Annotated in this window: 47 protein-coding genes, 1 tRNA gene and 1 pseudogene; 30 read left to right on the forward strand and 19 right to left on the reverse strand. The window is 53.0% G+C overall.

Annotated elements, in window-relative coordinates:
• On the reverse strand, positions 1–761 hold a 761-nt coding region (locus E1162_RS02295; protein ID WP_257098592.1), incomplete at its 3' end, for a hypothetical protein.
• Positions 762–1,068: 307 nt separating this feature from the next.
• Here E1162_RS02295 and E1162_RS02300 point away from each other — a divergent pair.
• Together E1162_RS02300 and E1162_RS02305 are read left to right on the forward strand one after the other, a co-directional pair.
• Positions 1,069–2,511, forward strand: coding sequence for a TolC family outer membrane protein (locus tag E1162_RS02300; RefSeq protein WP_257098593.1), 1,443 nt, complete (start codon positions 1,069–1,071; stop codon positions 2,509–2,511).
• A gap of 20 nt (positions 2,512–2,531) precedes the next feature.
• Complete coding sequence (locus E1162_RS02305) at positions 2,532–2,897, forward strand: hypothetical protein (RefSeq protein ID WP_155126206.1); 366 nt, start codon at positions 2,532–2,534, stop codon at positions 2,895–2,897.
• 140 nt (positions 2,898–3,037) lie between these two features.
• Here the strand turns inward: E1162_RS02305 and E1162_RS02310 are convergent, their stop codons facing one another.
• Positions 3,038–5,233, reverse strand: coding sequence for a type I secretion system permease/ATPase (locus E1162_RS02310; RefSeq protein WP_155126208.1), 2,196 nt, complete (start codon positions 5,231–5,233; stop codon positions 3,038–3,040).
• A gap of 125 nt (positions 5,234–5,358) precedes the next feature.
• Here E1162_RS02310 and E1162_RS02315 point away from each other — a divergent pair, with 125 nt between their 5' ends.
• Positions 5,359–6,783, forward strand: a complete 1,425-nt coding sequence (locus E1162_RS02315) for an HlyD family type I secretion periplasmic adaptor subunit (protein ID WP_155126210.1) — start codon at positions 5,359–5,361, stop codon at positions 6,781–6,783.
• Positions 6,784–6,828: 45 nt separating this feature from the next.
• Here the strand turns inward: E1162_RS02315 and lhpI are convergent, their stop codons facing one another.
• Positions 6,829–7,776 (reverse strand): bifunctional Delta(1)-pyrroline-2-carboxylate/Delta(1)-piperideine-2-carboxylate reductase, encoded by a 948-nt coding sequence (gene lhpI, locus E1162_RS02320; protein WP_155126212.1) that lies wholly within the window; start codon positions 7,774–7,776, stop codon positions 6,829–6,831.
• Positions 7,777–7,906: 130 nt separating this feature from the next.
• Positions 7,907–7,982 (reverse strand) — tRNA-Lys (locus E1162_RS02325).
• A gap of 781 nt (positions 7,983–8,763) precedes the next feature.
• Between E1162_RS02325 and E1162_RS02330 the strand changes: the two genes are divergently transcribed.
• The 4 genes from E1162_RS02330 to E1162_RS02345 all read left to right on the forward strand — a co-directional run bounded on the left by E1162_RS02330 (position 8,764) and on the right by E1162_RS02345 (position 13,781).
• A complete protein-coding gene (locus E1162_RS02330; RefSeq protein ID WP_155126214.1) occupies positions 8,764–9,723 on the forward strand; it encodes a TAXI family TRAP transporter solute-binding subunit in 960 nt (319 codons plus the stop codon).
• 117 nt (positions 9,724–9,840) lie between these two features.
• Positions 9,841–12,453, forward strand: a complete 2,613-nt coding sequence (locus tag E1162_RS02335) for a TRAP transporter permease (RefSeq protein WP_155126216.1) — start codon at positions 9,841–9,843, stop codon at positions 12,451–12,453.
• 19 nt (positions 12,454–12,472) lie between these two features.
• Positions 12,473–12,907, forward strand: a complete 435-nt coding sequence (locus E1162_RS02340; RefSeq protein ID WP_155126218.1) for a universal stress protein — start codon at positions 12,473–12,475, stop codon at positions 12,905–12,907.
• A gap of 136 nt (positions 12,908–13,043) precedes the next feature.
• Positions 13,044–13,781 carry a cytochrome c biogenesis CcdA family protein gene (locus E1162_RS02345; protein WP_155126220.1) on the forward strand — a complete coding sequence of 246 codons (738 nt, stop codon included), beginning with the start codon at positions 13,044–13,046 and terminating at the stop codon, positions 13,779–13,781.
• Here the strand turns inward: E1162_RS02345 and E1162_RS02350 are convergent.
• Together E1162_RS02350 and E1162_RS02355 are read right to left on the reverse strand one after the other, a co-directional pair.
• Complete coding sequence (locus E1162_RS02350; protein WP_371311771.1) at positions 13,778–14,716, reverse strand: DMT family transporter; 939 nt, start codon at positions 14,714–14,716, stop codon at positions 13,778–13,780. The two genes, E1162_RS02345 and E1162_RS02350, sit on opposite strands and share 4 nt — an antisense overlap.
• A gap of 42 nt (positions 14,717–14,758) precedes the next feature.
• Positions 14,759–15,691, reverse strand: a complete 933-nt coding sequence (locus E1162_RS02355; protein ID WP_257098594.1) for an SPOR domain-containing protein — start codon at positions 15,689–15,691, stop codon at positions 14,759–14,761.
• A 310-nt stretch (positions 15,692–16,001) separates the two neighbouring features.
• On the opposite strand from E1162_RS02355, the gene glmU reads away from it, so the two are divergent.
• The 3 genes from glmU to E1162_RS02370 all read left to right on the forward strand — a co-directional run bounded on the left by glmU (position 16,002) and on the right by E1162_RS02370 (position 19,729).
• Positions 16,002–17,354, forward strand: coding sequence for a bifunctional UDP-N-acetylglucosamine diphosphorylase/glucosamine-1-phosphate N-acetyltransferase GlmU (gene glmU, locus E1162_RS02360; RefSeq protein ID WP_155126224.1), 1,353 nt, complete (start codon positions 16,002–16,004; stop codon positions 17,352–17,354).
• A gap of 128 nt (positions 17,355–17,482) precedes the next feature.
• Entirely contained in the window at positions 17,483–19,309 is a 1,827-nt protein-coding gene (glmS, locus tag E1162_RS02365; protein WP_155126226.1) for a glutamine--fructose-6-phosphate transaminase (isomerizing), read from the forward strand.
• Positions 19,310–19,393: 84 nt separating this feature from the next.
• Positions 19,394–19,729, forward strand: coding sequence for a gamma-glutamylcyclotransferase family protein (locus tag E1162_RS02370; RefSeq protein ID WP_155126228.1), 336 nt, complete (start codon positions 19,394–19,396; stop codon positions 19,727–19,729).
• Here the strand turns inward: E1162_RS02370 and E1162_RS02375 are convergent.
• Positions 19,689–20,102, reverse strand: a complete 414-nt coding sequence (locus E1162_RS02375) for a YbaN family protein (RefSeq protein ID WP_155126230.1) — start codon at positions 20,100–20,102, stop codon at positions 19,689–19,691. The two genes, E1162_RS02370 and E1162_RS02375, sit on opposite strands and share 41 nt — an antisense overlap.
• 160 nt (positions 20,103–20,262) lie before the next feature.
• Here E1162_RS02375 and E1162_RS02380 point away from each other — a divergent pair, with 160 nt between their 5' ends.
• Positions 20,263–21,000, forward strand: a complete 738-nt coding sequence (locus E1162_RS02380; RefSeq protein ID WP_155126232.1) for a DUF502 domain-containing protein — start codon at positions 20,263–20,265, stop codon at positions 20,998–21,000.
• Here E1162_RS02380 and recG read toward each other — a convergent pair whose 3' ends face one another.
• Positions 21,001–23,103 carry an ATP-dependent DNA helicase RecG gene (recG, locus tag E1162_RS02385; protein ID WP_155126234.1) on the reverse strand — a complete coding sequence of 701 codons (2,103 nt, stop codon included), beginning with the start codon at positions 23,101–23,103 and terminating at the stop codon, positions 21,001–21,003.
• Positions 23,104–23,292: 189 nt separating this feature from the next.
• Between recG and E1162_RS02390 the strand changes: the two genes are divergently transcribed.
• The 10 genes from E1162_RS02390 to E1162_RS02435 all read left to right on the forward strand — a co-directional run bounded on the left by E1162_RS02390 (position 23,293) and on the right by E1162_RS02435 (position 35,370).
• On the forward strand, positions 23,293–23,577 hold the full coding sequence (locus E1162_RS02390; protein ID WP_371311772.1) for an FAD assembly factor SdhE: 285 nt from the start codon (positions 23,293–23,295) through the stop codon (positions 23,575–23,577).
• A gap of 54 nt (positions 23,578–23,631) precedes the next feature.
• A complete protein-coding gene (gene mfd / locus E1162_RS02395) occupies positions 23,632–27,120 on the forward strand; it encodes a transcription-repair coupling factor (protein ID WP_371311773.1) in 3,489 nt (1,162 codons plus the stop codon).
• A gap of 159 nt (positions 27,121–27,279) precedes the next feature.
• On the forward strand, positions 27,280–27,597 hold the full coding sequence (locus E1162_RS02400; RefSeq protein WP_371311774.1) for an FtsB family cell division protein: 318 nt from the start codon (positions 27,280–27,282) through the stop codon (positions 27,595–27,597).
• Positions 27,598–27,866: 269 nt separating this feature from the next.
• Entirely contained in the window at positions 27,867–28,850 is a 984-nt protein-coding gene (pdhA, locus tag E1162_RS02405) for a pyruvate dehydrogenase (acetyl-transferring) E1 component subunit alpha (RefSeq protein ID WP_257098601.1), read from the forward strand.
• A gap of 15 nt (positions 28,851–28,865) precedes the next feature.
• Entirely contained in the window at positions 28,866–30,257 is a 1,392-nt protein-coding gene (locus E1162_RS02410) for a pyruvate dehydrogenase complex E1 component subunit beta (protein ID WP_155126238.1), read from the forward strand.
• A gap of 17 nt (positions 30,258–30,274) precedes the next feature.
• Positions 30,275–31,618, forward strand: coding sequence for a pyruvate dehydrogenase complex dihydrolipoamide acetyltransferase (locus E1162_RS02415; protein ID WP_155126240.1), 1,344 nt, complete (start codon positions 30,275–30,277; stop codon positions 31,616–31,618).
• A 195-nt stretch (positions 31,619–31,813) separates the two neighbouring features.
• Positions 31,814–33,256 (forward strand): dihydrolipoyl dehydrogenase, encoded by a 1,443-nt coding sequence (gene lpdA, locus E1162_RS02420; RefSeq protein WP_155126242.1) that lies wholly within the window; start codon positions 31,814–31,816, stop codon positions 33,254–33,256.
• Between the two features lie 149 nt (positions 33,257–33,405).
• Positions 33,406–33,645, forward strand: coding sequence for a GlsB/YeaQ/YmgE family stress response membrane protein (locus E1162_RS02425; RefSeq protein WP_155126245.1), 240 nt, complete (start codon positions 33,406–33,408; stop codon positions 33,643–33,645).
• Between the two features lie 82 nt (positions 33,646–33,727).
• Entirely contained in the window at positions 33,728–34,741 is a 1,014-nt protein-coding gene (gene lipA, locus E1162_RS02430; RefSeq protein WP_155126248.1) for a lipoyl synthase, read from the forward strand.
• Between the two features lie 167 nt (positions 34,742–34,908).
• On the forward strand, positions 34,909–35,370 hold the full coding sequence (locus tag E1162_RS02435; protein ID WP_155126252.1) for a type II toxin-antitoxin system RatA family toxin: 462 nt from the start codon (positions 34,909–34,911) through the stop codon (positions 35,368–35,370).
• Positions 35,371–35,588: 218 nt separating this feature from the next.
• Here the strand turns inward: E1162_RS02435 and E1162_RS02440 are convergent, their stop codons facing one another.
• The 4 genes from E1162_RS02440 to E1162_RS02455 form a co-directional block, all read right to left on the reverse strand.
• Positions 35,589–35,999, reverse strand: coding sequence for a hypothetical protein (locus tag E1162_RS02440; RefSeq protein WP_155126255.1), 411 nt, complete (start codon positions 35,997–35,999; stop codon positions 35,589–35,591).
• Between the two features lie 131 nt (positions 36,000–36,130).
• Positions 36,131–36,637 carry a hypothetical protein gene (locus E1162_RS02445; RefSeq protein ID WP_155126258.1) on the reverse strand — a complete coding sequence of 169 codons (507 nt, stop codon included), beginning with the start codon at positions 36,635–36,637 and terminating at the stop codon, positions 36,131–36,133.
• 80 nt (positions 36,638–36,717) lie between these two features.
• The gene (locus tag E1162_RS02450; RefSeq protein ID WP_155126262.1) at positions 36,718–37,218 is read right to left on the reverse strand and encodes a CinA family protein; all 501 of its coding nucleotides are present in this window, start codon (positions 37,216–37,218) and stop codon (positions 36,718–36,720) included.
• 5 nt (positions 37,219–37,223) lie between these two features.
• Complete coding sequence (locus E1162_RS02455) at positions 37,224–38,459, reverse strand: bifunctional 2-C-methyl-D-erythritol 4-phosphate cytidylyltransferase/2-C-methyl-D-erythritol 2,4-cyclodiphosphate synthase (RefSeq protein WP_155126265.1); 1,236 nt, start codon at positions 38,457–38,459, stop codon at positions 37,224–37,226.
• 262 nt (positions 38,460–38,721) lie between these two features.
• On the opposite strand from E1162_RS02455, the gene dusB reads away from it, so the two are divergent.
• The 9 genes from dusB (at position 38,722) to hflX (ending at position 50,274) form a co-directional block, all read left to right on the forward strand.
• Positions 38,722–39,681, forward strand: coding sequence for a tRNA dihydrouridine synthase DusB (gene dusB / locus E1162_RS02460; protein ID WP_371311775.1), 960 nt, complete (start codon positions 38,722–38,724; stop codon positions 39,679–39,681).
• Between the two features lie 21 nt (positions 39,682–39,702).
• Positions 39,703–40,803 (forward strand): two-component system sensor histidine kinase NtrB, encoded by a 1,101-nt coding sequence (locus E1162_RS02465; protein WP_155126271.1) that lies wholly within the window; start codon positions 39,703–39,705, stop codon positions 40,801–40,803.
• A 14-nt stretch (positions 40,804–40,817) separates the two neighbouring features.
• The gene (gene ntrC, locus E1162_RS02470; RefSeq protein ID WP_155126274.1) at positions 40,818–42,257 is read left to right on the forward strand and encodes a nitrogen regulation protein NR(I); all 1,440 of its coding nucleotides are present in this window, start codon (positions 40,818–40,820) and stop codon (positions 42,255–42,257) included.
• A gap of 167 nt (positions 42,258–42,424) precedes the next feature.
• Positions 42,425–44,710 (forward strand): sensor histidine kinase NtrY-like, encoded by a 2,286-nt coding sequence (locus E1162_RS02475; RefSeq protein WP_155126277.1) that lies wholly within the window; start codon positions 42,425–42,427, stop codon positions 44,708–44,710.
• On the forward strand, positions 44,685–46,052 hold the full coding sequence (gene ntrX / locus E1162_RS02480) for a nitrogen assimilation response regulator NtrX (RefSeq protein WP_155126280.1): 1,368 nt from the start codon (positions 44,685–44,687) through the stop codon (positions 46,050–46,052). Before E1162_RS02475 ends, ntrX begins: the two co-directional genes overlap by 26 nt.
• A gap of 39 nt (positions 46,053–46,091) precedes the next feature.
• Positions 46,092–47,468 carry a Trk system potassium transporter TrkA gene (trkA, locus tag E1162_RS02485; RefSeq protein WP_155126283.1) on the forward strand — a complete coding sequence of 459 codons (1,377 nt, stop codon included), beginning with the start codon at positions 46,092–46,094 and terminating at the stop codon, positions 47,466–47,468.
• 51 nt (positions 47,469–47,519) lie between these two features.
• Positions 47,520–48,413: a D-amino-acid transaminase gene (locus E1162_RS02490; RefSeq protein ID WP_155126286.1), complete on the forward strand. Its 894-nt coding sequence runs from the start codon at positions 47,520–47,522 to the stop codon at positions 48,411–48,413.
• 145 nt (positions 48,414–48,558) lie between these two features.
• Entirely contained in the window at positions 48,559–48,816 is a 258-nt protein-coding gene (gene hfq / locus E1162_RS02495) for an RNA chaperone Hfq (protein ID WP_155126289.1), read from the forward strand.
• Positions 48,817–50,274 (forward strand): GTPase HflX, encoded by a 1,458-nt coding sequence (gene hflX / locus E1162_RS02500; RefSeq protein WP_155126292.1) that lies wholly within the window; start codon positions 48,817–48,819, stop codon positions 50,272–50,274. It abuts the gene before it with no gap.
• Positions 50,275–50,358: 84 nt separating this feature from the next.
• Here hflX and E1162_RS19425 read toward each other — a convergent pair whose 3' ends face one another.
• From E1162_RS19425 to E1162_RS02530, 7 genes and pseudogenes are all read right to left on the reverse strand, one after another.
• Positions 50,359–50,880, reverse strand: a complete 522-nt coding sequence (locus tag E1162_RS19425; protein ID WP_306455013.1) for a GNAT family N-acetyltransferase — start codon at positions 50,878–50,880, stop codon at positions 50,359–50,361.
• Positions 50,854–51,666 (reverse strand): annotated as a pseudogene (gene mazG, locus E1162_RS19430) (nucleoside triphosphate pyrophosphohydrolase); the annotation flags it as partial. The gene E1162_RS19425 and the pseudogene mazG, both read right to left, overlap by 27 nt.
• Before the next feature lie 107 nt (positions 51,667–51,773).
• Positions 51,774–52,892: an ABC transporter permease gene (locus tag E1162_RS02510; protein ID WP_257098595.1), complete on the reverse strand. Its 1,119-nt coding sequence runs from the start codon at positions 52,890–52,892 to the stop codon at positions 51,774–51,776.
• A complete protein-coding gene (locus E1162_RS02515) occupies positions 52,889–53,770 on the reverse strand; it encodes an ABC transporter permease (protein ID WP_155126298.1) in 882 nt (293 codons plus the stop codon). Before E1162_RS02515 ends, E1162_RS02510 begins: the two co-directional genes overlap by 4 nt.
• The gene (locus tag E1162_RS02520; RefSeq protein WP_155126301.1) at positions 53,763–54,590 is read right to left on the reverse strand and encodes an ABC transporter ATP-binding protein; all 828 of its coding nucleotides are present in this window, start codon (positions 54,588–54,590) and stop codon (positions 53,763–53,765) included. The genes E1162_RS02515 and E1162_RS02520 overlap by 8 nt, the downstream gene beginning before the upstream one ends.
• Before the next feature lie 182 nt (positions 54,591–54,772).
• On the reverse strand, positions 54,773–56,230 hold the full coding sequence (gene hydA / locus E1162_RS02525; protein ID WP_155126304.1) for a dihydropyrimidinase: 1,458 nt from the start codon (positions 56,228–56,230) through the stop codon (positions 54,773–54,775).
• A 151-nt stretch (positions 56,231–56,381) separates the two neighbouring features.
• Positions 56,382–57,653 (reverse strand): Zn-dependent hydrolase, encoded by a 1,272-nt coding sequence (locus E1162_RS02530; RefSeq protein WP_155126307.1) that lies wholly within the window; start codon positions 57,651–57,653, stop codon positions 56,382–56,384.
• Positions 57,654–57,671: the final 18 nt, after the last annotated feature.

Raw genomic sequence — 57,671 nt, forward strand, 5'->3', positions numbered from 1 at the left:
CCGTCGCCGGAACCAACGTCGCCGGAACCAACGTCGCCGTCACCGCCGTCACCGGAACCACCATCGCCTGAGCCATCGCTGTCATTATTATCTGTTGTATCGGGAACTGTTACATCCGGTGCGGGTGGGGTTGTAGGCGCTTCTGGCTCAGGGTCTGTCGCATCAGAAGCGGGGCTAGGATCGACTAAGGAGAAAAATTGGGAGGATCTTTCATCACGCGGAGGGGGAGTGTCGTTCTCTTCGGGTGTTTCTTGTTCTGTGCCGAGGAGTTCGGAAATTCTGAATGAAGGTTGAAGGCCTATCTCCGGGCCCTCAAAGCCATTGCCGCTACCGGTACTGCTCGATGAGCTAGGTTCAGGTGAGGCGTCATCTCCACTGATGGATTGGGCGTTAAGTGCAAGTCTTAGCGCGTCCTCTGAAATGGGTTTTTGGCCGATATAGATTGTAGGGTACTCGGCTTCTACTCTATCCAATAAAACCGTCGTGCCATCTGTTAGTACGACGTCCATTTGGTTGCCCTGTTTATGAAGGGCTGCAACGGCGTACCCTTCAGGCAAGTCTAATCTTTGATTCTCGACATCCCAAACCACATCACTATCAAAGCGGATCAACGGATTTAACGCACCGGGCTCTCCATCACTTTGCGGGGCAACGTTGACGACATCAAAGCCTTGTTGAACGCGCAGGAAATTATGGTCAGCTCCGACAGTATCGCTCTTTGGTTGATCTGCAGAGGGCGGCGCTTTGGTAGGCTCGGTCATCATATTGTCCAACAGTGTGTGGTTAGGCTAAGTTACTGTTGATGATAAAGTTTAGTTTTGAGCTTTGATATTACTAAAGTTAATAAATATAGAATGGTTCACTGCGTATTGTTAGTTGTAAAATTTTGCAATGATTGTAAAACATTGAAATTTATTACAATAAATATGTTAAAGCTCATCGTCTAATCTGCGTTTTTATTGCAAGTATAATTTTACTACTGTGAAATGAGCGATGACAGTAGTTTTTGTTTTACATAGGTTTGTTTGAAATTAGCCCCGTCAAATATACTTCATCAAGGGCATTTCAATGCGATCTCTATTATCTGCTGCTCTGGTCTCAGGCAGTCTGGTGGTCTTAAGCACCATGCCCACCACTGCTATGTCATTGCGTGAAGCCCTAAACCTCACCGTTTACAGCAACCCGCAGGTCGGTGAGGCGATATTCGATAGAAATGCGATTGGCTACGAGCTTAAGCAGGCTAAAGGGCAGTGGCTACCTCGTCTGGACCTGGAAGCGCGCGGCGGTGCGGAATGGTCTGACAAACCGACGAACCGGAATTCCGGCGACTATGCGTTCGGGCCTTATGAAGTAAGCGCTATCGCGACCCAGAAGATTTTCGACGGCTTTGCTACAACCTACGAAATCGAGCGGCAGAGGGCGCGGCTGGATTCTACTTCTTTCAGGGTATGGGAGCGTTCAGAATTCATCGGGCTGGCAGCTGTTCGTAGTTATCTGGAGATCACGCGTCTCTCTCTGGTCCAAGGAGCTGCTCGGCGGAATATTGCCTATCATGAACGTGTTGCCTCTGACATGCGGGAGGGACTATCTCGCGGTGTTGTGTCCGTCGCAGACGTTCAACAGGCAAATGAACGTCTGATTGCTGCAAAGGTTTTCCTAACAGAAGCTGATGAAGAGCGGGAACTGGCAGAAGCCGAATTCATTGATGTGGTAGGGCGACCTATCGGCCACCTCGGCAAGATTGATGATTTCAGGAATAGGATTCCGGGATCACTTAATGCAGTTTTAGCCTCAGCTAGAAACAACAATCCGCTTATCTCGCTAACAAATGCTGATGTTGATGTCGCGAATGCGCAGGTCAAAATTGCGGAGGCTGACTATTATCCTCGGTTTGATCTGGAGCTATCCTCACGTTTTGGTGAGAATCTAGACGGCGTGAACGGACGTGACGCGAACGCCCGCGCGCAGGTTGTGATGCGGTGGAATCTGTTTAACGGGAATATCACTACAAACCGGCGTGCCGAGGAAATTGAAAGAGCAAGTGAAGCGCGAATGCGTTCGCAGCAGGCATATCGAGAAGTTGAGCGAGAGACGCGTCTTTCATGGATCAGGCGCGTAGAGCTAGATCGACAGCTCAAACTCTTGACCCAGCAGCTCGCTGCGGCTCGTCAGGTTCTCTCATCCTATGAGGAACAATTTACTGTCGGGCAGCGCTCACTTCTGGATGTTCTGGATACCCAAAATAGTGTGTTCCAGTCTGAGGTTGCCGAGATTTCAGCCCGTTATGCTCTAAGGTTCTCAGATTTCAGAATGCTGGCTGCTATGGGGCAATTGCTGAGTTCCTTTAGCATACAGCCTCCAGCGCAATCAGAGGCAGGATATAGAACGGTAGAAGACTTCCGGGATACCGGAAAAAGCCTTGTAGGTGCGCCTTTGCCGGGTGTGGCTGCATCATGGCGTCGGGGCGTACCCGTACCGCCTACAAAAGAACAGGGAAGCGTTCGGTACTAGTTTAAGAAATGGAGTGACCAATGTGGATCTGTCTGCGCTTTTTACCATTTATTCTGTCAGTGAGTTTTCTGACGGCGCAAGCTCATGGAGCTGACCTAGCAGGGCCTTATGTTCAGCCCTTTGTGAGCCCATGTGGAAACTTCAATCAAGACTACGCTACCGAAGTGCGGCCTGAATTGCTTGAAAGGGCTGTTGGTTATTTTGGTGAGGCCAATACACGTGTACTGGGAGATCAGCAGGTGCCGATTTCTCAGCTTGGTTTTGACTGGGCTCTAGAGACACGGGATTGGTGCGGCGTCGTTGTCGGTGATAAAAAAGCTGGTGTTTGGGACAATGAAGCGGTTAACCGCTGCCTATGCTTCTACACCTATATGAACGCATACTAAAATCTCTTCGGAAGTATATCTGGGCACGCTTTCATGGGCAAAGCGTGCCTTTTCTGTATTATGGCAGTCTGGACAATGAAGCTCCCATTTTGCTCCTACAGATTTTTGAGGCCTAGAAGAACCGCAAGCTGTCGGAGTTCTCAGTTTGAACTCGATAGGCGGCGCAGAATCTCGTCCCTTGGTCCATCGGCAACGATTTTCCCCTGATCCATAACGATAAGTCGCTGTACCAACGCAAGTGGTGCCGAGCGATGGCTTGTGATGATTAGCGTTTGCTCTGGCCTGATGATTTTGGGTAGGGCGGCGAGATAGGCCTGTTCCGTTTGTGGGTCAAGAGAGCCGGTGGGTTCATCGAGGAATAGAAGGGGGGGATTACCCAACGCAGCTCTTGTTAGAAGGATGAGTTGGCGCTGCCCGGCGGAATAGTTTCGCCCGCCTTCGTACACTTCTTGCTGAATGCCTCTGGGATGGTTTCTGATTAACCTGTCTGCGCCGGTAATTCGCGCAGCTTTAAGCGCTTCACCGTCAGAGGCTCTTGGATTAGCAAGGCAGATGTTTTCTCTCAAGGTTCCCTGAAAAAGAGCCGCTTCTGGTGCGCTGTAGTAAACTGCGCGGCGTACTTCTGCAGGTGGGAACTGTTCTATATCTATTCCGTCGATGCTGATTGTGCCTTCTGAAGCTTTGTATAGCCTGCACAGCAACTTTCCTAGAGTTGTCTTCCCTGAGCCAACGCGGCCGATAATTGCGACTTTCTCTCCCGGAGCTATATGGAGGGATTGGATCTCTACTGCAGGCTTGCGGGATCCTTCAAAGGAAAATTTGATATTTTCAAGCGCTACATCAGCGCGTGCGATTTTTTGGGAAATATGCGCACGGGAAAGCGGCGGTTCGCAGGGGCGAGCCATAATTTCATTTAGCTGTGCGATGGAAGCGCGAACCGATTGAAGCTGAACAAACAGAGAAGAGAGGGATGATAACGGTGCTATTGCTCTGCTTGCCAGAATAACCGAGGCGATAATAGCGCCGAGAGAAATCACGTTTTCGGAATACAAATATGCACCCACGATAATCATCGAGATGGTGGTGCCTTGGGCAATTAACCCGGTTAGATGCTGCGAAAAAGCGGCCAGTACTTTGAGGCGGTTTCCGTGACTATTGCTGTCACGGCAAAAGGCTTCCCACTTTGCTGCAAAGCGACCTTCAGCCCGTATTATCTTGATCGTATCAGTGCCTGTTACAGCCTCCAAAAGCAGGCTGTTGCGCTGCTGGCGCTCCCGATTGGTTTTGGTGACCATCTTTCGGAAATACGGTTGCAGGATCAGTCCTGTGAGGATGACCAGTGTGATCGCAACCAGCGGCGGGACTGCCATAGGGCCGCCGATCAAAAAGATGATGCTGATGAAAATACCGGTGAAAGCAACATCGGTAAGGGTTAAAGCAAGGGTTGAAGAAAAGAAGTCCCGCAGGGTTTCGTAGTCGCGAAGTCGTTGAACAAATCCGCCTGCATCATTGTTTGCAGGATTAAATTCAAGCTTTAAAATGTGATTGTAAAGCTTTGAAGATAATATGATATCAGACTTCTCTCCAATTTTGACAGCCAGCCACGATCGTATGATTCTTAAGGTAAGGTCAAAGCCAAGCGCGAGCGCCACACCAAGAGACAAAGCCCAAAGTGTTGCAAAGGCCGCGTTCGGTAACACTCTGTCGTAAACGTTCATAGTGAAAAGCGGCACGGTCAAAGCCAGTAGGTTAATTGCACCGGCAGCAAGGGCTATCCAAAGATAATGAGGAAAGGTGGGGCGCAAACTCTCCCGTAACCAATGAGCAGAGGCAGGAGAGCCTGTTGCATTGGATTGCCGTCGATCCTGCGGAAAGTACAAGGGCCCCATCAAATAGCATGGCCCGTTCTGGCGCTCTGCCACTTCTTGCGGAGAGAGTAGTATCGTACCGCCGCCGGTTTCGGGAAGCGCAGCGGCAACTTCCCCTGATGAGTATTTTTCAAGGAGAACAATATAGCCGCTTTCCTTATCAGCCATAATCAAAGGAAAGGTCGCAGAAGGTAGATCGCCCGCTCGCCTGTCGCTTTGTTTGAAGGAAAAACCTGCCCGTTTTGCTGCCTCACGAAGGTGCGCAGGGTGAAAGGCTTCGCTTACACCTGTAAGGCCTGCAACCAGCGCATCAAGATTGAGGGCGGCGGTGTGCTGCTCAAGCAAAATCTCGAAGCAAGCAAGAAGGTTGTCATTAGGCACTTGCCTCTGTGTTTGTTCGCCGGAATGGGCGATGGCTTCGGGGCTCGCAGCAGCTTTGGTCGCTGATGCACCTTCCATTTCCAGCATGTAATTCTCCGCAGGCAATCTCGGTGAGTTGCGCCCCTCAGGGACAGCAAAGATTGTAGGCAGGAAACGAATTCATGACGCCCTTAAATGGCTAAGGGGTATTTTTCACTGGAGACTTGGGCTTGATGGCGAGAAGCAGGCAGAGGGCATCGTTTTTCAGCACTTGCTTTGGGCGCACGGCAGCGTTTGCACGTCATCCCGTTAGGTCTACGCGCAGCCGCATTGAAGACGAAGCGCTCCCCTATATCGATGTTGTTGAAGAGGCCCGCAGTAAGCCGCTAAGCGTGATTGTGCTTTCCCTACTGATCACGCTGATAGCACTGATTGGTGTGTTTCTGGTGTGGGCTTCAGCTACGGAGCTTGAAGAAATCACGCGCGGCAGCGGGAAGGTGGTGCCGTCTTCACGCATTCAGCAAGTTCAAAGCCTCGATGGCGGCATTATTCAGCAGATTTACGTTGCTGAAGGAGCGCGAGTTGGAAAGGGCCAGTTGCTGGTGCGTTTGGATGACACCCGCTTTTCTGCAGATCTTGGTGAGCTGAAAGCCCGTCGCGATAAGCTCGAAATCGCAAGCATCCGACTTAGAAGTCAAGCACAGTGGCGCGGTGATAGCGATGCGCCGGATATTCCCAAACGCTTTTGGGATAGTGCACCTGAAGCGGTGGCGAGTGAGCTGGATCTTTTCAGGGCCAATGTTGAGGCGCTGAAAGCGCGGCGCAGCATTCTTGATGCCCGCATGTCGCAAAAGCAGTCTGAATGGGCCTCGTCCGTCCAGCAATACGAAAAGCTTCAAGAGCAGAGCGAGCTTGCCAAGCAAGAGCTTGAATTGAAAAAGCCGTTAGCGGCCAAACGGATCATTCCCAAAACTGACATGCTCAAACTACAGCGAGAGCTGTCGGATCTGGAAAGTCAACTTGCTCAGGCCAGTGAGCGTAAGGAGCTAACACAGGCGGCAATTGACGAAATCAATAGCGAACGGGAAGGGCTGATTGCGCAGTTCCAACAGGCGGCACAGGCTGAGTTGAACGACTTGGGAGGTGCGCTTGAGATCATCAAGCAAACGATGCTTGGTGCTGATGATAAAATGCGCCACCGCGATGTCAGGGCCCCTGTAAGCGGCATTGTAAATACGATGGAGGTCAACACAGTGGGCGGTGTCGTGCGCCCATCGCAAATGCTGCTCTCCATCGTGCCACTGGAAGATACGCTTCAGGTGGAAGTGCAGGTACATCCCAAGGACATTGCTTTTGTGCGAGCCGGACAAAAGGCGCTGGTAAAGCTGAGTGCCTACGACTTTACCGTCTACGGTGGATTGAATGGCGTTGTAGTGCAGGTATCGCCAGATACGGTTTATGATGAGGAAAAACGGCAAGCGTTTTACGTTGTTACAGTTCGAACAAACGAAAGTGCGCTGGGCGATGACACAGCGCCTCTGCCCATAATTCCGGGAATGTTGGCGGCTGTTGACGTTCTAACAGGCAAGAAAACGGTTATGAGCTATATGCTCTCGCCGCTTCATAACCTCAAAGAAAATGCATTGAGGGAGCGTTAGAAGCCAAGCGCACCTGAAAGGCGTAGCGCGCTTGCCGCTTTAACTCTAGTCGTTTTCTACCTGCTTATAAGCAAGTACCGCGCCCGCCAAATCCTCAAGGGCTGCACCTACTGACTTGAAGAGGGTTATCTCCGTGTCTGAAGCGCGTCCACTATGAGTTCCTTTGGTCAGGTCATAGAGGTCGGCAATAATGTCATCTGCTGTGATAACGCCTTCTTGCAGCGGAATGGCAAGGTCTCCTGCCTCTTTAAGCGCGCCGCCTCTGGTATCCACGAAGAGCGTCGCCAAACGAACAGCAACATTGTCACTTTCGCGCATGTCGGGCTTAAACGCGCCCACAAGGTCAACATGGCAACCCTCGGGAAGCCATTCACCCAAGATAAGTGGCTCGTGGGAGAGTGTTGCAGCAGAAATGATATCTGCCTGTAGGCAGGCAGCCTGAAGATCGCTAACCGGCAAAGCCTCAACACCAAGGTCAGCGGTAATACGCTCACAAATTGCCTGGGCTTTCTGGGTTGAGCGGCCCCACACCAAAAACTTCTCGATTGGGCGAATGGCAGCATGAGCGCAGGCCAGTTCATAGGAAAGGCGCCCCGTGCCTACAATCAGGTGGGTTTTGCTGTCTTTTCTGGAAAGATAGCTGGATGCAAGGGCGGAAGCCGCTGCCGTTCGGCGGGCTGTCAATTCACCGCCGTCAATCAACGCGAGGGCTTTTCCGGTTACAGCATTGCTAAGCAGGTAGTTGGCGGCAACAGCAGGTAAGCCGCGCTCAGCATTGCCCGGATGTACGCTGGCAATTTTAACGCCGTAATACTCGCCGGGTAACCACGCAGGCATCAATAGAAGTGTTGCGTCACTCTCTCCGGGTACTTCCATGTCGTGGTGATGGCGAACAGGCATAACACAGGGGCTGCGAAATGCATCGCGAAGCGCTTCAATAAGCTCCGGATAGGGAAGTGCTGCCTTGGTGGCTGCCGGATCTAACAATTTCATGGAAAATCAACACTCGAATCTAGAATTAGCCAGTTCGAGATATACCACAAGTGGTGCTGCAAGCCCAATGTTGGCTGCGCTAACCCTGTGAGATTTTTGACTAAAGTCTGCTGGTAAACTTTTGGGGGAATGGTGAGCCCGCACGGGTTCGAACCGTGGACCTACTGATTAAAAGTCAGTTGCTCTACCAGCTGAGCTACGGGCTCCTACGATCAGCGTTTTGCCGTTCGTCGTTGAGGGGTCTTCTAAGGACTTCGGCGCAGGTGTGCAACCCCTTTTTTCAAATTTCCACATTGGTAACTCGTATAAGTCACTGGCGGAAATTTGAGGAGGCCGAATTTGGCATCAACAGGCCGTCGAACTTACGAAACTAGAGGATAGTCCTGACGAATTTTGCCCGCAGAGACGACCGAGGGGAAACTCCTTAAGAAATTACCCATGGGTATCTAGAGGGTTTTTCTAGGAAAAAAACTATCAGGCTAGCTACTAAGACATTGAAAAATAAAATTTTAGAGAAAATTGGGGGGATGGGAGCCCGCGAGGAATAGGAGGTGAATTAGTTGCATATGTAATTGTCTGGGTGGTGTTATCTCCATGAAAACGCAGGAGAAATCAGCCATACAATTGAACTTAACGCAATATTGCCAATGCGGGCATGTGACATGCATACAAGTAGATACACGTCATTCATTCCTAAGGGTTATTTTAGAAGAATATCCTTAAGAGCTACTGCTCATTAATGTGTAGTGCAAATATTTTCAGGGTTTGCAAAAGGTTTGATTATTTATTTTTTCAACTTTCCGTAATTGGAGACTCTGTATAATCTATTATACGTAACTGGAGGGCCATTCTAGGTACAAATACGCTATCGCGACCTAGGGAATTATGGCAGCCATAAGTTGGAATTTTGATTATTTTGTTACCTGCCGCAAACAGCGGTTGAGGTTCAATCTGAAGTCCGACCTAAGACATAACAGGGAGTGTCCTATGAAAATGAGAAGTCTTGCAGTGGGTGCTGCGCTAGTATTCTCTAGCACTACACTTGGCATGGCTGCAGATCAGCAGTTCATTTCTATTGGTACGGGCGGTGTTACCGGCGTTTACTATCCAACCGGCGGTGCAATTTGCCGTTTGGTCAACAAAGATCGTCGCGACCACGGCATCCGTTGTTCGGTCGAATCCACCGGCGGTTCCGCATATAACATCAACACCATCCAGAACGGGGAACTGGAATTTGGTGTTGCACAATCCGACGTGCATGCAAATGCCTATAACGGTCAGGCACAGTGGGATGGCAAGCCTTTCGAAAAACTGCGTGCAGTTTTCTCCGTACATCCTGAGCCAGTCACCATGCTTGCTTCCAAGGAATCCGGCATCAAGAGCCTTGATGACGTGAAGGGTAAAAAACTCAACATTGGTAACCCGGGTTCCGGTCAGTACTCCACATGGCAGCTTCTTGAAAAAGAAGGCGTTGTGAACACTGCTGATCTGGCTCTGGCAACCGAGTTGAAGTCTGCGGAAGCTGGTCAGGCACTGTGCGACGGTAAGATCGACGCATACTACTGGCTGGTAGGTCACCCATCTGCATCCACACAGGAAACCATTTCTACCTGTGACGCGCAGTTGGTGAACGTTGAAGGTCCGGCAATCGACGATCTTCTCGATAAGTACTCCTACTACCGTACGGCTGAAATTCCAGCAGGTCTTTACAACAACGAAGAGCCTATCAAGACCTTCGGCGTTGGCGCGACTTTCGTGACCTCCGCAGATGTTCCTGAAGAAGTGGTCTACACCGTTGTTAAAGGCGTGTTCGAGAACTTCGACGACTTCAAAAAGCTGCACCCTGCATTTGCTAACCTGAAAGAAGAGGAAATGATCAAGGACTCCCTGACAGCTCCTCTGCATCCAGGTGCAGTGAAGTACTACAAAGAACGCGGCTGGATGTAATTCCGCTTAAGTTTTTTGAAAAAAGAGCAGGGCCGCACAGCGGCCCTGCTTGGTTCACGGTTCTGATTTTGTGGGGACCGGGTCATGCCAGATCCGGTGTATGTGGGGAGTGGCAAGATGACTGAAGTACGCCACAAGGCCGAGGTTGAGGCGCAAGAACTTGTCGCCCAAGCCGATACCGGCGCGCGAAGCCTAGAAGGCAATCTTGGCATTATGGTCGCGGTGATCGCATTTGTGTGGTCAACCTTCCAGCTTTATGTTGCATCAAACGTTCCATACTGGCTCTTTGACACAACCGGTGTAGAGCTGATTTTCAATAACTCTGAAATTCGCTTTATCCACCTGGCCTTTGGCCTTGTTCTTTCCGCTTTTGCTTATCCGCTGTTCGCGTGGAGCCGCCGCGATACCATTCCTTGGTACGATTGGTTGCTGGCTGCCGCAGGCGCGTTTGCCTGTTTGTATCTCGTTGTTATGCGCAACGACATTGCCCTCCGTCCGGGCCTGCCAACGCAGATGGACTTGATTGTCTCTGCAACAGGTCTGACTGTTCTGGCAATTTCCGTTTACCGTACGCTTGGCCTGCCGCTTGTGATTGTGGCCGGCGTGTTTATGTTCTACGTCTTCTTCGGCAACCAGTCGTTCATGCCAGATGCTATTCAGTGGCGCGGTGCATCGGTTGGTAAGGCGCTTTGGCACTACTGGATGCAGCTTGAAGGCGTGTTCGGTGTCGCTGTCGGCGTTTCCGCCTCCATGATCTTCCTGTTCGTGCTGTTCGGTTCATTGCTGGAGCAGGCTGGGGCAGGTAACTACTTCATCAAGCTTGCCTTTGCCGTTCTGGGGCACCTACGCGGCGGCCCTGCAAAGGCAGCGGTTGTTGCTTCTGCAATGAGTGGCCTTTACTCCGGTTCATCCATTGCAAACGTTGTAACCACCGGTACCTTCACCATCCCGCTTATGAAGCGCACAGGCTTTCCTGCTGAAAAAGCAGGCGCGGTGGAAGTAGCGTCCTCTGTTAACGGTCAGCTCATGCCACCTGTTATGGGTGCAGCAGCGTTCTTGATCGCAGAATTCACCGGCATCGGTTACCATGAGGTCGTGATCCACGCCTTTATTCCGGCAGTTATCTCTTACATCGCGCTCGTCTACATCGTGCACCTTGAAGCTCTGAAGATGAACCTCAAGGGCCTGCCGAAGCCGCCAAGCCACGTAACAATGATGCGCCGCCTCATGGGCGTTCTTGCAGGCTTCATTGGTATTTCGCTGCTTGGTATGGCGGTTTATTACGGCCTTGGCATGGTCAAGGTACTCTTCCCGCAGCTCACCTTCGCAGCCGTTATGGGTCTGTTCCTTATCGCCTATGTGGCTCTTGTGGGCATTGCATCGCGTGAGCCGGACTTGGAAGTTGATGATCCAAACGCTCCGATCAAGGAACTGCCGCGAGCAGGGGACGTGGGCCGCACCGGTTACTACTTCGTGCTACCAATCGTCATTCTGATCTGGTGTATTCTGCTTGAGCGTTTCTCGCCGTCTCTTTCCGCGTTCTACGCGATTATGGCGATGATGTTCATCGTTCTCACCCAGCATCCACTCAAAGCGATGTTCCGCTCCCAGAGCTGGAGACCCGCTGCATGGCAGGGCATTCTTGACTTCACCCATGGCATGATCGGCGGCGCACGCAACATGATTGGTATCGCCGTGGCAACAGCTGCTGCTGGTATCATCGTGGGTACAGTGTCCTTGACCGGTGCACACCAGATGATTGGTGAGCTGGTGGAATTCCTCTCCGGCGGTAGCCTCATCGTGATGCTGCTTCTCGTTGCAGGTATGAGCCTTATCCTTGGTATGGGTCTTCCAACTACAGCGAACTACCTTGTTGTGTCCTCCCTTATGGCTCCGGTTATCGTTGCTCTGGGCGCGCAGGAAGGCTTCCTTGTACCGCTGATCGCCGTGCACTTCTTCGTGTTCTACTTCGGTATTCTGGCGGACGTGACGCCGCCCGTGGGGCTTGCGGCCTTCGCGGCCGCAGCTATCAGCCGCGGCGACCCGATTAAAACCGGTGTGCAGGGCTTCTTCTACTCCATGCGCACGGTGCTTCTACCGTTCCTGTTTATCTTCAACACCGATCTGCTTTTGATTGATGTTGATGCAGGCCATGCGTTTGTCGTCTTCATCGTTGCTGTTGTCGCGATGATGCTGTTCGCCGCTGCAACGCAAGGCTACTTCTTCGCCAAGTCCCGCATCTGGGAATCTCTGGTTCTGCTTTTGGTAGCCTTTACACTCTTCCGTCCGGGCTTCTGGCTCAATACGGTGCAGGACGAGTATGTGGTGGCAACTGGTCCGGCAATTGTTGAGACGGTTTTGAACGCCCCGGCTGAAAGTGAAGTGCGTTTGATGATCAAAGGACCGGACTTCGATAATCCGGACCGGATGACGACCCGCACAATCACGCTGGATATCGGCAATGAAACCGGTAAAGACTGGCTTGAAGAAAATGGCTTGTCGTACTTTGATGAAGATGGGACGATTGTTCTTGATGAGCCGTTCCCGGGGACCAAGTTCTCTCAGGACTTCCAGGACTTCGATTTCTATGGCGACAAACCTGTCGTGATTGAAAAGAGTGAAGTGCCTGCGGACCGTATGCCTAAGGAGATCTTCTACTTCCCTGCATTGCTGCTGCTTGGCGTCGTCATTTTGTTCCAGCGTCGTCGCCAGACACAACCGGCCTTCTAGTTTCAAGATAGGATAGCCAATGTATAAAAATATTCTGATCCCACTTGATTTGAACGAGGAAAGTTCCTGGAAAAAAGCTTTGCCAGTTGCACTGGACTGGGCAAAGCACTACGGCGCGGAAGTTCATGTTGTCTCTGTTCTTCCTGATTTCGGAAAGTCTTTGGTGGGGGGCTTTTTCAAGCGTGAGTTTGAAAAAGAGGCCCTCGCGAAAGCACGAAACGCACTGGAAGAGCTGCTCGACAATGAGTTGCCAGATGAGGAAAGCGTGAAGGTGAAAGGGCACATTGCCCATGGCACTATTTACGAGGAAATCATCAAGGCGGCAGATAAGTTCGGCTGTGACCTAATCATTCTTTCTTCGCACCGTCCAGAGTTGCAGGACTATCTGCTTGGCCCTAACGCAGCACGCGTTGTTCGCCATGCAAACCAGTCTGTACTCGTGGTGCGTGATTGATATTCAAACCTTGTTTTGTTCACAGCTCTGCCCAAGAGTAGGGCTGATAACTAACTTGTGTGCGGTTTAGCTTGGGCTTGCCCTTTTAACGAATCCTCTCACGGATTATGAAAGGGCAAGCCAACAAGGAATAACTATGCTTGAAACCGTCACTATCTGGGGTGCCTTCTTCGCAGGCCTCCTGTCCTTTGTTTCCCCATGCGTTTTGCCGCTTGTGCCGCCCTATCTGGGCTATATCGCAGGGCTTTCCATTGACGAACTCACCGCAAAGGATGCAGCCGTCGCTAACGCAAACAAGGTGTTTGTAGCCGCTGTATTTTTCGTTGCAGGCTTTTCTACGGTTTTTGTTTTGCTTGGTGCCAGTGCATCGCTGCTTGGGCAGCTGGTCCTGCAGTACTCGCAGATTCTAGGCTACGTAGCAGGCGTGATGATCATTATCATGGGTCTGCATTTCCTTGGTGTTTTCCGTATTTCCCTGTTTTATCGTGAAGCGCGCGTACAGATGGATGCAACGCCTGCAGGCCTTGGCGGTGCGTATCTTATGGGGCTTGCCTTCGGCTTCGGCTGGACACCGTGCATCGGTCCAGTGCTCGCATCTATTCTTTTGATCGCAGGCTCGGAATCCTCAGTTGGCCAAGGCACCATTTTGCTGCTTGCCTACTCACTGGGTATCGGTGTGCCGTTCTTGCTGGCAGCAGCATTTGCTAACCAATTTATGGGCTTTATGGCCCGTTTCCGCCAGCACATGGGCAAGGTGGAAAAGGTGATGGGCGGCTTCCTTGTGCTTACTGGCGTGGCGTTCCTGTCAGGCTACATGCAGGAATTCTCGTTCTGGCTTTTGGAAACCTTCCCTGTCTTCAGCACCATCGGCTAAGCGGTTTTGCCTTTCTTTCTAGCTCCAAACAGGAGCTGGAAAGGGAAAGTCGCCAAGATAAGGCCCGCCATAATCGGAATGAAGCCAAGCAGCTGATAGAACTGCGGTTCTTCTCCCAAAAACAAAATTGCCATGCCAACGCCATAGGGCGTCATCAGGTACATAAACATGCCTGCAATCGGTGCACCAACCTGCTTGATGCCATACTGATAGCTGGAAAACGAAAGAACCGAGGCAATAACAACGATACCGGCAATGGAAAGCCATACTTGGACAGTGGCCGGGAATGAGCCGAACCAAAACAGCTCTACAAGCGCAAATGGGAAGAGCAAGAGCGCGCCGCCTGCAGCAAGGGCGGCAAACAGAGCCATTGTCGGGATGGATTGCAGCGCGCGTTTGCGGATGAGAACGGAATAAAGCGCCCAGCTTACAGTGCAAAGGCCGAAGAGAAGATCACCGGGAGTGAACTCCAGCCCAAGAAGGTTCTCCGTGGAGCCACGCGTAACGATAGTTGCAACGCCGGTCATGGCGAGGGCAATTCCAACAAGCTCACGTAATGCGATTGACCGTCCGCGAAACATCCATTCAAGCAGAATAATTACAACTGGCGCTGCTGAGTAGATCAGCGTCCCGTTGGTTGCGCTTGTCGACTTTAAGGCAAGATAAACAATGGCGCCGCAAATCCACATACCTAGAAAAGACATGCCAAGTAGCAGCGTTTTTTGCTGCTTGATTGTTCCCATATGGGTGCGAAGGTCATTGGCCGCAAACGGCAGAAGGCAAAAGAAAGCAAGCGTCCAACGCAAGAACGCAAGCGTCCATGGGTTGGTTTGCTCAATGGCGACACGGCCAAAAATGATATTGGAACTCATAAAAAACGGCATGATGAACAACAGCGCATAAACTGCGATGTTGCTGGAAAGGCTGCGCGGCACGGCCGATGTATCCTTGGCTTTGAAATTCGTAATTGCCCTAGTTTAGGGCTTAAAGACCTGCAAGCGACAGTGAGCATCACTCAAGGAAAGTTGAGCGCAAATCTTTAGCGCGTCGGATGCGTTGGCAACGGGGCCTGCAATCAAAAGAAAGCTGGTACGCTCGCGCTGTGAACTGCGCTGGATGCGAGGGGGCAAAATGGCACTGTGAGCCTGCGTAAGAGCATCCCATGCGTTTTCCATTTCTTCTTGGCTTTCAAAGCGGCCAAGGTCCAGTGCAAACGCTGTCTGTTTGATTTGCAGTGAGCTGTTGCTCTGCGCAGTGCCTGCGTGTTTTGCAAGGTCTACCGGCATTGCGGTTGTTTGTCCGGTAATAGAGGCAACGGTTGTTGGAGCAGGGCCCGCTGGTACCACTTGGTTTGCCAGCTCACGGGCAGCAACGTTCCACGGCGCGTTATCCTTGGAAAAGGCTGGCTGGGCTGGGTTATCAGCAAGAAGACCCGTTTCCGGTGCTGGTAGCGTTTCTATTGGGCTATCAGAGGTGTCAGAGGCAAACGTTGGCTGAAATGTTTGCTCAGGCACCACCATTTTTTCCGGCCTGTTTTCCAGCTTGTCTTTTACTTGCGTGGTCGCCGCAGCGAGCTGGGTAAGGTCACTGGAGAGGCGGTCATCACTGGCGTGAAGGTTCTCCAACTCTTTTCGCAGGCTCTTAAGCTCGTTCCGCAGGAAGGCAACTTCCTTGAGCAACGGTTCCTTTCCCGCGCCATTCAAACTCGCCGCTGATGGAGGCGGGAGGATTGCAACCTGCTGGAAGGCAGGAGATTGCCCGATGGATGCAGTCGTCTCCACCGGCCCGACGGGCGGAAGCTGAAAACCTGTGGCTGCTTGTTGGTTGCTTTGCCACGAACGGGCGGGAATCGTAAGCGAGCCACCCGCAAGCACAGCCGCCAACACAGCAACGAAACCCCACGAAAACAAAGGAGCCTTCACTCTGCTTTTTGCCTCACGTGCAGCCAATGCGCTAGACAACTCGAATTTCTTCACGGCCCGCCTGCTTCCCTGTTCGAATTGCCCATTCGAATCCATCAATGAATACCTATTAGGTATCACTGCGTAAATATGGTTAACAGATTGCAAACCTATTTTAAACCGTGAGTAGTTTCTTTAGTTTTTCGCGCTATTTCTGTTCTCAAATGCTGGTGAAAGCGCCCGCTGGGCCTTTTATTTGTCCCGTTTAGCGGGCAATGTCGCCAACCGAATTTACGAGTTCTTTTTTCATGAGGGTTCTATGGACAACAGCTGTCTGGCAATTGTTCTCGCTGCAGGTATGGGTACGCGGATGCGTTCTGCAATGCCTAAGGTTATGCACGAAATTGGCAATCTGCCGCTTGTAGGTCATGTGCTCAATGCGGTTCAGGGTGCTGGTGCAACAAGTATTGCTGTTGTTGTTGGTCCGGATATGGATGAAGTAGAAGCGCGGGCGAAAAAAATCGTACCGCAAGCACGCTGCTTTGTTCAAACCGACCGTCTGGGTACTGCCCACGCTGTACAGGCTGCTGAAGTTGCCTACATGGACGAACATGATCATGTGCTGGTGCTTTTTGGCGATACGCCGCTGGTGACCTCTGACACGTTCAATCGCCTTCGCTTCCGTCTGCAAGATGGTGCGGACGTGGTCGTGCTTGGTTTTGAGGCTGACAATCCGTTCGGCTATGGACGTCTTATCGTTGAAAACGGCCAGCTCAATGCCATTCGCGAAGAAAAAGATGCAAGTGATGCCGAGCGCGCAGTTACCTTCTGCAACGCTGGTATCATGGGCTTTAAGGGCTCGGTTCTAAAACAGCTTATTGATGCGATCGACAACAGCAACGCCAAGGGTGAGTACTACCTGACGGACGCGGTTGAGATTGCTCGCAAACACGACATGAATGTGGTTGCGGAAAAGGCCGATGAAGCGGAAGTTCAGGGCATCAATAACCGTGAACAGCTCGCTAACTGCGAGAAGGTCTTCCAAGGTGTGATGCGCTCAACCATGATGGAAGATGGTATCACTCTGGTTGATCCGGACACGGTACATTTCTCTTATGACACAAAAATTGAAAACGACGTTGTGATTGAACCTAACGTTGTGTTTGGTCCAGGTGTTGTGGTGGAAACCGGCGCTCGCATCCGTGCATTCTCCCACCTTGAGCAGTGCGTCGTTAAGCGCGACGCGACAGTCGGCCCTTACGCGCGTCTGCGTCCTAAGGCTGAAATTGGCGAGGGTGCACACATTGGCAACTTCGTTGAGATCAAGAACGCACGCATCGAAAACGGCGCAAAGATCAACCACCTTTCCTATATCGGTGATGCGCGTGTGGGCGAGAAAACAAACGTCGGTGCAGGCACAATCACCTGTAACTACGATGGTTTCTTGAAACACCACACCGATATCGGTGCTGGGTGTTTTGTGGGTTCTGACAGCGTGCTGGTCGCTCCGGTTACCGTAGAAGATGGCGCATATATCGCAGCTGGTTCCGTGGTGACTGAATTTGTGCCGCAAGATGCTTTGGCTCTGGGCCGTGCAAGACAGACCAATAAGGCAGGGCGTGGCAAGATAATTCGCCAGCGTCTGGCTGCCGCGAAAGCTGGTCAGTCTTGAACCTTAGATGTAACGAACAGAAACATCTATTGATTTAACAGGAATAATGAAAACGGGCTATGAAGCACAAAATTTTGAGAAATTGTGCCTTCCGGTTTTAAAGATCGGGCCCAGAGGGGAAAGATTACATGTGTGGTATTGTTGGAATTCTAGGGCAAACGCCAGTAGCTCCTGCACTTATTGATGCGCTTAAACGCCTTGAATATCGCGGCTACGACTCTGCTGGTATTGCTACGTTGGAAGACGGAGTTCTGGCACGCCGCCGTGCAAAGGGTAAGCTGCGCAACCTTGAGGCTCTGGTGCTTCAGCAGCCGCTTTCCGGTACTAGCGGCATTGGCCACACCCGCTGGGCAACCCATGGTGCTCCAAATGTCCGCAACGCACACCCGCATTCCTCTGAGGGCGTAAGCGTCGTTCATAACGGCATTATCGAAAATTTCCTCGAACTGCGCGCAGAAATCGAGCAGGCCGGCATTAAGCTGGAATCTGACACTGATACAGAGGTCATTGCCCATCTTCTTTCCATTCAGCTCAAGGCAGGCAAAAAGCCTCGTGAAGCGGTTGCTGATGTACTTTCCAGACTGCGCGGTGCATTTGCTCTGGCCCTTCTGTTTGAAGGTGAGCAGGATCTGATGATCGGTGCCCGTCGTGGCTCCCCGCTTGCTGTGGGCTATGGCGAAGGGGAAATGTTCCTCGGTTCCGACGCTATTGCACTTTCTCCATTCACTGACCGCATCTGTTATCTGGAAGAAGGTGACTGGGCTGTTTTGACCCGTCATCAAGTCGAGATTTTCGATGCATCCGGTACCCCAGTTGCCCGTCCAATTCAGATGTCTACCGTGACCTCTGCGCTGATGGACAAAGGCAACTACCGCCATTTCATGGCAAAAGAAATCCACGAGCAACCAGAAGTCGTTGGTCATACTCTTTCCCATTACCTTGACCTTCAGGCGCGCCGTGCAGTGCTGCCTTTGGGCGCGGAAATGGACTTCTCCAAGCTTGATCGTCTGGTGATCTCTGCGTGTGGCACCGCGTTCTACGCAGGTCTTACTGCAAAGTACTGGTTCGAGAAGTACGCCCGTCTACCGGTTGATATCGATATCGCCTCTGAGTTCCGCTACCGCGAAATGCCGCTAAAAGCTGGCGACTTGGCGCTGTTTATCTCCCAGTCCGGCGAAACCGCTGATACGCTTGCCTCTCTGCGCTACTGCAAAGAGCAGGGCATGCAGATCGGCGCTGTAGTAAACGTTCCAGAATCTACCATCGCTCGTGAGTCCAACGTTGTCTTCCCGACAATCGCTGGCCCTGAAATCGGCGTTGCGTCTACCAAGGCGTTCACCTGTCAGCTTGCGGTGCTTGCAAGCCTTGCGATCTACGCTGGTCGCCAGCGTGGCTTCCTCACTGAGGCTGATGAACGCGAGCTGGTCAATTCCCTCGCAGAGCTGCCAGCTTATCTGGTCAAAGCGCTGAAGCTGGAGCCACAAGTCGCGAAGATGTCTCAGTGGACATCCAAGGTGAAAGACGCGCTCTACCTTGGCCGCGGTACAAGCTACCCGCTGGCTCTGGAAGGTGCTTTGAAGCTGAAAGAGCTTTCTTACATCCACGCTGAAGGCTACGCCGCAGGTGAGTTGAAGCACGGGCCGATTGCGCTTATCGACGAAAATATGCCGGTCTTCGTGGTTGCTCCATTCGACAGCATCTACGAGAAAACCGTTTCCAACATGCAGGAAGTGCATGCACGCGGCGGCCGTATCGTTCTCATCACCGATCAGGACGGCGCGGATGCAGCAGGTGTTGACGTGAGTGAACTCATCGTAATGCCTGAAGTGCCGGAGCTTGCAGCGCCAATCGTTTACGCGATCCCGCTTCAGCTGATCTCCTATCATACAGCTGTCTTCATGGGCACTGATGTTGATCAGCCACGTAACCTCGCAAAATCGGTTACAGTAGAATAATAGAACACGGGCGCAGGCAGAAAAAAGAACGCTCATCTGCGCCCGTCTTCCCATTTCGTGCATGTCAGCCCCGGAGAAGCAAATATGGACCACCTGTTTTGCTATGGAAGTCTGCGCCCCGGCGCATCCCACACCCATCTTCTGGAAAAAGTACCAGGCTACTGGAGCAAAGCCTTTATTAAGGCTGAGTTCCATGACCGTGGTTGGTCTGAAGGTAATGGCTATCCCGGCCTCGTCTTAGACGACCATGCCGACTGGCTTGAAGGTGATGTTTATTCATCCAACGATTTCGGCCAGCTTTGGGCGTCTCTCGATGAGTGGGAAGGGGAGGAATATATTCGCGTTCCTGCAACGGTCAAACGCTTCGACGGTTCTTACTTCAACGCGCAGGTTTACGTTCTGAATCTTCAGCAGGACTAACAGCCTCTTTGGGAACGTGGGACGGGCGCGAGAGCACATAAAGCGCGCACGACAAAATAAACACGCCTGCAATGATAATAAGCACGATTGGCGGTTTAGAGGTGATGCAAAACACCAGAAAACCGCCCATCATGCCGATAACGGCTGTCGCCTTGGCAGAGGGCGGAATAACGCCGTATTTGCGCCAGCGAATAACGCCGGGCCCCACCCACTTGTTTTCCTCGATACGTTTTTCAAAGGCAGGGTTGGAGCGCGCAAAACATGCAGCGGCCACAATAAAAAACACCGTGCCGGGCAGCAGCGGCAAAAGCACGCCCAAGATCCCGAGCCCAACAAAGACGATACCCAAAACTAGATAAAAACCGCGGTACATCCGAAACCGTTTCTTATTGTAACACACTAGTAGTATCCCTATGTTAGTTTGGGGATGCCATCTTGTACCTACGGAAAATTGCTAGGTCGCAATGATCTGGAGCAGGGCAGTGTGTGCCGAATAATGAGTTCTACATGAACGGGGATAAGAGACAAGTACTATGAGCGGACCGGATCAACAGGCGCCAACCGAGCTAGGGGGAACCCCGCTACCTCCCAAGCTTGGACTAATGACACGCCTGAGAAACTATTTCTTCACAGGGCTGGTTATTACAGGCCCAATCGGAATTACAATTTATCTCAGCTGGTCCTTTATTCAACTGGTCGACAATTGGGTAAAGCCCTTCATTCCCTACCAGTATAATCCAGATTCCTATTTGCCTATCGAAGTGCCCGGCGTTGGCTTGATCGCAGCTCTGCTGGCGCTCACCGTCATCGGCTTTCTCACTGCAAATATTGCAGGTCGCAGTCTTGTCGGTGTGGGCGAGCGCATTTTGGGCCGTATGCCGCTGGTTAGAAACCTCTACGGCGCACTCAAGCAGATTTTCGAGACCGTTATCCATGAAGGCGGTCAGAACTTTTCCAAGGCCGGTTTGATTGAATATCCGCGCCGCGGGCTGTGGGCCATTGTGTTTCTGGCGACCGAAACCAAGGGCGAGGTTGCAAGCAGGCTGGCAGATGAAGACGATATGGTTTCGGTCTTTTTGCCAACAACGCCAAACCCGACTTCCGGCTTTCTGCTTTTCGTACCGCGCAAAGAAGTGCGTCTGCTTTCCATGAGCGTGGAAGACGCTGCCAAGCTTGTTATCTCGGCAGGTCTGGTCAATCCAGATTATCCGGCTCTGGTCGAAGAGCATGAGAGTGATAAAACCGCTAAGCCGGATGTTGCAGCAGAGTAGCTAGCCAGCCCTAAGAAGCTTCACCGCTTCATCCCTTGAGAAAAGATAGAGCAGATGACGGAGTGCCTGACCGCGCACCGTTTCCAAATGCGGGTCTGTGGTGATAATCAGCCTTGCATCATCTCGGGCCGCTTGCATTAGGTCCCCATGGGCCTGCACATTGGCAATCTTGAAGCCCGGTAAGCCAGACTGCTTTGTTCCCAGCAGTTCACCTTCACCGCGCAGCTTCAAGTCTTCTTCTGCAATCAAAAAGCCGTCATTGGTCTGACGCAGGATATTGAGGCGTGAGGTCGCTGTCTCGCCAAGGGGAGCCTTGTAGAGCAAAACGCAGGAAGAAGCTTCACTACCACGGCCTACACGACCACGAAGCTGGTGAAGCTGGGCAAGGCCGAAACGCTCTGCATGTTCGATGACGATAATGGTGGCATCGGGAACGTCTACACCCACCTCAATAACGGTTGTTGCCACCAGTAAGCGGGCATGCCCAACCTTGAAGGCCTCCATAGCTGCGTTCTTTTCATCAGCGCTCATACGGCCATGAACCAGCGCGACAACCGGACCAAGGGCCTTTTGCAGGTCTTCAAAACGCTCTTCAGCCGCGGCAAGGTCAATCTTTTCGGATTCCTCAACCAGAGGGCAGACCCAATAAATCTTCTTGCCATTGGCAATGGCAGCACGAAGGCGCTCCACGATCTCGCCAATACGATCAAGTGAAACGCTAACCGTTTGGATGGGCTGACGGCCCTTTGGCTTGTCCGTTAGGCGGGAAACTTCCATGTCGCCAAAATAGGAGAGCACCAGTGTGCGCGGAATAGGCGTTGCTGTCATAACCAGCACATCCACATGCGCGCCTTTGGAAGAAAGGGAGAGACGTTGGTGAACGCCAAAGCGGTGCTGCTCGTCTACAACCGCGATACCGAGGTTTTTAAAGATGACGGTAGACTGGAACAGCGCGTGCGTACCAACGATGAGGTCAATCTCACCGCTCTCCAGTTTCTCACCAATCTCGCGCTTTGTCTTGGCAGTGTCCTTACCAGAAAGAACGGCAATACGAATACCGGCCGCCTCACAAAGAGGAAGCATTGAGGCGTAGTGCTGGCGGGCAAGAATATCGGTCGGCGCCATGAGGGCTGCCTGTCCACCGTCTTCAATCACCTGCGCCATGGCCATTAGGCCGACAATGGTTTTACCAGCGCCCACATCGCCCTGAAGCAAACGCAGCATACGGGCGGGCGCGGAAAGATCCTGCGAAATTTCTATAAGCGCCTGCTTCTGGCCTTCGGTCAGCTCGTAAGGTAGGGCGGCAATAATCTTTTTGCGAATGAGGCCAGTGCCTTTTCGCTCAGTACCCCCTTGCTTGCGCATGGCATTACGCACAAGAGCAAGGGCAAGCTGGTTTGCCAGAAACTCGTCATAGGCAAGGCGTTTGCGAGAGGCGCTTTCATCTGCCAGTTCACTGAGGTCTTCGGGCCGGTGCAAACCGAGCAGTGCCTCTTTAAATGGCGGAAAACGGTTCGCTTTTACGAACGCAGCATCTTGCCACTCTGGCAGAGAAGGCACCAAGGGCAGGGCAGTGGTCATTGCCTTCTGCATCATTTTGGAGGAAAGGCCAGCGGTCATCGGGTAAACTGGCTCGATGAGAGGAAGGTCTTCTGCTTCTTCTGCGCTTACAACGTGATCAGGGTGAACCATCTGGGCGCGGCTGTTAAACCACTCTACTTTGCCCGATACGATGCGCTCTTCGCCAACAGGCAGCAACTTTTCCAAATAGTCACGGCGTGCGTGGAAAAACACCAGCTCGATCTCACCGCTGTCATCGTGGGCCAGCACCTTATACGGCGCGCGGGAGTTGCGCGGCGGTGCACGGTGGGCATCAACATGAAGCGTTAGCGTGACGATGGTGTCTTCCGGGCTACCTGCAATGCCAGGGCGCAAGCGACGGTCAATCACGTTGCTGGGCACATGGAATATCAAATCGGATATGCGAGCCTCACGGTCCTTCCCTCCGGCCAGAAGAGAGGACAGCGTCTTTGCTGTTTTCGGGCCAATCCCCTTCAGGGCAGTGACCGGTGTGAACAAAGGGTCAAGGCGTGTTGGGCGCATTTCCGTTGGGTCCAGAGCAAGTGCAGAGAGTTTGTCTGTGACATGTCTTTATGATTTCTGCAACATACTATTGGAATTGACTGACAGGAGCTGTTTTGCACGCTATATAGCTCCGGTAAGTTGCATTTGCGTACGACAGAGTTCGTACCTTCAAATTTGGGCCTATATATTCAAGGGATGGGTGTTTCTGTGTCTGAAGTAGATCAAAACAAGAACGAAGTGCTGGAAAATCGTCGTAAACGCGCCCTGTTTCGTTGCACCCATCGCGGTATGAAGGAAATGGACATTCTACTTGGCGGTTACGCCGAGGCCCATCTCCCGCTGATGAATGAGACAGAACTATCCGCTCTTGAGGAGTTCTTGACGCTTCACGATCAGGATCTGTTTGCATGGCTCATGGGCTCCAAGCCTGTTCCTTCTGAACACGATACTAAGCTGTTCCGCGATATTCTTGCGTACTACAAAGACGCATAAGCGAAACAAACCCCGTACGAGACGATAAAAAGACCAAACCCAGAGGTGACCTCAGTGTTCGATAACCTGCTCAAGACCGGCGGCAATATTGTTTTATCAATGGTGCCCGATGGGGCGGAGGCGCATACCCTCGCCAAAATCTTGGGTGAGATCGATCAGACGGGTTTGGTTCTAACGTTTATCGCTCGCGATGCGACGCGTATGTCGGCAGTTGCAGAGGCGCTGGGCTTTTTTGCGCCGGATGTGGAAGTTATCCAGCTTCCGGCGTGGGACTGTTTGCCATACGACCGTGTATCGCCGCACGGTGCTATTGTTGCCCGTCGCCTTACCACGCTGGGCGAACTGGCCGCTGGCTTCTCTGATGGCAAGAAATACGTTCTGCTTACCACGGTAAACGCCGCCCTTCAGCGAATGCCAGCGCGTGAATGGGCAGCCGAACAGGCGCTCTCCCTCCGTCCGGGTAACAGGCTAGATCTCAACAAGATCATCATGTGGCTGGAGATCAACGGCTTTGTACGCACGCCTACGGTTCGCGAAACCGGCGAATACGCTGTGCGCGGCGGGATCATTGATCTCTTCTCACCAGGTTCTGAAGAACCGGTTCGTTTGGACTTCTTCGGCGATACGCTGGAAACCATCCGCTCGTTCGACGTAGAAACACAGCGTACGCTGAAACAGAAAAAGTCTCTCGCGCTAGTGCCAATGAGTGAAGTGGTACTGGATCAGGAGGCTATCTCCCGTTTCCGGCGCAACTACATCTCCCTGTTTGGCGCGACCAGTCGCGACGACGTTCTTTACCAATCCATCAGTGAAGGGCGCCGCTACGCCGGTATGGAGCATTGGCTGCCACTCTTTCACGATAAGCTGGAGACCCTTTTCGATTATATCGGCGGTGTGCCAGTGGTTATGGATGCCAGCGACGAAGATGCAGTTGCAGAGCGCCTTAGCCAGATTGAAGAGCACTTTGCGGCACGTCAGGAGGCGATGGAGTCCAAGTCTCTTTCTACTGGCGTGCCATATCTTCCGGTGCCGGCGGAGCAGCTCTACTACAGTAAGGATGAGTGGACAGCCGCGCTTGCAGATCGGGCAACGGCGCGTTTGACACCATTTGCCGTACCGCTGGGCACAGGCCAGCAGGTTATTGAACTTGGCGGACGCGAAGGGCGTAACTTTGCAGCAGAGCGTGCAGCAGGCAACGTCAATATCTTCGACGCATTTTCCAACCATGCCGCACACCTGCGCTCTGAAGGAAAAACCGTTGTTATCGCGTGTTGGAGTGAAGGCTCCCGCGAACGTCTAACGCAAGTGCTCGCCGATCACGGCCTCGACCGGACAGGCTATGCTGGCAACGTTGATGAGCTATCCCAGCTTCCGAAAGGCATGAGTGCGCTCATCATCCTTGGTCTGGAGCATGGCTTCGAGGTTGATAACTTCGCCTTCGTTGCTGAGCAGGACATTCTGGGTGACCGCCTTGTACGCCAGCGCCGTAAGCGGGCGAAGGGTGCAAACGTTCTTACAGAGGCGTCCAGCCTCCATCAGGGCGATCTGGTGGTGCACTCCGACCATGGTATCGGCCGGTTTATCGGCTTGAAGACCATTACGGCGGCCGGTGCGCCCCATGACTGTCTTGAGCTGCAATATCATGGCGGCGACAAGCTCTACCTTCCTGTAGAAAATATCGAGCTTCTGACACGCTACGGCTCTGAGGATCAGGAAGCCCAGCTTGATCGTCTGGGCGGCGGCGCATGGCAGGCGCGTAAGGCGCGCATGAAGAAGCGCGTTCTGGAAATCGCTGACGGCCTTATCAAGACTGCGGCGCAGCGCGCTCTTCGAACCGCTCCCGTCATTTCTGTTCCAGATGGTGCCTATGACGAATTCGCCGCGCGCTTTGTCTATGATGAGACCGACGATCAGCTTGGCGCAATTGAAAGCGTCTTTGACGACATGTCCTCAGGCCGTCCGATGGACCGCCTGATCTGCGGCGACGTGGGCTTCGGTAAAACCGAGGTCGCACTGCGTGCTGCTTTCCTTGCTTCTCTTTCCGGCCGACAGGTGGCGGTTGTGGTGCCGACGACACTGCTTTCCCGTCAGCACTTCAGAACATTTTCCGAACGCTTCAAGGGCCTGCCAATCAACGTCAAACAAGCATCGCGCCTTGTTCCGACCAAGGAGCTATCGGAAACCAAAAAGGGCATCAAAGATGGCTCTGTGGATGTGGTTGTCGGCACGCACGCGCTGCTGGGTAAGGGCCTTGAGTTCCGCGACCTCGGTCTGCTCATCATTGATGAGGAGCAGCATTTCGGCGTGAAGCATAAAGAGCGCCTGAAAGAGCTGAAGAGCGACGTGCACGTCCTCACGCTATCTGCGACACCAATTCCGCGTACGTTGCAGCTTGCGCTAACGGGCGTACGCGAGCTGTCCCTTATCGCGACGCCGCCGGTGGATCGTCTGGCCGTGCGCACGTTCGTGTCGCCATTCGATGCAATGGTTATTCGCGAATCCTTGCTGCGTGAGCATTACCGCGGCGGGCAGAGCTTCTATGTGTGTCCGCGGCTTTCCGATCTTGCCGAAATTCAGGCATTCCTTGAAAGCAACGTGCCTGAGGTAAAGGTCGCTGTCGCCCATGGTCAGATGGCTGCGGGACAGTTGGAAGACGTGATGAACGCCTTCTATGACGGTAAGTACGATGTGCTTCTTTCTACGACCATCGTGGAGTCCGGCCTGGATGTGCCAAACGCCAACACGCTGATCGTACACCGCGCCGATATGTTTGGCCTTGCGCAGCTCTACCAGATCCGAGGACGCGTTGGTCGCTCCAAAACCCGCGCATACGCGCTGTTCACCGTTCCGGCGAATAAGACACTCACGCCTACAGCAGAGCGCCGCCTGAAGGTGCTTCAGTCGCTGGAGAACCTTGGTGCTGGCTTCCAGTTGGCAAGTCACGATCTGGACATTCGCGGTGCTGGTAACCTGCTTGGTGAAGAGCAGTCCGGCCACGTGAAAGAGGTGGGCTTCGAGCTTTATCAGCAGATGCTGGAGGAAGCTGTTGCGCAGCTTAAGTCAGGCGGTGAGGAGCTTGATAAAGACCAGTGGTCGCCTCAGATTACTGTTGGTACTGCGGTTCTTATTCCAGAAAACTACGTGCCAGATCTTCAGCTGCGCCTCGACCTCTATCGCCGCCTATCCGACCTCAGCGAGCCTGCGGATATCGATAGCTTTGCTGCCGAGATGGTGGACCGCTTTGGCAAAATGCCGGAGGAGGTCAATCACTTGCTCAAGATCGTCTACATCAAAGGGCTGTGCCGTAAGGCGAATGTGGAAAAGATCGACGCTGGTCCAAAGGGTGTGCTTATCGCGTTCCGTGACAATGAGTTCCCGAATCCGGTTGGCCTTGTTTCCTACATTGCAGAGCAGGGGATTCTTGCCAAGATCAGGCCAGATCAGAAAATCGTTCTTACCCGTGACTGGCCAGGTCCGAATGACCGGTTGAAAGGGTGTGCAGCAATCCTGCAAAAACTCGTTGGCCTTGCAAAAGCCATATAGATGCAGCATCAATGTTCTCAGGTTGCCGTTAACGGTAGTTTTCAGTGCTTTTGCTGAAATTGCTGAAAATCTTTGCGCTATGGAAAGGTTTGATTAAGGGCGATCTGAGAAACTGCGATCCCATATCGAAGGCTTTTTTGTATTTTGTAGGTCCTTCCCGTGCTCGCAACGACAAGACAAAGAAAACAGTCCAACTCCAAAGGATTCATCCTGCCGGTGATTTTCATCGCAATGATGGGTTATTTTGGCTATCATGCCATCAATGGCGAACTAGGACTGGTTGGAAAAGCCATGATTGAGCGTCAGGTTGCAGAACTTGAAACGCAACTGGCGGAAGTGCAGGGCGAACGTATGGCCCTCGAACGGCGCGTAATGTTGTTGATGCCCAACAACCTGCATCCAGATATGGTGGATGAACGTGCCCGTGCGACACTTAACCTCGTTCACAGCAACGAAGTTGCCATATTCCGAAACTAACGTTTTCTACGTAAGACTAAAGTAATTAACTGAATATGGGTTAAATGTAAGTAATCAACCATATTTAGGTTAATCGTAAATTTCCCTTTATATTCAATTGCTTATTTATTTTTCTCTGTGGAATTAATCTGCTTGGAAAACCTCTGTCCTAGGATTAGTGTGACTGTGTAATTCTTCACAAACGTCAATAAGAGACGAGGGTCATGGCTGGATCTCAAACCAAGTCCACAGGAGCGCAGAAAAAAACTGCCCCAAAAGCCCGCGGCGCAATGAAAAACGCCCCCGCGATCGCCGACTTCAATAAAGAAGAAGAGCTGAAAGCTTATCGCGAAATGCTGCTGATCCGCCGCTTTGAGGAAAAAGCCGGTCAGCTTTACGGTATGGGCCTCATCGGAGGTTTCTGCCACCTTTACATCGGTCAGGAAGCAGTTGTCGTCGGTATCGAGATGGCAAAGAAAAAAGGTGATCAGATGATCACCAGCTACCGCGACCACGGTCACATGCTTGCATGTGGTATGGATCCTAACGGTGTTATGGCTGAACTTACCGGTCGCGAAGGCGGCCTTTCAAAAGGTAAGGGCGGTTCCATGCACATGTTCTCCAAAGAACAGGAGTTCTACGGCGGCCACGGTATCGTGGGTGCGCAGGTAGCGCTCGGCACCGGTCTGGCATTCAAAAACCGCTACACCAACAACGGCAACGTATCTCTCACCTTCTTCGGTGACGGTGCTGCCAACCAGGGTCAGGTATACGAGAGCTTCAACATGGCAAAGCTCTGGAACCTGCCTGTGATCTACGTGATCGAAAACAACAAGTACGGCATGGGTACCTCCATTGAACGTGCATCTTCCACCACTGACCTGTCCCAGCGCGGCGCTTCCTTCGGTATTCCGGGCGTGCAGGTAGACGGCATGGACGTACGCGCTGTTAAAGCTGCGACCGACTATGCGATGGAATGGTGCCGTGAAGGTAACGGTCCTTACATCCTTGAAATGATCACATACCGTTACCGTGGTCACTCCATGTCCGACCCAGCAAAATACCGCTCCAAGGACGAAGTGCAGAAGATGCGTACCGAGCACGACCCGATCGAGCAGGTTCGCGCACGCCTGATTGCCAATGACTGGGCATCTGAGGACGACCTCAAGGCGCTTGATAAGGAAGTTCGTGCAATTGTTGCCGAGTCTGCAGAATTCGCGCAGACCTCGCCAGAGCCGGACACCTCTGAACTGTACACGGACATCCTGATCTAAGGGCGGGGACAAACAATGCCAATTCAGATTCTTATGCCTGCTCTTTCTCCAACCATGGAAGAAGGCAATCTAGCCAAGTGGCTCAAAAAAGAAGGTGACGCAGTTTCCGCCGGCGACGTGATCGCGGAAATCGAAACCGACAAGGCAACCATGGAAGTGGAAGCTGTCGATGAAGGTATTCTCGGCAAAATCCTCATCCCTGAGGGCACTGAGAACGTTAAGGTGAACGAGCCAATCGCTGTTCTTCTTGAAGAAGGCGAAGACGCTTCTGCTCTGGAAGCTGCTACCGGCGCACCTGTTGTTGCTGAAGCACCTGCAGCTGACCCTGCAGCAGTTCCAGCACCTGCAACCGTTCCAGCAACCGTTGCTGGCCCAGTCGTTGAAATCATTCCTGATGATCCAGAGATCCCAGCGGGCACCGAAATGGTCTCCATGACCGTTCGTGAAGCGCTGCGTGATGCGATGGCTGAAGAAATGCGCCGCGACGAAAACGTCTTCCTCATGGGTGAAGAAGTTGGTCAGTATCAGGGTGCCTACAAGATTTCTCAGGGCCTCCTTGACGAATTCGGCGACAAGCGCGTTATCGACACTCCAATCACCGAGCACGGCTTCACCGGTCTGGCTGTTGGTGCGGCAATGTCCGGTCTGCGTCCTATCGTTGAATACATGACCTTCAACTTCGCAATGCAGGCGATTGACCACATCATCAACTCTGCTGCCAAGACCCTTTACATGTCTGGTGGCCAGATGGGCGCTCCTATGGTGTTCCGTGGTGCAAACGGTGCAGCAGCACGCGTTGGCGCACAGCACTCCCAGGACTTCGCTGCATGGTATGCTTCCATTCCGGGCCTCAAAGTTGTTCAGCCATACACCGCTGCTGACGCAAAAGGTCTCCTGAAAGCTGCGATCCGTGACCCGAACCCGGTCATCTTCCTTGAAAACGAACTGCTTTACGGACAGCACTTCGATGTTCCGAAGCTGGACGACTACGTTCTGCCAATCGGTAAGGCGAAAGTTGTTCGCAGCGGTACCGATGTAACCATCGTTTCTTGGAGCATCGGCATGACCTACGCTCTCAACGCGGTTGCAGAACTGGCGAAGATGGGCATCTCTGCTGAACTCATCGACCTGCGCACCATCCGTCCGCTGGATATGGAAACCATTTTGACCTCCGTTCGTAAGACCGGCCGTCTGGTAACCGTAGAAGAAGCGTTCCCGATCTGCTCTGTTTCCTCTGAAATTGCTTATCAGGTTCAGGAACAGGCGTTCGATTACCTTGACGCTCCAATCCTGCGCATCACCGGTAAAGACGTTCCAATGCCTTACGCGGCTAACCTTGAAAAGCTCGCGCTTCCAAACGTTCAGGAAGTGATCGACGCGGTTAAAGCCGTTACCTACACCGCCTAACTGGAGGAAGAGAACCAATGGCAATTAATATCTTGATGCCTGCTCTTTCCCCAACCATGGAAGAGGGCAATCTGGCGAAATGGCTCGTTAAGGAAGGAGACACTGTCTCCTCCGGCGACGTTATCGCTGAAATCGAAACCGACAAAGCCACCATGGAAGTTGAAGCCGTGGACGAGGGTACTGTTGGCAAGATCGTCGTACCTGAAGGCACCGAAGGCGTTAAAGTAAACGCTATCATCGCGGTTCTTCTGGAAGAAGGCGAAGACGCATCTGCAATGGATAGCGCTGGCGCAGCACCGGCTCCGGCACCTGCCGCAGCGCCTGCACCAGCGGCGGAAGCTCCAGCACTTGTTGCTGCCGCTCCTGCTCCTGCAGCAAGCCCGGCACCAGCAGCACCTGCTGCAAAGGGTGAGCGCGTATTCTCTTCTCCTCTGGCACGCCGTATTGCCAAGCAGGAAGGTCTCGATATCGCTCTGATCAACGGCACCGGTCCTCATGGCCGTGTTGTTAAGCGCGACGTTGAAGCAGCTATTGCTGCGGGCACCGGTAAGCCAGCGCCTGCTGCTGCAGCAGCTCCGGCACCAGCTGCAGCGCCTGCACCAGCAGCACCTGCAAAAGGTCAGTCCGACGATCAGATCCTCAAGCTGTTCGAAGAAGGTTCTTACGAACTCATCCCGCATGACGGTATGCGTAAGACCATCGCGAAACGCCTGACCGAGTCTAAGCAGACCGTTCCGCACTTCTACCTCACCGTAGATTGCAACCTCGACGCACTGCTTGCTCTGCGCGGCCAGCTCAACAAGTCTGCTCCGCTCGATAAAGACGGCAAGCCAGCTTACAAGCTCTCCGTGAACGACATGGTCATCAAAGCCCATGCTCTGGCACTGAAAGCTGTTCCAAATGCAAACGCATCTTGGACAGACGCAGGCATGCTGATCCACAAGCACGCAGACGTTGGTGTAGCGGTTTCCATCGATGGTGGCCTGATCACTCCGATCATCCGCCGCGCTGACGAGAAGTCCCTGTCTACCATCTCCAACGAGATGAAGGATCTGGCGAAACGCGCTCGTGACCGTAAGCTGCAGCCGCAGGAATACCAAGGTGGCACCACCGCGGTTTCCAACCTCGGCATGTTCGGCATCAAAGACTTCTGCGCTGTTATCAACCCACCGCACGCAACCATTCTGGCTGTAGGCGCTGGTGTTAAGCAGCCAATCGTCAAAGACGACGAACTGGCAATCGGAACGGTTATGTCCGTAACGCTGTCTACCGACCACCGCGCAGTTGACGGTGCTCTGGGTGCAGAACTTCTGCAGGCGTTCAAGGCATACATCGAAAATCCGATGTCCATGCTGGTCTAAGACCCGCAAAGCGACATCGACATCAGGTTGATCGCGACTAATGAAGGGCAGGGTGGCTTTTTGCTACCCGCCCGCATTCGCCCCGGACCTAAGGGTTTCAGAGCGGCGCCGTGATTAGCTTTTGAAAAGAATTCTCAGAGAACGTGGAAAGCAGCAGTGAGTAACACGCGCTTTCCGACAAACGAGGATAGACGAATGAGTGGCAACGCCTACGACGTCATCATTATCGGCTCTGGTCCTGGTGGTTATGTAACCGCCATCCGTGCAGCCCAGCTCGGCTTCAAAACCGCAATCGTCGAGCGCGAACATATGGGCGGCATCTGCCTGAACTGGGGCTGTATCCCGACCAAGGCTCTGCTGCGTTCCGCAGAAATCTATCACTACATGGAGCATGCAAAAGACTACGGTCTGTCCGCTGGCTCTATCGACTTCGACGCAGAAGCAGTTGTGAAGCGCTCTCGCGGCGTATCCGGCCAGCTGAACGGCGGCGTCGGCTTCTTGATGAAGAAGAACAAGATCGACATCATCTGGGGTGAGGCTAAGATCTCCAAGCGGGGTGAAGTTGTTGTTGGCGAACCATCCCGTCCGGCATACCAGCCGCAGCACCCAACTCCTAAGGGCGTTAAGGGTCACGGCACCTACACTGCAAAGAACATCATCGTTGCAACCGGTGCTCGTCCGCGCGTTATTCCGGGTATTGAGCCAGATAAAGAAAACATCTGGACCTACTTTGAAGCGATGGTTCCGCAGAAAATGCCTAAATCCCTGCTCGTCATGGGTTCTGGCGCTATCGGTATCGAATTCGCTTCCTTCTACAAAACCATGGGCGTTGATGTCACTGTCATCGAAATGATGCCAACCATCATGCCGGTAGAAGATCCTGAAATCTCCGCTATCGCCAAAAAGCAGATGGAAAAGCAGGGCATCAAGTTCATTCTTGAAGCTAAGGTTTCCAAGGTTGTGAAGGGCAATGGTCAGGTTACCGCGACTGTTGAAACCAAAGACGGCAAGAAGCAGGATTTGACCGCTGAAAAGCTCATCTCTGCTGTTGGCGTTGTTGGCAACATCGAAAACCTCGGCCTTGAAGCACTTGGCGTGAAGACCGACCGTGGCTGCGTTGTTATTGACGGTTATGGCCGCACCAACGTACCGGGCATCTTTGCAATCGGTGACGTTGCTGGTCCTCCAATGCTGGCTCACAAGGCTGAGCATGAAGGCGTTATCTGCATCGAGAAAATTGCAGGTCTTGACGTTCATCCAATGGACAAAGGCCAGATCCCGGGCTGCACCTACTGTAACCCGCAGGTGGCATCCGTCGGTCTGACCGAGCCTAAGGCAAAAGAAGCTGGCTACGACATCCGCGTTGGCCGCTTCCCGTTCATGGGTAATGGTAAGGCGATTGCTCTTGGTGAGCCTGAAGGTCTCGTGAAGACCATCTTCGACAAGAAGACCGGTCAGCTTCTGGGTGCTCACATGGTGGGCGCTGAAGTTACCGAGCTCATTCAGGGCTTTGTTGTCGCGATGGGTCTGGAGACCACTGAAGAAGATCTGATGCACACCGTATTCCCGCATCCTACTCTTTCCGAAATGATGAAGGAAAGTGTTCTGGACGCATACGGCCGCGCGCTGAATATGTAAAAAACAAGCGCCGGAGCATTATTTGTTCCGGCGCTATAACCCAGAACTATTGCGCTGTGCGTATAACCCCCTTAAGTAGTCATAGCTTGAGGGACTGTAAAATGGATGAGCCAGCAATAGCTGGTGGACCAAGCAGTTAGGAGAACATTATGGGTGCAGTATTTTTCTGGATTATCATAGGTTTGATTGCCGGTGCTGTGGCAAACAGAGTGTTTGACAGCAGTGGCGGGCTTTTCGGCAATCTTATCCTTGGTCTGGTTGGAGCGCTGGTAGGTGGCTATATCGCCAATCTATTGAGATTGAACGTCACAGGCGGCTGGATAGACAGCATTGTTGTGGCGAGTTGCGGTGCCATTCTCCTCCTGTTCCTCAAACGCAAAGTTTTTTGAGCAACAGACCTCAAAACGGAATTTAGGAGCTGGTAGGGGATGAGGGTGCCCACCAGCAACACCTAAGAAACAGCAGGGTACAATGGTCACCATAGTAAATACGCTGGACAAAGCAACTGACGGACGCGATCAAGCAGAAGCACAAGTTGCCACCGCAGCAACTGACAAGGCGAAGATGCGCCATCCAGAAAAGGCTCACCGCCCGGATAATCCGGTTGCCCGTAAGCCAAAGTGGATTCGCGTTAAAGCGCCAACGTCTCCTGTCTATCGTGAAACCCACGAGCTGGTTCGCAAGAACAATCTCGTAACGGTTTGCGAAGAAGCGGGCTGTCCGAATATTGGTGAGTGCTGGTCTAAAAAGCACGCAAGCTTCATGATCCTCGGTGATACATGTACCCGCGCTTGCGCGTTCTGTAATGTGCGTACCGGTATGCCGGGCCCTGTAGACCAGAACGAGCCGCAAAGCCTTGCTGATGCTGTGTTTTCCATGGGGCTGGAACACGTAGTGATCACTTCGGTGGACCGCGACGATCTTGATGATGGCGGCGCGACCCACTTTGCAAACGTGATTAAAGCGATCCGCGAAAAGTCTCCAAAGACCACAATCGAGGTTCTGACGCCTGACTTCCTGCGTAAAGAAGGTGCTCTGGAAATCGTGGTCGCTGCAAAGCCTGACGTGTTCAACCATAACCTTGAGACTGTTCCTTCCAACTACCTGAAGGTTCGTCCGGGTGCTCGTTACTTCCACTCCATTCGCCTGTTACAGCGCGTGAAGGAGCTGGACCCAACTATGTTCACCAAGTCTGGTATCATGCTTGGTCTTGGCGAAGAGCGTAACGAAGTGCTTCAGCTTATGGATGACCTTCGCACTGCTGATGTGGACTTCCTGACTGTTGGCCAGTACCTGCAGCCAACCAAGAAGCACCATCCGGTAAAGAGCTTCGCGACACCTGAAGAATTCAAAGCCTACGAGAAAATTGCATACTCCAAAGGCTTCCTAAAAGTTTCTGCAAGCCCTCTGACACGCTCCTCTCACCACGCCGGTGATGACTTTAATGATCTTAAAGCGGCACGAGCAGCTCGTAAGGGCATGTAAGAAAAAAGCTTTTCCCTGTGCTTGGGAAGGGGTCGTCTTGCCGGACGGCCCCACTTTTTTGTCTATTAATTAGAGTTGGAAAAGAACTTTTGAATGGCTTGGCAAGTGTGCCAAGCTTTCCTATGAAACCTGCAGATTAATTTTTGTCATCGGGGTTTAATAAGAGCATGCCGAAATTTGAAACAAGCCATCACGTCGCCCACTCGGCTGGCGATATGTTTCAGCTTGTGGCCGATGTTGAACACTACCCCGAGTTTGTGCCTCTTTGTCAGGATTTGAAGGTGAGGGGCCGAAAAGCAATTGATGGCAATCGTGAGTTGCTCGTGGCTGATATGACCGTTGCCTATAAGTTTGTAAGTGAAACGTTCACCAGCCGCGTGACTCTTGATCCTGATAATCTCCAGATCCTCGTTGAATATCTGGATGGCCCCTTCAAGCACTTAGAAAACCGTTGGACGTTCGTTTCTGACGAGCAGCGCGGTGGATGTTCCGTGAACTTCTATATCGATTACGAGTTCAAGAGCCGCGCTCTTTCCGCGCTCATGGGCACTATGTTTGACAGAGCTTTCCGTAAATTCTCTACGGCTTTTGAAGAGCGTGCGACCAAGATCTATGGCGCTTCTGCTTAACGGCGCATCCCTGTCTTCCCAAATTCCGAAAACTATCCTGTCTCGAGCAGGAGCGCGGCTATACGCTCAATGATCTGTTAATGCTGATTGCTTTGTGGCTCGTTGGAAAGCGTCGTGGGAGTTGCGGTTTGCATAAGCGATGGTATGGGGGCATTGATGGTTTGGACTGAGACTTCATCAAGCCATAGTGGGTCATTTTCTGCCTCGCCTTTGTTGGATTAAACGATAGCACCCACAAATGCGTTTCTAACGCTATAGGCTCCGCATATGAAAAGCCCAATAGAGGTGAAGAATGAAAGAATGGCGCCTACGTGGAAGGCGCGCTTCATGATATGGTTGGTTTTTTGATAGTCAATCCAAGTAGATAGGCTGAAGTAGTTTGTAAGATAAGCTAGTGCCAAAGTTACAATCGCAGTTACTAGTCCCCACGCAAAGAACATTAGCGCATCGGCGGCGCTAACTAATAAATTGGAGTGGGTATTTTCTACTTTGAAAACGGAGGATAAAAAACCAATTACGGTTACAGCCGCACCTCCATTTACTAAAAGCGTGGCTTTAATGGCCAGATGAGACACTTCAACGGTTTTTTCATGAATCATCTCTGAGTGATCTTTTCTTGCCGTGCTCATCTTTAACTCGCTTTCAAGCGTTTTGGTAATCTTGTTTCAAAATTGGTTCGCATGTGGATGCACCTAAGCGTGCAAGTGTCGTAGGCTGCAAACAGCGCTGGTATGGGCGTGCAGCGAACGGGCTTAATAGCTTAGGGTTTCTTGGTTAGGGTAGCGCCTTCGGGCGTATCCAGCTTCAAGCGATTGTGGAACGATGAGTTCGGCTCATTTTTATCCAGCGTCTTACTGAATGTCTGGCGGATCGCGGTAAATCGGTTGGCTCGGTGCTTTTCCGGCTGCTTGGTGGTCATTGCGTCCTCCAAGCTCACATATATGCCAACGTCAGAGAGGGAGACCTGCCGCGTTGGCATGGCGCAGGCTATCTTCCAGCCTTGCCCCAAATTGCCTTCGATGTTGACCGTGCGGCCCTGTTTTTCTTCCCATTTGGACCAAGCGACAGAATAGGGTTTGATCCAGTAGTCATCTTCGCAAAAGGAGACATGGCGGTAGCCTTCCTTTTCTTCATTGAAGACACGGTGACTGGCGAAAAAATGCCCCTGAAGATCGCGGGAAATTAAATAGAGGTCAGCGGAGAGCGCTGGAACCCACATCACCGCCAGAAAACCGCCGGTGAGCGATATACGAACAAGACTAACCATCAGCTCCCCTAAACGCGGTACAAACAAAAAGAACGATGTTTAAAACCGGTCTAGGCTACGGGGCGCAGGTTAATAAAGTGTCATAGGGAGTGGCAGGCGTCTTCCATCAGGTCCAGTGCGTGGGCAATGGCCTCACAGCGGATATAGTCGCGACCTTTGTTTTCAAAGACTTGCCGTGAATGTTTGATACCGGACTTCGTGGTCGCAACACAAAAGTGTACGAGCCCGACGGGCTTGTCATCACTGCCACCGTTCGGTCCGGCGATTCCCGTAATGGAGACGGCAATATCGGCTCTGGAACGCGCTAGTGCGCCCTCGGCCATAGCATGAGCAACTTCTTCACTCACCGCGCCATGTTCCTCAATCAGGTCCATGGGCACGCCAATCATCTCGTTCTTGGCTTCGTTTGAGTAGGTTACAAAGCCGCGATCAACGACGTCAGAAGAGCCTGAAATCTCGGTCAAAAGGCCGGTTACCAATCCGCCGGTGCACGATTCCGCTGTCGCCACCTTCGCCTTCTTTTCTCGGCAAAGGGTGATGAGATGCTCAGCTTTATCATGCAAGCGCTGCAGATTGGTCATAACCTTTATTCCTCGTCTTCAAATGGCAGCATAACGGTGGCAGAAGCCATAGCGGCAATGCCTTCCTGTCTGCCCGTAAAGCCCAGCTTTTCAGATGTTGTAGCTTTCACGGCAACGCGGCCTACTGGCAATCCGCAGATCTTCGCAATGTTCTCGCGCAGAGCTTGGCGGTGCGGGCCAATTTTTGGTGCTTCACAGATGATTGTCAGGTCAAGATGCACGATGCGGCCACCGCGCTGTTTAACCTTGTTCACCGCATGCTTGAGGAAGATGTCGCTTTCCGCGCCCTTCCAATGCGGATCAGAAGGAGGGAAGTGCAAGCCGATATCACCATCGGCAATAGCGCCAAACAATGCGTCTGTCAGCGCATGCAGCGCTACGTCTGCGTCCGAGTGGCCTTTCAGCTTCTTGTCATGTGGAATGGCAAGGCCACCGAGGATTACGGCAGTGCCTTCTTCAAAGGCATGAACGTCAAAGCCTTGGCCTACACGGGTTTCCATCTGGGTGCTTTCTGTGTTTTGCGAAACGATCTGCCGCGCGGTTTCCATATCCTGAGGCGTGGTGATTTTGATGTTCTGGCGGTGGCCCTCTACAATCTTCACGCGGTTACCGGTCCACTCAATAAGAGCGGTATCATCGGTAAAGTGGAAAAGGCCTTGATCTGCAGCGCTGCGGTGCGCCCCGATAATCGCCGAGAACGGAAATCCTTGCGGTGTTTGCGCAGCCCAAAGACCGGTGCGGTCTACAGTCTCTTTAACGGTTCCGTCTTCTGCTTCACGTTTCAAGGTGTCAGAAACCGGCGTTGCAGGCAGAACGGCCTGTTCGCCATTGTCGAGCGCTTCAATTACGCGGGCAAATAGATCATCGGTCACGAACGGGCGAACGCCATCGTGAATGAGGACGTAGTCCGGCTTAAAAGGCTCGATGGCCTTCAAGCCATTATAAACGGAGGTCTGCCGGTCCTTGCCACCCTCTACAGGGTCTTGCAGGTTGCTTGGCTTTGCACCTTTGAGCGTATCCAGAAAGACGTCTTTATCGTCCTTGTGAATGACAGGCTGAATGACATCAATAAAAGGAAACGCGGCAATCGCATCGACAGTGTGCCGCAGAACGGAAAGGCCGGAAAGCTCCCGATACTGCTTCGGGCTCTTGTCATCTTTAGTGTACATGCGCGTGCCTCGTCCGGCAGCGACAATAATGACAGCAACTTTCTTATGATCTTTTTTCAAACAATCGCTCATACAGAAATTAACTTATCGAGTTGATAGCAGCGCAGGCCGCCCATCTTCCAAATTCATCAGTGACAGTTGGGCACTTTTGTCGTATTTGGCGGGCAATCTCAATATGTGTCTATGAAAATTATCCTAATTATCACTTGTCTGAATCATAAGATTGTCTAAAATACAGGCAGAAACAAGTTTGCATATTGAATGTGCAGTTCCGGAACCTTCAGATCCCCAAAAAATGCTAAGTATCGGTAATATCTCACTTAAGAATAACGTTATGCTTGCGCCCATGTCCGGCATTACAGACCTTCCGTTCCGTCGGTTGGCCTACCGCTATGGAGCTGGCCTTGTTGTCAGTGAGATGGTTGCTAGCAACACCCTTGCCACAGGTCAGCACCAAAGTTTGCTGCGGGTAGAGGGTGAGGGAATCACGCCGCACGTTGTGCAGCTTTCTGGACGCGACCCGAAATGGATGGCGGAAGGGGCTCGCATTGCTGAAGGCGCAGGCGCTCAAGTCATTGACATTAATATGGGTTGCCCTGCCAAAAAGGTGACAAGCGGCTACTCCGGTTCAGCGCTCATGAAGGACTTGCCTCTGGCGATGCAGCTCATTGAGGCGACCGTTGGGGCGGTCAGCGTACCGGTAACGCTGAAAATGCGTCTGGGCTGGGACGAGAACTCCATCAACGCGCCTGTGCTTGCAAAGCAGGCGGAAGATGCCGGTGTTCAAATGATCACCGTTCATGGTCGTACGCGAAGCCAGTTTTATAAGGGCGAAGCAGACTGGAAAGCCATTCGAGCTGTGCGTGAGGCAATCTCTGTACCGCTTGTGGCGAACGGTGACTGCTGCGGCTACGACGATGCCGTGACAATGCTGGAGCAGTCCGGTGCGGATCTGGTGATGATCGGGCGTGGCGCCTACGGGCGTCCTTGGTTACCGGGCCACGTTGCGCACTTCCTTAAAACGGGTGAGCGCAAGGAAGATCTGGTTGGTAGCGAGCTGGCTGATTTGGTTGTTGAGCATTACGAGGCGATGCTCTCCCACTACGGGCCGGAAATCGGCGTACGGGCAGCGCGAAAACACATCGGCTGGTATCTGGAAGCAAGCGGCACGTTGATCGATGCGCCAGAGGGTTTCCAGAAGGGGCTAATGACAAACGGTGATCCTGCATCTGTCATGAAGACCCTGCACAACTGGTTCTCCAACAACGACGGAAAACAACAAAAAGCCGCATAGGGGGCGGTAGAAGGTGGCAAAATGGGTTCGGTAGGATCGAGTGAGGGGCAACTGGTTCTGGATTCACTTCCGCATCCAGTCATTGTGCTCGACGAAAATAATGTCATCTTTGGTGCAAATACAGCAGCAGAAGATTTCTTTCAGGCCAGCTTTTCTGTCCTGAAGCGCCATAGCATCTCGTATTTCGTGCCGTTTGGTAGCCCGCTATTGGCGCTGATCGCGCAGGTTCGTGAGCGTAATTCCTCCGTTAACGAGTATAAGGTTGATATCAGCTCGCCGCGCATCGGCCATGACAAGCTGGTAGATATTAACGCGTCTCCCATGAGTGGGCGCGAGGGCGCAGTTGTTCTGTTGTTCCAAGAGCGAACCATGGCGGAAAAGCTGGACAAGCAGCTGACCTCCAGAGGCGCTGCACGCACAGTTACTGGCCTTGCTGCAATGCTGGCCCATGAGATCAAAAATCCGCTTTCTGGTATTCGCGGGGCGGCCCAGCTGCTGGAAATGGCAGTGGGTGATGATGATCGCTCGCTCACTCGTCTTATTCAGGATGAAACAGACCGGATCGTAAAGCTGGTGGATCGTATGGAGGTGTTCTCAGACGAGCGCCCGATCGACCGTGAGCCGGTTAATATCCATAGTGTTCTGGACCATGTTAAGCGCATTGCGGAGCATGGCGTTGCCAAAAACATCAAGATCATAGAGCAATATGATCCGTCCTTGCCGCAGGTCTACGCCAACCGTGACCAACTGGTACAGGTTTTTCTCAATCTTATAAAAAATGCGAGCGAAGCCTTGGGCAACGTGAGAGATGCGGAAATCGTTATCTCTACAGCGTTTCGCCCCGGTATTCGCCTTTCTGTTCCCGGCGTTCGGGAACGGGTTTCATTGCCACTGGAATTTTGCGTTCGAGACAATGGGACAGGGGTTCCAGAAGAACTTCTTCCGCATTTGTTTGAGCCATTCGTAACGACGAAAACAAACGGTTCAGGCCTTGGCTTGGCCTTGGTTGCCAAAATCGTCGGAGATCATGGCGGCGTAATCGAGTGTGACAGTACTGGGCGTGGCACGACTTTCCGCGTGCTTATGTCGGCTTACTCGCCACAAGAACACTCCCAGAGCTAATAGGGTTAAAAGTGATGCCAAGTGGAACTATCCTCGTTGCTGATGACGATGCTGCAATCCGCACCGTCCTAAATCAAGCGCTCTCGCGCGCAGGTTACACAGTTCGGCTCACATCTAACGCGACAACCCTGTGGCGTTGGGTAAGCTCGGGCGAAGGTGATCTGGTTATCTCCGATGTGGTGATGCCAGACGAAAATGCGTTTGACGTACTGCCACGCATTCGCAAACTGCGCCCAGACCTGCCGGTCGTCATCATGAGTGCGCAAAACACATTCATGACCGCCATTAAGGCGTCAGAGCAGGGCGCATACGAATACCTGCCAAAGCCTTTCGATCTCAAAGAGCTGATCGGTATTGTTGGCCGCGCTTTGGCGGAGCCTAAATCTCCAAACGCTCAGCTTGGCGATGATGGCGGCGAGAATATCCCGCTTGTTGGCCGCTCTCCGGCCATGCAGGAAATCTACCGCGTTCTGGCTCGCCTAATGCAGACCGACCTGACCGTTATGATCAACGGTGAAAGCGGTACCGGTAAAGAGCTGGTCGCCCGCGCGCTGCACGATTACGGTAAGCGCCGCAATGGCCCGTTTGTGGCGGTCAATATGGCTGCTATTCCTCGTGATTTGATCGAGTCTGAACTCTTCGGTCACGAGAAAGGGGCATTCACAGGCGCTCAGGCCCGTGCATCTGGCCGCTTCGAGCAGGCAGACGGCGGCACGCTGTTCCTTGATGAAATCGGCGATATGCCAATGGAAGCGCAAACCCGTTTGCTACGCGTTCTGCAGCAGGGTGAGTACACCACTGTGGGCGGACGTACGCCGATTAAAACGGATGTGCGCATTGTTGCAGCCACCAATAAGGATCTGCGCCAGCTCATTAATCAGGGGCTCTTCCGCGAAGACCTTTATTTCCGCCTCAACGTCGTTCCGATCCGCATTCCGCCGCTTCGTGAGCGCACAGAGGATGTGCCGGATCTTGTGCGCCACTTCTTCTCCCTTGCTGAGAAGGAAGGGTTACCTGCAAAGCAGATCGAGGTTGCAGCTCTTGATAAGCTGCGTCGCTATCGCTGGCCGGGTAACGTACGCGAGTTGGAAAACCTCGTTCGTCGCCTTTCCGCGCTTTACCCGCAAGATGTGATCACCTCAAACCTGATCGATCTGGAGCTGAGTCAGCCTGCTGTTTCTGCCGTAGACGACGAGCCCCGTGCGGAGCGTGATCTGTGCGCTTCCGTTGAGCATTATCTGGGTGACTACTTCGCAGGCTTTGGCGATACATTGCCACCTCCCGGCCTTTATCACCGCATCCTGAGAGAGGTTGAATACCCGCTCATCAGCGCTGTGTTGGCCGCCACAAGAGGTAACCAGATCAAGGCTGCTGAGCTTCTGGGTGTGAATCGCAATACGCTACGTAAGAAAATTCGCGATCTCGACGTTAAGGTCATCCGTAGTTCGCGGTAAATTCCTTCTCGGGGCTCTTAGGTGTTGCATACCTGCCATTGCTTAGAGCCCCGTTTTCCCCAGTATCTTGGCCCCCTTAGATCTCATTGTCTCATTTTGGCAACATTGTGTGGTAGTAAAGTCGCTATTGCATTTGCTGCGCAGATTTAAAATGTGATCGGGCCCTGATGATTTTAAAAACCAAGCTGGATGGGGACGCCAACGGCAACGGCCTTAACGGGCGAAAGGCACGTATCTTCGGCCTTTCCATCGTTGTTGTCGCTCTTATCTCCATCGCTCTATCGTTCCTTGTGCTTATGGGTCTCACACCGATTGACCCAACCGAGAACGTTATCTACGCGGCGTTGATCACCAACTCCCTGCTTGTTGCCACCCTCGTCGGTCTTATTATCTGGGAGTTTAGCCGTCTTCTCAAAGCAAGAAGGCGCGGACGCGCTGCTGCACGGCTTCACGTGCGCACCGTCACTATGTTTTCCCTCGTTGCTGCTATTCCGGCCATTATCGTTGCAGCTGTGGCAACGATTACGCTCGATCAGGGTCTTGATCGCTGGTTCGAAAAACGCACCAAAGAGATCATCGGTAACGCACAATCCGTTGCTGCGGCCTATGTTCAAGAACACGGCAATATTCTGCGCTCTACGCTTATTGCGATGGTGAACGACGTTGATCTTAACCGCAACGCATACCACTACGAACCATCACGCTTTGATCGCTTTTTTGAGACCCAGACTTGGGTTCGCGGTCTGCTCGGCGCTTACATTCTAAAGCGGGACGGAACTGTTGTGATGCGTGTACTGCGCGATCCTGATGTTGCGCCTCTGCTGCCGCCGGAAAACGCGATGAAGCAGGCGCAAGATGGCGCGCCAATCCTTATTCACCCGGGCGTATCGAACCTCGTAGGCGGCGTTATGAAGCTGTCTGCCTATGATGACCTTTATCTCTATGTAACCCGCGCTCTGGACCCTCGCGTTGTTGAATATCAGCGCCTTGCCGAGGCTGGCGTGAATGACTACGCGGAGATGGAGAACGGGCGCTTTGGTGTTCAGCTTGCCTTCGCTATCGTTTACGTTGGCGTGGCGCTTGTGCTGCTGCTTGCATCCATCTGGGTCGGCTTTGGCTTTGCAAATAATCTCGTGAGGCCGATCCGTAACCTTATTGGTGCCGCTGACGAAGTCTCCAAAGGCAATTTGAAGGTTCAGGTGGAAGCGAATGGCTCCAGTGGTGACATGGTCAACCTCGCCTCTACCTTCAACAATATGACGGGGCAGCTGCGCGGTCAGCGCGAGGCGCTCCTAGCTGCAAACGACCAGATCGACAAACGCCGCCGCTTTACCGAGGCGGTGCTTTCCGGCGTTTCCTCTGGTGTTATCGGCATCGATGATGCAGGGCGCATCACGCTGGTCAACCGCGCTGCAATGGATCTCCTGAAGCAGGACGAGAAAGAACTGCTCGCAAAGCCTATCGGGGAAGCGATCAAAGAGCTGTCTGAGACAATCGATACAGCTCTCGAGCAGGTCGAAACCAATAAGCCGAAGCTTTCTCAGGTCTCCCTTGTGCGTCGTGGCCGCGAGCGTACCGTGAACGTTCAGGTGACGACGGAAGAGGCGACCCGCACAGAGCACGGCTTTGTGGTTACGCTTGACGATATTACCGATCTCGTCGCCGCACAGCGAAACTCAGCGTGGGCTGACGTTGCTCGCCGTATCGCACACGAGATCAAAAACCCGCTTACCCCGATCCAGCTTTCTGCAGAGCGTATCCGCAGACGTTACGCCAAACAGATCGTTGATGATGACCGCAAGGTCTTCGACCAGTGCGTGGATACGATCATCCGTCAGGTGGGTGATATCGGCCGCATGGTGGATGAGTTCTCCTCCTTCGCCCGTATGCCGAAGCCTCATTTCAGTGAAGGTGACCTGCGCAATACAGTGCGTGAAGCCGCGTTCATGCTCTCTGTCGCAAATCCTGACATTAAGATCGAGAGCGAGCTGCCTGATGAGGTCGTTCCTATCCGTTTTGATAGCCGCCTTGTAGGGCAGGCCGTTGGTAACGTGGTGAAGAACGCAACTGAAGCTGTCGGGGCCTATCAGCTTAAACATCCTGATGAGGAAAAAGGGCACGTCCTTATCAGGCTGGTGAGTGAAGGCGATATGCAGGTTGTCGAAGTAATCGACAATGGTATCGGCCTTCCGGCAGAACATCGCCAACGGCTGTTGGAGCCGTACATGACCACCCGTGAAAAGGGCACCGGTCTGGGGCTGGCGATTGTAAGAAAAATTATGGAAGACCACGGTGGTGGCATCGAGCTTTGCGATGCACCATCAGTTGCGCAAGGCGGGCATGGGGCAATGATCCGCTTGTTCATGCGCACTTCGACTTCCCAAGACAAAAACGAAATTTCAACCGAAGAAATGGTGGGTGCAGGCAATGGCAACGGACATTCTGATCGTTGATGATGAAGCTGATATCCGCGAACTGATCGCTGGTATTCTTGAAGATGATGGGTATGCGGCTCGTACCGCAGGAGACAGTGACAGCGCACTGGCTGCAATTGCAGACAGGCGTCCGGCACTTGTTGTTCTGGATATCTGGCTGCAGGGCAGCAAGCTGGACGGGTTGGAACTGCTTGAGGTTATCAAGGAGCAAAACCCAGATCTGCCTGTTGTGATTATTTCCGGTCACGGCAACGTGGAAACAGCGGTTTCCGCCATCAAAAAGGGCGCTTACGACTACATCGAAAAGCCGTTCAAGGCTGATCGTCTGGTGCTTATTACGGAGCGTGCTCTGGAAGCATCCAGCATGAAGCGCGAAATCCGCGAGCTTAAACAGCGCAGTGGCGACGCCGCTCGCTTGGTTGGTAGCTCTAGCGCGATGAACCACCTTCGCCAGACAATCGAGCGTGTGGCTCTAACGAATAGCCGTATTTTGATTACTGGTCCTTCCGGATCGGGCAAGGAATTGGTCGCCCGTACAATTCACGAAATCTCCCCACGCCAGAAGGCTCCGTTTGTTGTTATCAACGCAGCAAACATCACGCCTGAACGCATGGAGGAAGAGCTCTTCGGTATTGAAGAAACCGACCATTCCCCGCGTAAAGTGGGTGCTTTGGAAGAAGCCCATGGCGGCACGCTCTACCTTGATGAAGTTGGCGAAATGCCACGCGAAACGCAGAACAAAATCCTGCGTGTTCTTGTGGAGCAAACTTTTAGCCGTGTTGGCGGTGTTTCTCGCGTAAAAGTGGATGTGCGCATCCTGTCTTCCAGCGCCAAAAATGTCGAACTTGAAGTAGCCGAAGGCCGCTTCCGCGAGGATTTGTATCACCGTTTGGGCGTTGTTCCCCTTCGCGTGCCTGCTCTGGAAGAGCGCCGTGAGGATATTCCCCAGCTGATTCACTACTTTATGCAGCAGATTTCCGGTGCTACCGGTCTGCCAATGCGCCGTATTGGTGAAGATGCTATGGCGGTTCTACAAACCCACGACTGGCCGGGCAATTTGCGCCAGTTGCGCAACAACGTAGAGCGCCTGATGATCCTGACCAGAGCAGAGCCGGAAGCCGTGATTTCTGCGGATTTACTGCCTTCTGAAGTGGCTTCTACCCTGCCGAATATGCCCGGCGGAAGTGGTTCTGAAGAGCTGATGTCTCTGCCTTTGCGTGAGGCCCGTGAGCAGTTTGAAAGAGAGTACCTTAAAGCACAGGTTAAGCGCTTTGGTGGTAACATTTCGCGCACTGCCGAATACGTTGGCATGGAACGTTCCGCATTGCACCGCAAACTAAAATCATTAGGATTGTCATAGGGCTGGGTGTTGATCCCAGATCGCCCTTAGGAACATGAGATGAAAGTTGTCATTTGTGGCGCCGGCCAGGTTGGCTACGGCATTGCTGAAAAGCTGGCCTCAGAGCAAAACGATGTATCGGTAATTGACAGTTCCCCTCAGCTGGTGAACGTCATCCGAGATACGCTGGATGTGCGCGGCTTTGTTGGCCATGGCGCGCACCCTGATGTTCTTGCGCAAGCAGGCGCCGATCAGGCCGATATGATTATCGCCGTGACCCTTTACGACGAAGTGAACATGGTTGCGTGTCAGGTTGCGCACTCTCTGTTCAACGTTCCTACAAAGGTCGCCCGCGTTCGCGCTCAAAGCTACTTGGCACCGCAGAACAGCAATCTGTTCTCTCGCGAGAATATGCCGATCGACGTGATCATTTCCCCCGAGATCGAAGTGGGTGAAATGGTTCTGCGTCGCCTGTCATTGCCAGGTGCAATGGAAACGGTGCGCTTTGCCGATGATAACGTCATCGTGGTTGGTATCGACTGTCATGCCGACTGTCCGGTGCTTAACACGCCGCTTCGCCAGCTTTCCGAACTCTTCCCAGACTTGATGGCAACCGTTGTGGGTGTATCCCGTGATGGTAACGTCTTCGTGCCGCGCAGTGGTGACATGCTGCGGGAAGGGGATATCGCCTACGTTTGCTCCAAGCGCGATCAGGTTCGCCGTATGCTTGGCATCTTCGGTCACGAAGAGCCGGAGGCAAAACGCGTTATCATCGCAGGTGGCGGTAACATCGGTTCTTACGTTGCCCGTCATCTGGAAAAGCGCCAGATCAAGACCAAGGTCAAGATCATCGAGCAGTCCCGCGAAAAAGCGGTTCGTATTGCTGATGAGCTGCGCCGCACCGTGGTGCTGCACGGCAGTGCGCTTGATCAGGTGTTGTTGCAGGAGGCCGATGTTCAAAACACAGACATGATCGTCGCGCTCACCAACGTGGATGAGGTGAACGTTCTTTCCTGCGTTATGGCCAAAAAACTTGGCTGTGAGCGCAACCTTTCGTTGTTGAACAACTCTAGTTATCCGGCCTTTGCTGGCGCACTGGGTATCGACACGTTCGTTAACCCGCGTCAGGTGACCATTTCCAAAATCCTTCAGCACGTACGCCGTGGCCGTATTCGTTCGGTTCACACGCTGCAAAACGGTGCTGCTGAAGTGATTGAGGCTGAAGCTTTGGAAACCTCACCACTTGTAGGCCGTCCGCTTCGAGAGATCGAAGGCGTCGAGGGAATACGTATTGGTGCAATTTTCCGCAATGATACGGTGATAAAACCTAGTGGTGATGACACCATTTTGGCAAAGGACCGCGTTGTAATTTTTGCCGTTGCGAATAAAGTGCGGCAAGTGGAGCAGATGTTCCGTGTATCCCTTGAATTCTTCTAGAGCGCGGGCACCAGCCGAATTTAGCTATCTTATTGGAAGGAATAGAAAATCATGAGCCGCGTTGCTTATGTAAACGGACAGTATGTTCCCCACAGCCGCGCTGCGGTGCATATTGAGGATCGCGGATTTCAGTTTGCCGACGGTGTTTACGAGGTTTGTGAAATCTGGAACGGCACCGTTGTAGACATGGAACCGCATCTGGACCGTCTGGACCGCTCTTTGCGTGAACTTTCTATCAAGTCTCCTATGAGCCGTGCAGCGTTCATCCGTGTTATGCGTGAAACCATCGAGAAGAACCGCGTTAAAAACGGTCTGATCTACATCCAGATCAACCGCGGCGTTGCGCGCCGTGACCACTACTTCCCGTCTGCAAACGTTGCGCCGTCAGTTATTTTGACCAGCCGCTCCGTTGATCCGGTGAAAAAAGCTGCTGCTGGTGCTGCCGGTATCCGCGTCGTAACGACACCTGAGAATCGTTGGGATCGTGTGGATATTAAAACAGTTGGACTTTTGCCTAACGTTTTGGCGAAGCAAAAAGCCAAGGATGCTGGTGCAAAAGAAGCATGGTTTGTGGATAACGAAGGTTTCGTTACTGAGGGTGGCTCAACTAACGTTTGGCTCGTTCTTCCAGGAAAAGTGCTTGTAACACGTCCTGCTGACCATGGTATTTTGCGCGGCATTACACGCTCTACTGTTATTAAACTCGCGGAAGCTAAGGGTTTTCGCGTAGAAGAGCGTCGTTTTACTGTTGATGAAGCGAAGCAGGCACTAGAAGCATTTGTAACCTCCGCATCCGGCCCGATTATGCCTGTCATCCAGATCGATGATACCAAAGTTGGGGATGGGAATGTTGGCGAGACCGCAAAGTTTCTGAGAAAATCATTTTACGAAACCGCCCAGTTGACTAAACTGGAGGTTGCGGGGACAATGCCGTCCCGGTGCTAATGATAAAACCATGACTTCAAAAGGCGGTTCCGTAAGGGGCTTGGGCAACTATTTTTGTGTGTGAGTGCTCGGAACCGCTTCAAGATGGGAACAGTAAACAGGCGGATGCCGCGGCCGCGTCCGTCTAAACAGGAAAAAAATAGATATGGCTGACCGCGCTCAAAATCTTCAAGATACTTTTTTAAATCATGTTCGCAAACAGAAGACGCCTCTTACGATTTTTCTGATCAACGGGGTAAAGCTGCAAGGCGTCGTTACTTGGTTCGACAATTTCTGTGTATTGCTGCGTCGTGACGGGCACTCCCAGCTCGTGTACAAACACGCAATCTCTACAATTATGCCGAATAATCCTATACAGTTGTTTGATCCATCCGACGAAGAAGGTGAAAAGGCAGGTGGCTGATTGAAGCCCCATAAAGATCAAGAGGCCGGTCTCAGAAGTAAAGAGCGTGATGCAAACGTTGAGGCCGGCGAAACAGAAGTGACACGGGGTACCCGTTCACTCGTTATCGTTCCAATAATAACAAACCGTGCAATTTCCGAGAGGAAAGGAAACGGTGATCGTTCCTCCGGGGGACAGCGCAGCCCGCAAGCTCGGCTTGAAGAAGCCGTGGGTCTTGCTGCGGCTATTGAGCTGGAAATCGTAGACTCCGGTATCGTCAAACTTAGCAAAGTTCTGCCTGGCACACTGCTGGGAACGGGTAAGCTTGACGAAATCAAGGAGGAGATCAAGCTCCAAGAAATCGAGCTTGTTGTTGTTGATCATCCCCTTACTCCTATCCAGCAGCGTAACCTTGAGCGAGCGTGGGATTGTAAAGTGATCGACCGAACCGGTCTGATCCTTGAAATCTTCGGTGAACGTGCGCAGACAAAAGAAGGTCGCTTGCAGGTCGAACTAGCGCATTTGACGTGGCAAAAGTCCCGCCTGGTTCGCTCGTGGACCCACCTGGAGCGCCAGCGCGGTGGCCTTGGCTTTATCGGTGGTCCCGGTGAAACGCAGATCGAGGCTGACCGTCGTATCATTCAAGGGCGTATTTCCAGCCTTGAAAAAGAGCTGGTACAGGTACAGCGTACCCGCGCGCTCCATCGTAAGCAGCGCAAAAAAGTACCGCACCCGATTGTGGCATTCGTTGGCTATACCAACGCCGGTAAATCGACCCTTTTCAACCGCATGACCAATTCGGATGTGTTTGCAAAAGACTTGCTCTTTGCAACGCTGGACCCGACTTTGCGCCGGTTGAAGCTGCCACACGGCAGTGAGGTGATCCTCTCCGACACTGTAGGCTTTATCTCCGAGCTTCCGCATAACCTTGTGGCAGCCTTCCGTGCAACGCTGGAAGAGGTGATCGAGGCTGACATCATTTTGCATGTACGCGATATTTCCCATGAGGATACGCGCGCGCAGTCAAGTGACGTGACAGACACGCTGGAAATGCTGGGTCTGAAGGTTTCGGAAAACGACCGCGTGATCGAGGTGTGGAACAAGATTGACAGGCTGGATCCTGCATACAGGGAAAAGCTGCTGGCTGAAGCCAATGACCATTCCGGCCCTATTGCTGTTTCTGCGCTGACGGGAGAGGGCGTTGAAACGCTTTTGAACCGCATCGAGAACCAGCTGGCAGAAAAGCGTGACAGTGTTTCTATGTTGCTACCTCCTGCTGAAGGCGCTGGCCTTGCGTGGCTATACCAGCACTGCGAGATCATGAAGCGGGAAGACACAGAGGAAGGCGTTCACCTTGAGGTGCGCGTGCCTGTGGCTCACCGTGACAGAGTGCGCAACATGTTTGCCAAGTACTTCGACTCCAACGCGATGCTGGAGCCGGAAGACGAGGAAGACAGCGGTACCTACTCCCCGATCTAAAATTTATGCAAAAAGAAAAGCGGCTCCAACAGGGGCCGCTTTTTTCATGGTCGTGATTGTTTGCCTAAACGTGTTGGTCGCGTACTAGCGCGGCGCGTAGGTCATCACCAACAGTGGCTCATTGAGCGGCTCAAAGGTCTTGCCTTCGCTCTTTTCAAAGCCGTAAGCGCTATAGAAGCTCTTGCCGCCGTCATTCTTCTCGAAGACTTCAACCTTCAACCCCAGCGGATTAAGTGCCATGGCAACATCTACCAGTGTACGGGCAATGCCTTGGCGGTGGTGGTCTGGCGATACAAACAGCCCGCCAATTTCGTTACCCATTAGAGCAATAAAGCCGACGACCTTACCGTCCGCCTCAGCAACGTAAGTCACCGTGTTGGGCAGGTAGATATGCTCCAGATTGTGCTTCTCGCTGGCAATAAAGTCCTCGGAGAAGAACGGGTGCGCCAGACGGGTTGCCTGCTCCCAGCACTCTACAACGCTGGCCAAATCGTCAGCAGTGTAGGGACGGATCCAGATATCATCATCCTCTACGAATTCTGCATCGTCGAAATCATCGTCGTCTAGTGCGGTCATTGTTTTTGCTTCCTGCCAGTAGGCTTCCATTTCGTCGAGAGAAAGGTCTTCCAGCGCGCGGCCTTCGCCTTGAGCACCGTCTTCGATATGCGCAAAGCGGGTGCGGAATTTATTGTTGGTTCGCTTCAATGCTTGCTCGGGTGCAATGTCCAGATGACGGGCAAGGTTTGCCACTGCAAACAGCACATCACCCAGTTCATCCTCGATCTTGTCGCGGTCAGGAACAGAAGCGTGAACCTCGTTGGAAAGCTCTCCCACTTCTTCGCGAATTTTATCGAGAACCGGACCGGCAGCGCCCCAGTCAAAGCCAACTTTGGAGGCGCGCTTTTGTAGTTTTTCAGCTTCTGCAAGCGCCGGGAAAACACGCGGAACACTATCAAGATAGCGCGGCTCGGTCTCTGCAATGCCAAGGGCCGCGCGGCGTTCTTTGCGCTCTGCCTTTTCCTCGGCCTTGATCTTGTCCCACAAGCTATCGACATGCTCGGGCTTTTCAGCGTTTACATCACCAAAGACATGCGGATGACGGCGGATCATCTTGCGGGTAACAGCCTCAACCACATCGCCAAACTCGAAGGAGTTCTCTTCAGCGGCCATTTGCGAGTGGTAGACGACCTGTAGTAGCAGATCACCCAGTTCCTCGCACAGATCACCCATGTCCTTGCGGTGAATGGCGTCTGCTACCTCGTAGGCCTCTTCAATAGTGTAGGGCGCGATGCTGGAAAAGTCCTGCGCCAGATCCCAAGGGCAGCCGGTTACAGGCGTGCGCAGAGCCTTCATGATTTCAAGAAGGCGAGTGATATCGCGAGATGGTGTCATCGTCGTTGTGTCCGGCATGTCTTTGAAAAAGTGCGGGCACCCTAACAGCACAGTTCATCCAAGGCGAGATAAAAAAGAGGGCGGCTCCAAGGCCGCCCACTGTGTTTCTAACGCTCTGCCCGCATGGATGGGTGCCAGAAGGTCACCATGCGCTCTAACATGCCAATGGAGGCGTAGAAGAGCGATCCTGCAAGAGCCGCCATTGCGATTTCAGCCCACACCATATCAAGGTTCATGCGGCCTACTTCGGTAGAGATGCGAAAGCCCATGCCCACGATCGGCGTTCCGAAGAACTCGGCCACAATCGCACCAATCAGCGCCAATGTGGAGTTTATCTTCAAAGCATTGAAGATAAACGGCATGGCGGTCGGCAGGCGCAGTTTAACAAGCGTTGCAACGGGACCCGCCGCATAGGTGCGCATCAGGTCGCGGTGCATGGCATCGCTCGCAGCAAGGCCGCTGACCGTGTTCACCAGCATCGGGAAGAAGGTCATGATAATGACCACTGCTGCCTTGGAAGGCCAGTCAAAGCCGAACCACATCACCATAATAGGCGCAACGCCAATGATCGGCAGAGCTGAGACGAGATTGCCAATTGGTAGCAGCCCTTGGCGCAAGAACGGAACGCGGTCTACCAGCAGAGCCAATGCAAAGCCAGCGCCGCACCCAAGCACGTAGCCAACCAGAACGGCCTTCAGGAAGGTTTGCTGGAAGTCAGCCCAAAGCGTTGGTAGGGAGTTCGCCAAGCGCACGCCGATGTCGGAAGGCGCTGGAAGCAGTACCTTGGGGACATTGGCACCTACAACGATGAACTCCCAGAGGAAGAGAAGCGTTATGCCGAAGATAACCGGCACCATAAGGTTAGAAGCCTTGGCAAGAGCAGGGCGCTCGTCTCCGATGCGGATAATCGTCTCGTTGAGTTTCCATGATGCAAGCCAGAGCGCCACAACAAAGACCCAGTAGGCGTTGGGCGCTTCACTGCCTCTGAAGGCAGCAAGCGACATGGTCAGTGTGACAGTGGCAAACACAAGGCCGACGCCTAGCAAGAAGGAGCGGGCCAGCGCTGTTGACCCGTAAGAGGAAGACGCAAGGCTGGCAGCAAGGACCACTACAGGAATGAGGAAGAGGTTACTTCCGTTTGATCCATTGCCGATGAAGGCCAGAACGAGCGTCAATACCAAGGTGCCGTGAATGAGCGGCGTCAAAAGAGGAAAGGACTTTCTCATCGGGCAACTCCCATACGGCGAAGGACCATACGGTCAAGAGAACCAATCGCGGCGACCAGACAAGCAGCTAGAACAGCAGCAACGACAAGTGCAGACCAGATCTGGATTGTCTGGCCGTAGTAGGAGCCCGCGAGCAAACGCGCCCCAAGGCCAGCAACCGCGCCTGTAGGCAATTCACCAACAATGGCACCCACAAGGCTTGCAGCAACAGCAATCTTCAAACTGGTGAAAAGGTACGGTACGGAAGACGGCAGCCGTAGCTTCCAGAATACCTGATTGCCATTGGCGCTGTAGGTCTTCATCAGGTCCATATTGATGGTGTCAGGAGAACGAAGCCCCTTCACCATGCCAACTGTCACAGGGAAGAATGACAGGTACGTGGAAATAAAGGCCTTGGGCAGCAGTCCGCTAATGCCCACGGCGTTAAGAACCACAATAATCATCGGTGCGATAGCGAGGATGGGGATCGTTTGGGACGATATCACCCAAGGCATGAGTGACTTGTCCAGTACGCGCGAATGCACCACCAGAACGGCGATTACAATGCCCAGAACCGCACCAATGATGAAGCCCAGCATGGTTGAAGAAAGCGTAATACCCGCATGATAGACGAGCGAGCGCTTACTGGTGACCTTCTTTAATACGGTGGTCTTGTAGATCTCCTCCACCACCTGATGCGGCGCTGGTAGAACAGGGCGTTCTTGTGAAAGCGTATCACTCACCAACTGCGTGAATGCTACATTTTCAAGGTTCGCACGGGCGTACTTGTCTTGCTGGAACGGCGTGTTCAGCACAACAGCGGCTGTGTACCAGATAGCCAGCAGACAGATAACAACCGCTAGAACAGGCCAGACCTTATAGCGAATGAAATCAATCATCGTAGCTGTGCCCCGCTCGTAGGCCATCGCGTACGCGGTGGGCGATCTCCAAAAACTCCGGCGTTTCGCGAATATCAAGGCCGCGATCCCGTGGCAGGTTGCACTCGATCACATCATGAATGCGGCCCGGACGCGGGCACAGAACCACGATCTTGGTGGAAAGAAACACCGCCTCGGGAATGGAGTGCGTAACGAACACGACTGTTTTGTTGGTGCGCTCCCATAGGCGCAAGAGCTGCTCGTTGAGGTGATCGCGCACAATCTCGTCCAGCGCGCCAAACGGCTCATCCATCAAAAGAAGTTTCGGGTCAACGGCAAGTGCGCGGGCAATAGAGGCGCGCTGCTGCATGCCGCCGGAAAGCTGCCATGGGAACTTCTTCTCGAAACCACCAAGGTTCACAAGGTCCAGATTGCGCTGAATACGCTCTTCCTGCTCCTTGCGCGAAAGGCCCATGATCTCCAGCGGCAGAGCAATATTCTTGGCAATGTTACGCCACGGGTAGAGCGCAGCTGCCTGAAATACGTAGCCATAGCTGCGGGCCATGCGGGCCTGCGCCGGGCTCATGTCGTTTACGGTAATTGAGCCGCCAGTCGGCGTTTCCAGATCGGCGATCACGCGCAGCAAAGTGGTTTTACCGCAACCGGATGGGCCGATAAAAGAAACGAAGTCACCCTCTTTGATATCGAGGTCGATATGGGAAAGGGCATGGACCGGACCGTCGTTGGTCTGGAACGTGAGAGACAGGTCACGGATGTCTACAACGCTCTGCGCATCGGATTGTGCGGCATCGGCTGTCGAAGGCTGTTCAAGTGTCGCCATGGAAGCAAATCATTTCTAACAGGTGGCCAGAAAGCAGCCCATGGCGCTGTATTTACAGCTTGTACTGAGCCGTGTCTGGCGAAAATTCTGGTTTAACTTGATGAATCAGTCTCTTAAAAGAATCTGATAAGTCATTGAAAACGAAAAGGGAGGCGCGGTGCGCCTCCCGCTTTCACATCGCGTTAGACACCGGCCGGCATGTTTTCCAGCTTGCGTTCAACTTTGCGCGGCGCGGTGATTTCCTTCCACTTGGAAAGCGCTGTGTTGACCGGCGCGTAGGAGTTGCGGCCAACGAATTCGCCGTGTCCAGGCTCTGCTTTCACAGTACCTTCCTCAATCGCCACCTGACCGCGTGTCAGGGTATAGCGCGGCAGCCCCATAACCTCTTTGCCTTCAAAGACGTTGTAGTCGATGGCCGACTGCTGGGTCGCGGCACTGATGGTTTTGGAGCGATGCGGATCCCAAACAACGATGTCAGCATCAGCGCCCACAAGAATTGCACCCTTGCGCGGATACACGTTGAGGATCTTGGCGATGTTGGTAGAGGTCACCGCCACAAACTCGTTCATGGTCAGGCGGCCAGTGCCAACGCCGTAGGTCCATAGCATCGGCATACGGTCTTCAAGACCACCGGTACCGTTCGGGATCTTGGTGAAGTCACCCATGCCGAACTGCTTCTGCTCTGTTGTGAATGCGCAATGGTCGGTCGCAACGACTTGCAGGGAACCAGACTGAAGACCGGCCCACAGGCTATCTTGATGTTGCTTGTTGCGGAACGGAGGAGACATAACGCGGCGGGCCGCATGGTTCCAGTCAGGGTTGGCGTATTCGCTCTCATCAAGGGTGAGGTGCTGGATAAGCGGCTCGCCATAAACGCGCATACCTTTCTGGCGGGCACGGCGAATAGCCTCGTGGGCTTGTTCGCAGCTCGTATGCACTACGTAGAGAGGCACGCCAGCCATATCGGCAATCATGATAGCGCGGTTGGTTGCTTCCCCTTCAACTTCCGCTGGGCGGGAGTAGGCGTGAGCCTCAGGACCGTTGTTGCCTTCTGCCAGCAGCTTTTGCTGCATGGTGGCAACCACATCGCCGTTTTCAGCGTGAACAAGCGGCATAGCGCCAAGGGCAGCACAACGCTGGAAGGATGCGAACATCTCGTCATCATCCACCATCAGCGCGCCCTTATAGGCCATGAAGTGCTTGAAGGTGTTGATACCGCGGTCAACCACTTCCTGCATCTCGTTAAAGATCTGCTCGCTCCACCACGTGATTGCCATGTGGTAGGAGTAGTCACAGCACGCCTGAGAAGACTTCTGCTGCCATACGGCCAGCGCCTCCAGCATGGACTGCTCAGGGCTAGGAAGACAGAAGTCGACCACCATGGTGGTGCCGCCCGCAAGAGCTGCACGGGTACCGGTTTCAAAGTTGTCGGTAGAGAAGGTGCCCATAAACGGCATTTCAAGGTGTACGTGCGGATCAATACCGCCCGGCATCACATAACAGCCGGTTGCGTCCAATAGCTCATCACCAGAGAGGTTGTCGCCAATTTCAATGATTTTGCCCTGTTCAATCAGAACGTCGGCTTTGTAGGTCAGATCTGCGGTTACAACGGTACCGCCTTTAATCACTTTAGTTGCCATCACACTGTTCCCTTCGTGTCTGGTCAAGGTTGCAGATGTGGCCTTTGGCTCTTTTATCACTTGGTCAGGCGCTCATAACGCCCGAAGCAAATAGATTGCGGCAAGCGCGAAAGGGTCCTCCGCGCCCGCTGGAATTGAAAAATGACAGGTTTTAAGCGGAAACCGCTTCCACGCTCTGGTCTACTTCCGCAGTCTCCAGAACAGCATGAAGCAGCACGTTTGTGCCAGCCTCTGCCCATGCCGGAGTGATGTCCTCGTCCTCGTTATGGGAAAGACCATCAACGCACGGGCACATAATCATGGCTGTTGGCGCAACGCGGTTGATCCAGCATGCATCATGGCCAGCACCGGAAACGATATTGCGGTGGGAGTAGCCAAAACGCTCAGCTCCATCGCGAACGCGGGAAACGCAGGTTTCGTCAAACTTCACCGGATCAAACGCACCAACGCACTCAACGTCCATGGAAAGACCGATCTCCTCGGCAATCTTGGCGCCTTCAAAACGAAGAGCCTGTTCCATAGCGGTGATCACGTCCTTTTCAGGGTGACGGAAGTCGATGGTGAACACCACTTTACCCGGAATGATATTGCGCGAGTTCGGGTAGACATCCATGTGCCCCACAGCACCTACAGCATGTGGGCCGTAACGCAGAGCAATGTCGTTGACGAGGTTGGTGATACGGGCCGCACCCAGTCCGGCGTTTACACGCATTGGCATAGGCGTAGAGCCCGTGTGGCTTTCTTTACCTACCAAGGTCACCTGAAGCCAGTTAAGGCCCTGTCCGTGGGTTACAACGCCAATATCAACGTTCTCGCGCTCAAGGATAGGTCCTTGCTCGATGTGAAGCTCGAACATAGCATGCAGCTTGCGCTTGCCGCATGGCTCATCACCAATGTAGCCGATACGCTCTAGTTCGCCGCCTACGGTCTTTCCTTCGGCATCTGTACGCGAATACGCCCAGTCCTGCGTATGCACACCGGCAAAAACGCCGGAAGCCAGCATGGCAGGGGCAAAGCGTGTGCCTTCCTCGTTGGTCCAGTTCACCACCTCGATAGAGCGCTTGGTTTTGAGGCCCATATCGTTCAGCGTGCGAATAACCTCAAGGCCCGCCAGAACGCCCAGAACGCCGTCGTACTTGCCACCCGTTGGCTGGGTATCAAGGTGCGAGCCGATCATTACAGGATCAAGGGAAGGGTCAGTGCCTTCAAAGCGGGCAAACATATTGCCCATGCTGTCGATGGCCATGGTCATGCCTGCCTCTTCACACCACTTGGTGAAAAGCTCCCGGCCTTCCTTGTCGGCATCGGTCAAGGTCTGGCGGTTGTTGCCGCCCCTGATACCCGGACCGATCTTCGCCATCTCCATCAGCGCGTCCCAAAGACGGTCGCCGTTAATTTTCTGGTTTGCACCCGGCGTAGTCATTGATCAATTCCTCTGGTT

Source organism: Pseudovibrio flavus (assembly GCF_009711345.1).
GTDB lineage: Bacteria > Pseudomonadota > Alphaproteobacteria > Rhizobiales > Stappiaceae > Pseudovibrio > Pseudovibrio flavus.

Bases quoted from the DNA above. Each gene is read 5' to 3' on its own strand.
- E1162_RS02300 (WP_257098593.1), top strand. From the start codon at position 1,069: ATGCGATCTCTATTATCTGCTGCTCTGGTCTCAGGCAGTCTGGTGGTC.
- E1162_RS02305 (WP_155126206.1), top strand. From the start codon at position 2,532: ATGTGGATCTGTCTGCGCTTTTTACCATTTATTCTGTCAGTGAGTTTT.
- E1162_RS02310 (WP_155126208.1), bottom strand. From the start codon at position 5,233: ATGCTGGAAATGGAAGGTGCATCAGCGACCAAAGCTGCTGCGAGCCCC.
- E1162_RS02315 (WP_155126210.1), top strand. From the start codon at position 5,359: ATGGCGAGAAGCAGGCAGAGGGCATCGTTTTTCAGCACTTGCTTTGGG.
- lhpI (WP_155126212.1), bottom strand. From the start codon at position 7,776: ATGAAATTGTTAGATCCGGCAGCCACCAAGGCAGCACTTCCCTATCCG.
- E1162_RS02330 (WP_155126214.1), top strand. From the start codon at position 8,764: ATGAAAATGAGAAGTCTTGCAGTGGGTGCTGCGCTAGTATTCTCTAGC.
- E1162_RS02335 (WP_155126216.1), top strand. From the start codon at position 9,841: ATGACTGAAGTACGCCACAAGGCCGAGGTTGAGGCGCAAGAACTTGTC.
- E1162_RS02340 (WP_155126218.1), top strand. From the start codon at position 12,473: ATGTATAAAAATATTCTGATCCCACTTGATTTGAACGAGGAAAGTTCC.
- E1162_RS02345 (WP_155126220.1), top strand. From the start codon at position 13,044: ATGCTTGAAACCGTCACTATCTGGGGTGCCTTCTTCGCAGGCCTCCTG.
- glmU (WP_155126224.1), top strand. From the start codon at position 16,002: ATGGACAACAGCTGTCTGGCAATTGTTCTCGCTGCAGGTATGGGTACG.
- glmS (WP_155126226.1), top strand. From the start codon at position 17,483: ATGTGTGGTATTGTTGGAATTCTAGGGCAAACGCCAGTAGCTCCTGCA.
- E1162_RS02370 (WP_155126228.1), top strand. From the start codon at position 19,394: ATGGACCACCTGTTTTGCTATGGAAGTCTGCGCCCCGGCGCATCCCAC.
- E1162_RS02375 (WP_155126230.1), bottom strand. From the start codon at position 20,102: ATGTACCGCGGTTTTTATCTAGTTTTGGGTATCGTCTTTGTTGGGCTC.
- E1162_RS02380 (WP_155126232.1), top strand. From the start codon at position 20,263: ATGAGCGGACCGGATCAACAGGCGCCAACCGAGCTAGGGGGAACCCCG.
- recG (WP_155126234.1), bottom strand. From the start codon at position 23,103: ATGCGCCCAACACGCCTTGACCCTTTGTTCACACCGGTCACTGCCCTG.
- pdhA (WP_257098601.1), top strand. From the start codon at position 27,867: ATGAAAAACGCCCCCGCGATCGCCGACTTCAATAAAGAAGAAGAGCTG.
- E1162_RS02410 (WP_155126238.1), top strand. From the start codon at position 28,866: ATGCCAATTCAGATTCTTATGCCTGCTCTTTCTCCAACCATGGAAGAA.
- E1162_RS02415 (WP_155126240.1), top strand. From the start codon at position 30,275: ATGGCAATTAATATCTTGATGCCTGCTCTTTCCCCAACCATGGAAGAG.
- lpdA (WP_155126242.1), top strand. From the start codon at position 31,814: ATGAGTGGCAACGCCTACGACGTCATCATTATCGGCTCTGGTCCTGGT.
- E1162_RS02425 (WP_155126245.1), top strand. From the start codon at position 33,406: ATGGGTGCAGTATTTTTCTGGATTATCATAGGTTTGATTGCCGGTGCT.
- lipA (WP_155126248.1), top strand. From the start codon at position 33,728: ATGGTCACCATAGTAAATACGCTGGACAAAGCAACTGACGGACGCGAT.
- E1162_RS02435 (WP_155126252.1), top strand. From the start codon at position 34,909: ATGCCGAAATTTGAAACAAGCCATCACGTCGCCCACTCGGCTGGCGAT.
- E1162_RS02440 (WP_155126255.1), bottom strand. From the start codon at position 35,999: ATGAGCACGGCAAGAAAAGATCACTCAGAGATGATTCATGAAAAAACC.
- E1162_RS02445 (WP_155126258.1), bottom strand. From the start codon at position 36,637: ATGGTTAGTCTTGTTCGTATATCGCTCACCGGCGGTTTTCTGGCGGTG.
- E1162_RS02450 (WP_155126262.1), bottom strand. From the start codon at position 37,218: ATGACCAATCTGCAGCGCTTGCATGATAAAGCTGAGCATCTCATCACC.
- E1162_RS02455 (WP_155126265.1), bottom strand. From the start codon at position 38,459: ATGAGCGATTGTTTGAAAAAAGATCATAAGAAAGTTGCTGTCATTATT.
- dusB (WP_371311775.1), top strand. From the start codon at position 38,722: ATGCTTGCGCCCATGTCCGGCATTACAGACCTTCCGTTCCGTCGGTTG.
- E1162_RS02465 (WP_155126271.1), top strand. From the start codon at position 39,703: ATGGGTTCGGTAGGATCGAGTGAGGGGCAACTGGTTCTGGATTCACTT.
- ntrC (WP_155126274.1), top strand. From the start codon at position 40,818: ATGCCAAGTGGAACTATCCTCGTTGCTGATGACGATGCTGCAATCCGC.
- E1162_RS02475 (WP_155126277.1), top strand. From the start codon at position 42,425: ATGATTTTAAAAACCAAGCTGGATGGGGACGCCAACGGCAACGGCCTT.
- ntrX (WP_155126280.1), top strand. From the start codon at position 44,685: ATGGCAACGGACATTCTGATCGTTGATGATGAAGCTGATATCCGCGAA.
- trkA (WP_155126283.1), top strand. From the start codon at position 46,092: ATGAAAGTTGTCATTTGTGGCGCCGGCCAGGTTGGCTACGGCATTGCT.
- E1162_RS02490 (WP_155126286.1), top strand. From the start codon at position 47,520: ATGAGCCGCGTTGCTTATGTAAACGGACAGTATGTTCCCCACAGCCGC.
- hfq (WP_155126289.1), top strand. From the start codon at position 48,559: ATGGCTGACCGCGCTCAAAATCTTCAAGATACTTTTTTAAATCATGTT.
- E1162_RS19425 (WP_306455013.1), bottom strand. From the start codon at position 50,880: ATGGAAGCCTACTGGCAGGAAGCAAAAACAATGACCGCACTAGACGAC.
- E1162_RS02510 (WP_257098595.1), bottom strand. From the start codon at position 52,892: ATGAGAAAGTCCTTTCCTCTTTTGACGCCGCTCATTCACGGCACCTTG.
- E1162_RS02515 (WP_155126298.1), bottom strand. From the start codon at position 53,770: ATGATTGATTTCATTCGCTATAAGGTCTGGCCTGTTCTAGCGGTTGTT.
- E1162_RS02520 (WP_155126301.1), bottom strand. From the start codon at position 54,590: ATGGCGACACTTGAACAGCCTTCGACAGCCGATGCCGCACAATCCGAT.
- hydA (WP_155126304.1), bottom strand. From the start codon at position 56,230: ATGGCAACTAAAGTGATTAAAGGCGGTACCGTTGTAACCGCAGATCTG.
- E1162_RS02530 (WP_155126307.1), bottom strand. From the start codon at position 57,653: ATGACTACGCCGGGTGCAAACCAGAAAATTAACGGCGACCGTCTTTGG.